Source organism: Pseudoalteromonas sp. APC 3495 (genome assembly GCF_030407645.1).
Lineage (GTDB): Bacteria > Pseudomonadota > Gammaproteobacteria > Enterobacterales > Alteromonadaceae > Pseudoalteromonas > Pseudoalteromonas tetraodonis.
The window spans coordinates 1-42503 of record NZ_JASDDA010000035.1; the positions used below are offsets into that span (position 1 = coordinate 1).

General features: G+C 40.0%; 42 protein-coding genes and 1 rRNA gene. 13 read left to right on the forward strand and 30 right to left on the reverse strand.

Annotated features, from left to right (window positions below; genetic code table 11):
• Positions 1-73 precede the first annotated feature (73 nt).
• Positions 74-1945, forward strand: a complete 1872-nt coding sequence (locus QL984_RS13585) for a GGDEF domain-containing protein (protein WP_290172860.1) — start codon at positions 74-76, stop codon at positions 1943-1945.
• Here the strand turns inward: QL984_RS13585 and QL984_RS13590 are convergent.
• From QL984_RS13590 to folB, 8 genes are all read right to left on the reverse strand, one after another.
• Positions 1938-2606 (reverse strand): SAM-dependent methyltransferase, encoded by a 669-nt coding sequence (locus QL984_RS13590; RefSeq protein ID WP_024601859.1) that lies wholly within the window; start codon positions 2604-2606, stop codon positions 1938-1940. The genes QL984_RS13585 and QL984_RS13590 overlap by 8 nt on opposite strands.
• The gene (locus tag QL984_RS13595; protein WP_008466038.1) at positions 2606-3373 is read right to left on the reverse strand and encodes an ABC transporter permease; all 768 of its coding nucleotides are present in this window, start codon (positions 3371-3373) and stop codon (positions 2606-2608) included. The genes QL984_RS13590 and QL984_RS13595 overlap by 1 nt, the downstream gene beginning before the upstream one ends.
• Positions 3374-4303: an ABC transporter ATP-binding protein gene (locus QL984_RS13600; RefSeq protein WP_013464297.1), complete on the reverse strand. Its 930-nt coding sequence runs from the start codon at positions 4301-4303 to the stop codon at positions 3374-3376. It abuts the gene before it with no gap.
• Positions 4300-4923, reverse strand: coding sequence for a flavin prenyltransferase UbiX (locus QL984_RS13605; protein WP_024601858.1), 624 nt, complete (start codon positions 4921-4923; stop codon positions 4300-4302). The genes QL984_RS13600 and QL984_RS13605 overlap by 4 nt, the downstream gene beginning before the upstream one ends.
• Position 4924: 1 nt before the next feature.
• The gene (mpl, locus tag QL984_RS13610; protein WP_290172861.1) at positions 4925-6280 is read right to left on the reverse strand and encodes a UDP-N-acetylmuramate:L-alanyl-gamma-D-glutamyl-meso-diaminopimelate ligase; all 1356 of its coding nucleotides are present in this window, start codon (positions 6278-6280) and stop codon (positions 4925-4927) included.
• Between the two features lie 214 nt (positions 6281-6494).
• Complete coding sequence (locus QL984_RS13615; RefSeq protein ID WP_024601856.1) at positions 6495-7295, reverse strand: undecaprenyl-diphosphate phosphatase; 801 nt, start codon at positions 7293-7295, stop codon at positions 6495-6497.
• Positions 7292-7780, reverse strand: a complete 489-nt coding sequence (gene folK / locus QL984_RS13620; RefSeq protein WP_024601855.1) for a 2-amino-4-hydroxy-6-hydroxymethyldihydropteridine diphosphokinase — start codon at positions 7778-7780, stop codon at positions 7292-7294. The genes QL984_RS13615 and folK overlap by 4 nt, the downstream gene beginning before the upstream one ends.
• The gene (gene folB, locus QL984_RS13625; RefSeq protein WP_024601854.1) at positions 7781-8140 is read right to left on the reverse strand and encodes a dihydroneopterin aldolase; all 360 of its coding nucleotides are present in this window, start codon (positions 8138-8140) and stop codon (positions 7781-7783) included.
• Positions 8141-8347: 207 nt separating this feature from the next.
• Here folB and plsY point away from each other — a divergent pair, with 207 nt between their 5' ends.
• The gene (gene plsY, locus QL984_RS13630; protein ID WP_008466051.1) at positions 8348-8953 is read left to right on the forward strand and encodes a glycerol-3-phosphate 1-O-acyltransferase PlsY; all 606 of its coding nucleotides are present in this window, start codon (positions 8348-8350) and stop codon (positions 8951-8953) included.
• Positions 8954-8976: 23 nt separating this feature from the next.
• Here plsY and tsaD read toward each other — a convergent pair whose 3' ends face one another.
• The 3 genes from tsaD to QL984_RS13645 are packed head-to-tail and all read right to left on the reverse strand — an operon-like array spanning position 8977 to position 10971.
• Positions 8977-9990 (reverse strand): tRNA (adenosine(37)-N6)-threonylcarbamoyltransferase complex transferase subunit TsaD, encoded by a 1014-nt coding sequence (gene tsaD, locus QL984_RS13635; protein ID WP_008466060.1) that lies wholly within the window; start codon positions 9988-9990, stop codon positions 8977-8979.
• A 44-nt stretch (positions 9991-10034) separates the two neighbouring features.
• The gene (locus tag QL984_RS13640) at positions 10035-10625 is read right to left on the reverse strand and encodes a YjaG family protein (protein WP_008115608.1); all 591 of its coding nucleotides are present in this window, start codon (positions 10623-10625) and stop codon (positions 10035-10037) included.
• A complete protein-coding gene (locus QL984_RS13645; RefSeq protein WP_008466062.1) occupies positions 10609-10971 on the reverse strand; it encodes a DUF2007 domain-containing protein in 363 nt (120 codons plus the stop codon). Before QL984_RS13645 ends, QL984_RS13640 begins: the two co-directional genes overlap by 17 nt.
• 75 nt (positions 10972-11046) lie before the next feature.
• Between QL984_RS13645 and QL984_RS13650 the strand changes: the two genes are divergently transcribed.
• From QL984_RS13650 to QL984_RS13660, 3 genes are all read left to right on the forward strand, one after another.
• On the forward strand, positions 11047-11496 hold the full coding sequence (locus tag QL984_RS13650; protein WP_008466063.1) for a DUF2721 domain-containing protein: 450 nt from the start codon (positions 11047-11049) through the stop codon (positions 11494-11496).
• Between the two features lie 243 nt (positions 11497-11739).
• Entirely contained in the window at positions 11740-12618 is an 879-nt protein-coding gene (locus QL984_RS13655) for a LysR family transcriptional regulator (RefSeq protein ID WP_024601853.1), read from the forward strand.
• 95 nt (positions 12619-12713) lie between these two features.
• Positions 12714-13334 (forward strand): 2OG-Fe(II) oxygenase, encoded by a 621-nt coding sequence (locus tag QL984_RS13660; protein WP_008468193.1) that lies wholly within the window; start codon positions 12714-12716, stop codon positions 13332-13334.
• Here the strand turns inward: QL984_RS13660 and ubiA are convergent.
• Together ubiA and QL984_RS13670 are read right to left on the reverse strand one after the other, a co-directional pair.
• Complete coding sequence (gene ubiA / locus QL984_RS13665) at positions 13331-14209, reverse strand: 4-hydroxybenzoate octaprenyltransferase (protein WP_024601852.1); 879 nt, start codon at positions 14207-14209, stop codon at positions 13331-13333. The genes QL984_RS13660 and ubiA overlap by 4 nt on opposite strands.
• On the reverse strand, positions 14206-14751 hold the full coding sequence (locus QL984_RS13670) for a chorismate lyase (protein ID WP_290172862.1): 546 nt from the start codon (positions 14749-14751) through the stop codon (positions 14206-14208). The genes ubiA and QL984_RS13670 overlap by 4 nt, the downstream gene beginning before the upstream one ends.
• Before the next feature lie 250 nt (positions 14752-15001).
• Between QL984_RS13670 and QL984_RS13675 the strand changes: the two genes are divergently transcribed.
• Positions 15002-15400: a flagellar basal body-associated protein FliL gene (locus QL984_RS13675; protein ID WP_008468199.1), complete on the forward strand. Its 399-nt coding sequence runs from the start codon at positions 15002-15004 to the stop codon at positions 15398-15400.
• Here QL984_RS13675 and glpG read toward each other — a convergent pair.
• The 6 genes from glpG to QL984_RS13705 form a co-directional block, all read right to left on the reverse strand.
• Entirely contained in the window at positions 15397-16218 is an 822-nt protein-coding gene (glpG, locus tag QL984_RS13680; RefSeq protein WP_024601851.1) for a rhomboid family intramembrane serine protease GlpG, read from the reverse strand. The two genes, QL984_RS13675 and glpG, sit on opposite strands and share 4 nt — an antisense overlap.
• Complete coding sequence (gene glpE / locus QL984_RS13685) at positions 16215-16532, reverse strand: thiosulfate sulfurtransferase GlpE (protein WP_008468201.1); 318 nt, start codon at positions 16530-16532, stop codon at positions 16215-16217. Before glpE ends, glpG begins: the two co-directional genes overlap by 4 nt.
• A 65-nt stretch (positions 16533-16597) precedes the next feature.
• Positions 16598-17623 carry an L-threonine 3-dehydrogenase gene (gene tdh, locus QL984_RS13690; RefSeq protein ID WP_010390995.1) on the reverse strand — a complete coding sequence of 342 codons (1026 nt, stop codon included), beginning with the start codon at positions 17621-17623 and terminating at the stop codon, positions 16598-16600.
• 52 nt (positions 17624-17675) lie between these two features.
• On the reverse strand, positions 17676-18872 hold the full coding sequence (locus QL984_RS13695; RefSeq protein ID WP_058154271.1) for a glycine C-acetyltransferase: 1197 nt from the start codon (positions 18870-18872) through the stop codon (positions 17676-17678).
• A gap of 163 nt (positions 18873-19035) precedes the next feature.
• A complete protein-coding gene (gmhB, locus tag QL984_RS13700) occupies positions 19036-19605 on the reverse strand; it encodes a D-glycero-beta-D-manno-heptose 1,7-bisphosphate 7-phosphatase (RefSeq protein ID WP_024601849.1) in 570 nt (189 codons plus the stop codon).
• Positions 19602-20663 (reverse strand): glycosyltransferase family 9 protein, encoded by a 1062-nt coding sequence (locus tag QL984_RS13705; RefSeq protein ID WP_290172863.1) that lies wholly within the window; start codon positions 20661-20663, stop codon positions 19602-19604. Before QL984_RS13705 ends, gmhB begins: the two co-directional genes overlap by 4 nt.
• Before the next feature lie 123 nt (positions 20664-20786).
• Here QL984_RS13705 and QL984_RS13710 point away from each other — a divergent pair, with 123 nt between their 5' ends.
• The gene (locus QL984_RS13710) at positions 20787-21506 is read left to right on the forward strand and encodes a 3-deoxy-D-manno-octulosonic acid kinase (RefSeq protein WP_290172864.1); all 720 of its coding nucleotides are present in this window, start codon (positions 20787-20789) and stop codon (positions 21504-21506) included.
• Between the two features lie 6 nt (positions 21507-21512).
• Here the strand turns inward: QL984_RS13710 and QL984_RS13715 are convergent, their stop codons facing one another.
• Both QL984_RS13715 and QL984_RS13720 read right to left on the reverse strand, forming a co-directional pair.
• Positions 21513-22598 carry a glycosyltransferase gene (locus QL984_RS13715; protein ID WP_290172865.1) on the reverse strand — a complete coding sequence of 362 codons (1086 nt, stop codon included), beginning with the start codon at positions 22596-22598 and terminating at the stop codon, positions 21513-21515.
• Entirely contained in the window at positions 22595-23668 is a 1074-nt protein-coding gene (locus QL984_RS13720) for a glycosyltransferase family 1 protein (RefSeq protein ID WP_290172866.1), read from the reverse strand. Before QL984_RS13720 ends, QL984_RS13715 begins: the two co-directional genes overlap by 4 nt.
• A gap of 169 nt (positions 23669-23837) precedes the next feature.
• Between QL984_RS13720 and QL984_RS13725 the strand changes: the two genes are divergently transcribed.
• The gene (locus tag QL984_RS13725) at positions 23838-25385 is read left to right on the forward strand and encodes a capsule assembly Wzi family protein (RefSeq protein WP_290172867.1); all 1548 of its coding nucleotides are present in this window, start codon (positions 23838-23840) and stop codon (positions 25383-25385) included.
• A gap of 64 nt (positions 25386-25449) precedes the next feature.
• Here QL984_RS13725 and hldE read toward each other — a convergent pair whose 3' ends face one another.
• Complete coding sequence (gene hldE / locus QL984_RS13730; RefSeq protein WP_036956740.1) at positions 25450-26889, reverse strand: bifunctional D-glycero-beta-D-manno-heptose-7-phosphate kinase/D-glycero-beta-D-manno-heptose 1-phosphate adenylyltransferase HldE; 1440 nt, start codon at positions 26887-26889, stop codon at positions 25450-25452.
• Complete coding sequence (locus QL984_RS13735; RefSeq protein ID WP_028835523.1) at positions 26889-27479, reverse strand: SIS domain-containing protein; 591 nt, start codon at positions 27477-27479, stop codon at positions 26889-26891. The genes hldE and QL984_RS13735 overlap by 1 nt, the downstream gene beginning before the upstream one ends.
• A 324-nt stretch (positions 27480-27803) precedes the next feature.
• Between QL984_RS13735 and waaA the strand changes: the two genes are divergently transcribed.
• Positions 27804-29087, forward strand: a complete 1284-nt coding sequence (gene waaA, locus QL984_RS13740; RefSeq protein WP_036956739.1) for a lipid IV(A) 3-deoxy-D-manno-octulosonic acid transferase — start codon at positions 27804-27806, stop codon at positions 29085-29087.
• Positions 29084-29632 (forward strand): DUF1415 domain-containing protein, encoded by a 549-nt coding sequence (locus QL984_RS13745; RefSeq protein WP_036956738.1) that lies wholly within the window; start codon positions 29084-29086, stop codon positions 29630-29632. The genes waaA and QL984_RS13745 overlap by 4 nt, the downstream gene beginning before the upstream one ends.
• Before the next feature lie 327 nt (positions 29633-29959).
• Here the strand turns inward: QL984_RS13745 and QL984_RS13750 are convergent, their stop codons facing one another.
• From QL984_RS13750 to purL, 4 genes are all read right to left on the reverse strand, one after another.
• Complete coding sequence (locus tag QL984_RS13750) at positions 29960-30289, reverse strand: YdbL family protein (RefSeq protein WP_008468219.1); 330 nt, start codon at positions 30287-30289, stop codon at positions 29960-29962.
• Between the two features lie 11 nt (positions 30290-30300).
• Positions 30301-30498 (reverse strand): YnbE family lipoprotein, encoded by a 198-nt coding sequence (locus tag QL984_RS13755; RefSeq protein WP_028835526.1) that lies wholly within the window; start codon positions 30496-30498, stop codon positions 30301-30303.
• Positions 30495-32951, reverse strand: a complete 2457-nt coding sequence (locus QL984_RS13760; protein WP_024601839.1) for a YdbH domain-containing protein — start codon at positions 32949-32951, stop codon at positions 30495-30497. The genes QL984_RS13755 and QL984_RS13760 overlap by 4 nt, the downstream gene beginning before the upstream one ends.
• Positions 32952-33047: 96 nt before the next feature.
• Entirely contained in the window at positions 33048-36938 is a 3891-nt protein-coding gene (gene purL, locus QL984_RS13765) for a phosphoribosylformylglycinamidine synthase (RefSeq protein WP_024601838.1), read from the reverse strand.
• Positions 36939-37149: 211 nt separating this feature from the next.
• On the opposite strand from purL, the gene mltF reads away from it, so the two are divergent.
• On the forward strand, positions 37150-38595 hold the full coding sequence (mltF, locus tag QL984_RS13770; RefSeq protein WP_024601837.1) for a membrane-bound lytic murein transglycosylase MltF: 1446 nt from the start codon (positions 37150-37152) through the stop codon (positions 38593-38595).
• 126 nt (positions 38596-38721) lie between these two features.
• On the forward strand, positions 38722-38892 hold the full coding sequence (locus tag QL984_RS13775) for a hypothetical protein (RefSeq protein ID WP_008468235.1): 171 nt from the start codon (positions 38722-38724) through the stop codon (positions 38890-38892).
• On the opposite strand, the gene tadA is transcribed toward QL984_RS13775, so the two are convergent.
• Entirely contained in the window at positions 38889-39395 is a 507-nt protein-coding gene (gene tadA, locus QL984_RS13780; RefSeq protein WP_013464271.1) for a tRNA adenosine(34) deaminase TadA, read from the reverse strand. The genes QL984_RS13775 and tadA overlap by 4 nt on opposite strands.
• A 177-nt stretch (positions 39396-39572) precedes the next feature.
• Between tadA and QL984_RS13785 the strand changes: the two genes are divergently transcribed.
• Positions 39573-40877, forward strand: coding sequence for an inosine/guanosine kinase (locus QL984_RS13785; protein ID WP_013464270.1), 1305 nt, complete (start codon positions 39573-39575; stop codon positions 40875-40877).
• 22 nt (positions 40878-40899) lie between these two features.
• Here QL984_RS13785 and glsB read toward each other — a convergent pair whose 3' ends face one another.
• Positions 40900-41823 (reverse strand): glutaminase B, encoded by a 924-nt coding sequence (glsB, locus tag QL984_RS13790; RefSeq protein ID WP_028835530.1) that lies wholly within the window; start codon positions 41821-41823, stop codon positions 40900-40902.
• A 439-nt stretch (positions 41824-42262) separates the two neighbouring features.
• A 5S ribosomal RNA gene (gene rrf / locus QL984_RS13795) occupies positions 42263-42377 on the reverse strand.
• Positions 42378-42503 lie beyond the last annotated feature (126 nt).

A 42503-nucleotide genomic window follows, 5' to 3' on the forward strand; every position in this document is an offset into this window, starting at 1 on the left:
ACAAAGGGTAATTAAAATATTGGGCATTTATAATTTTTAAGTATAATAAAATCAACAAAAATAAGGATAATACATGCTCAAAGGAAATCTAAAATTAACACGGTTGGCGCTTGGAACCGTCTTTTTTTTGGTCAGCTTAATCATTTATGGTTACTACACTTACTCTGCCATTCAAAGTGATGTAATGCGCAGCATTGACAATCGCTTAATAAATGCAGCCACCAGCGTAAAGTATATTTTAGGTAGTGATTACCACGACAAAACATCGCAAGAAATCAGCTTTACAAGCTATCAAAATAAGGCCGAACAGCTTTCTGCTTTAGCCAATGATTTAAATATAGATTATTTATATTCAATGATATTAATTGATGAAAATATTTATTTTACTGCCTCCAGTTACACCCAAGATGATCAAAATAACGGTAAAGTTACCCAGTATTTAGATCTTTACCCTGAAGCGACGCCAATTAATATGGCGGCATTTTTATCAACGGCCCCTATTTTTGAAGTGTCAACGGCGCATCGTGGTCATTCTAAAACGGTGTATATTCCTCATATAGCAAAAAATGGCAGAACCTATTTAACTGCAGCTGATATTAGCGTCGATAAAATCAATACGGCTTTAATAACACGTTTGAATCAAGCCCTGCTTCATTTTAGTTGCGTACTGTTCATATTGTTATTGGTTTATATTCTTTATTGTTTTGGGGTACGCCGCTCACTAATGAGGGATCATGCTACGGGGTTTGAAAATCATATCGCCTTGGAAAAACAGCTAAAAAAAAGTAATGAGCATCATCTACAAATCGCGATTATTTTGGTTAACGAAATTGATAGTATCAGTCGCTTTTTTGGCACAAAAACAGCCGATGAAGTGATGAAAAAACTACTTAGTCACTTTAAGCAGCAAAACCGTCTGCAATCACGTATTTATCGTATTGCGACCAACAAGCTGGCCATTTTAACCAGTAAAGAAACACCTTTTGATGAGCTTTACAGCATTATTCAATCCCATAATAAAAATACACCTTTTATTACAGACCCATTTATTTATATTACACTCAACGCTGGAGTCGCAAGAGGGAATAAGTCATTACTGCTTAAGAATGCCCACATTGCTTTGCTACAATCAAGGCAAGGTGTTCAACCCATAGTAAACTACTCAGAAGCGATTAACGACGCTAAATCTCTGTATTTATACAATGTAGAAATAGCAAAGGAAATTCGTGAAGCGTTTGATGCCCATCGCGTTGTTCCTTATTTTCAACCTGTTATAGATACCAATACCAATGCCATTATTAGGTATGACTGCTCACCAAGAATAGTGACCTCACATGGGGAGATTTTAACCCCTGATACCTTTTCTAATGCAGTAAATAGGCTGCGTATGGATGGGATGTTAACACGTACCTTATTTACTCAATGCATTTCGCGCTTTCGCAAATCAGCAATCAGCTGGGGGTTAACTGTGTGCGCTGAAAATATTGCAGATCCCACTATTTATGATCACATAGCGTATGAGCTTCATCGCTACCCCAACCCTGAAAACATTACTATTTCAATATTAGAGTCGCAGGTCATTACACACTACTATGAAATAAAATCATTTATTGCGATGGTGAAAAGTAAAGGGGCAAAAATCGTGATGCATTGTTGGGGTAATGAGTTTATTAATACGCTCAATACGTTAAAGATTGAGGTAGATGGCATTAAACTCGATGGTGCGATCACCAAGCAACTGGTAAATGATGAAAATACGTCGCTATTTATCGCCTATATTGCTGATATAGCCCAGCAGCTTGAACTTGAATTGGTTGTTGAGGCGGTAGAAAATAACACGGTTGCCGAGCTACTCAATAAACTAAATGTGACGCTGATGCAAGGTAGTTACCTTGGTAAACCAACGCCACACGTGACTCACTTTAAGCAACAATTAGCTATATAAGATTTATAACAAGCCGGTGGCTTTGCTGGCCACTGGCCCAGTACTTACGTTCGAAAGGGGTAATTGCTTCGTCTGACTCAAACAATTCGGTTTCACATGGATTCCCCGCTAATTCAAGCGCTCTGGCAAACTCTTTAACATAAATATCCCAATTACTGCGCACCTCAAGTAAACCACCTAACTTTACAATAAACGGGAATATAGCCGCCCCATGCCAGCGCCTTTGTATGTGTTTAGACTTAGGCCAAGGGTTAGGGTAAAGCAAATAGTGATGCGTAGGCTGCCAATTAGCAGCCACCGCTAAACGCCAAAAGTCATTTAAGTCAGCTTGCACTAAAATGTATTGACCACTTTCACTTTGTTTATATTCAACATCATGCTTATCAAGTCGATGAGATGACTTATCAATACCTATGACTAACGCTTCAGGATGACGTTTTGCTAAATTAGCGGTGCTCTCTCCGACCCCACAACAGGAGTCTAAAATAAGCGGCCCATTAAAGGCTTGCACTTTAGCATTAACTTCATCAAATGCGGTTTGCGTATGCGTTGCAATTGGCTTTTTAAACTCAGCCTGTAAGTGTTTATTAACTATTTTATCAAGCTTTTCATGAAGTCCCGCTTGATTAGATACAATACTACGTGAATTTGCATCGCTCATTAGTGTCTTAGCCCCACACCTTTTTTAATTAGCGTCAGTGCTAAAGTAAATAGGACGCTGATAAACACCAACAACACACCCATTGCGACCGATAAATCTACATCCGAAACACCTAAAAAACCATATCTAAATGCGTTAACCATATAAATAATTGGGTTTATTTGCGACACCATTTGCCAAAAATCAGGCAGTAAAGTGATTGAATAAAACACCCCGCCTAAATAGGTCAACGGCGTTAAAATAAAGGTAGGGATAATACTTATGTCATCAAAGCTGTTTGCATAAATAGCGTTAATTAACCCGCCCAAGGCAAACACCGCCGAGGTGAGAATAACAGTGGCTATAATCACAAAAATATTATGTATTTGTATATCAACAAAAAATAAAGAAACGCACGTTACGATAAAGCCAACCATAATGCCACGGGTCATACCTCCGCCCATATAACCCAGTACAATGATGTAATTAGGCACAGGTGCAACTAATAACTCTTCAATACTTTTTTGAAACTTAGTTGAGTAAAAGCTAGAGGCAACATTTGAATAAGAGTTAGTTATAACTGACATCATAATAAGGCCAGGGACAATAAACTCCATATAGCTAAAACCGCCCATGTCACCAATACGCGAGCCAATTAGGTTACCAAAAATAACAAAATATAAACTCATCGTGATCGCTGGCGGTACTAAGGTTTGCACCCAAATACGCAAAAAGCGAATGCACTCTTTAATCCAAATACTTTTTAAGGCTACGCCATATTTAAACATTTATTCGCCCCGCCCTTGCTCTAATAAACCTACAAATAATTCTTCTAATCGATTCGCTTTGTTTCGCATGCTCAGCACGGTATTACCTTGTTCAGTCAATGCTGTAAACACCGCGTTTAATCCTTGAGATTTAGCCACTTCAACTTCAATGGTGTGATCATCCCCCATAGTAAATTTGTATCCATCTAGCGTTACGGGTTTAGACGGTTGTTTTAAATCCAATACAAAGGTTTCTTTGTCTAATTTAGCAAGCAGGGCTTTAATCGTGGTGTTTTCAACAATTCGCCCGGTATCAATAATGGCGATGTTTTTACAAAGCAGTTCAGCTTCTTCAAGGTAGTGGGTTGTTAAAATAATGGTCACACCTTGTTCGTTAATTTGCCTTAAAAAGTCCCACATTGAACGGCGAAGCTCTATATCAACACCCGCTGTCGGCTCATCTAAAATAAGTAATTTGGGCTCATGCATTAAGGCACGTGCAATCATTAAACGGCGTTTCATACCACCAGATAAGGTACGCGCTTGCTTATCTTTTTTCTCGATTAATCCAAGCTGCGCTAAGTATTTATCTGCACGTTTATGTGCTTCGCCGCGCGGTACACCGTAGTAACCTGCTTGATTAACGAGTATTTGGCTCAGCGTTTCAAACTGACTAAAGTTAAACTCTTGTGGTACTAGGCCTAAATTCGCTTTAGCCGCCTCAAGGTCGGTATCAATATCGTGACCAAATACTTCAACTTTGCCTTTGGTCTTATTAACCAGTGAAGAAATTACCCCAATAGTGGTTGATTTACCCGCCCCATTCGGGCCAAGTAATGCAAAAAAGTCACCTTCGTGAACTTGTAAATCAACCCCTTTTACTGCCTCTACCCCATTTTTGTAAACCTTGGTAAGGCCTTCAATATTTAAAGCAATATTTTGCTTATTCATTTCTTACCCTCACCATAACCCCAACGCTTCGTGAGATTATGTTCAATATTTAAATGATCTAAAATTCGCGCCACCATAAAGTCAACCAAGTCTTCTATGCTTTGCGGTTGATGATAAAACCCAGGTGCTGCAGGCATAATTGTTACACCTAAACGCGATAATTTAAGCATGTTTTCTAAATGAATTTCGCTAAATGGCGTTTCGCGTGGCACTAAAATAAGCTGGCCTCGCTCCTTTATCACCACATCGGCGGCGCGCTCTAATAAATTATCTGATGCGCCGACTGCAATGGCAGACACAGAGCCTGCGCTACATGGACATACTACCATTTTTTTCGGCGCTGCAGAGCCCGAAGCTACCGGACTAAACCAATTATCTTTACCAAATACCTTTAACTGCCCAGGTTTTGCGTTATATAACAGACTTAATTGCTCTGTGGCCTTGTCTTCATTTGCTGATAGTTTAACATTTGATTCGGTATCAAAGACTACCCGCGCGGCACTTGAAATAAGCACATACACTTGAAACTGCTGCTCAAGCAACACTTCTAGCAACCTCAATCCATATGGAGCGCCTGATGCACCACTAAATGCTAAGGTGATTTTATCTTTAAATTGCACATTATTCTCCGCTGTATTTATTGGCCAAGCCATCAACAAGTTGTTGATGAAGGCCATTAAAACCACCATTACTCATAATTAAAACATGTTGATTTGGCTCAATACTTTCAAGCACTGTTTCGATAATGGCGATTGTAGAATCAAAACACTGCATACCGGCTTTTTCTGCTTGCTCCTTGAGCGACCAGCTTAAGTTTTCTGGTTCAAACAGTAGCACCTCATCCGCATCGCGTAATGAGTCTAACAATGTAAATTGATGAACTCCCATTTTCATGGTGTTAGAACGCGGCTCTAAAATCGCAATAATTTTGTCATTGCCCACTTTGGCGCGCAGCCCCGCAAGCGTTGTTTGTATCGCGGTAGGATGATGGGCAAAATCATCATACACTTTAATGTTATTTATATCCGCTTTAAGCTCCATCCGCCTTTTTGGGCTGATAAATTCGCCTAAAGCCGCAATACTGTGCTCAATAGCTATTCCTACATGGCGCGCTGCTGCAATGGCCATCATGGCATTTTTAACGTTATGCTCACCAATTGCCTGCCAGTTAACTACACCTTGCAGTTGCGTGTTTAATAACACATTAAATTGAGAACCATCCGCTTTAAGTAGCTGATAATCCCAATCATCGCCTAATGTTTCGCTCTCGCTCCACAGCCCTTTTGCTATAACATCGCTCAGAGCCTCATCATCTTTTGGCCACAATACTTTCCCGCTTTGCGGTAGTGTACGTATCAAATGGTGAAATTGTTTTTTAATCGCATTTAAATCTTCAAAAATATCAGCATGATCAAATTCAAGATTGTTTAAAATGAGTGTTCGCGGTAAATAATGAACAAACTTACTACGTTTATCGAAAAAGGCGGTGTCGTATTCATCGGCTTCTATTACAAAAAAAGGCGTTTGCCCAACCCGAGCCGAAAGACCAAAACTTTGCACGATCCCGCCAATTAAAAAGCCTGGTTTTAAACCTGCATATTCTAATATCCATGCCAGCATACTGGCAGTCGTTGTTTTACCATGGGTTCCTGCCACCGCCAGCACCCATGATTTTTGTAGTAAATTATGCTTAAGCCACTCTGGGCCTGAGGTATAAGGCAAGCCTTTATCTAATACATATTCAACACACGGATTCCCTCGGCTCATAGCATTACCTATGACGACTATGTCGGGTGCCGGTTCTAGTTGAGATACATCATAGCCTTGGGTTAGCTCGATTCCTAACTCTTCTAATTGGGTACTCATTGGTGGGTAAACGTTTTGATCAGACCCGGTAACGTGATGACCTAATGATTTAGCTATAGCGGCAATACCACCCATAAATGTGCCACAAATACCCAAAATATGTATATGCATTTACTATCCTTTCATCCTGCGCGGAATGTGCTCTAAGGCGAACTTTAATGGCGCTATAATGCCAAAATTTAGATCAAGTTACCATCAGGGTCTGTTGAGCTTTCTAGGTAAATTTGCAGCAGATGTTTGGTATTTCAACAAGACAGCGCCGATGCGATGTTTGGCGCAAATAAAAAAGCCTCCCAAGGTGGGAGGCTTTTTAAAGATTAATGGCTTATAGCATTAAAAAGAATATTAAGCCGATGCCTAATAACAAACGATAAATAACAAATGGCAGCATACCCATTCGTTCAATCACTTTTAAAAACATAAAAATACAGGCATAAGCTGATAAAAACGACAGCACTACACCCAACAATAAAGCAGTCCAATCAACAATATGATCGCCAAGCGCTAGCTCTGCTGTGTAATAAAGGCCCATCATTGAAATAATCGGAATAGCCAGCAAAAACGAAAAACGGGCTGCACTTTGCTTATTCATACCCAGCATTAAACCCGCGGTCATGGTAATACCTGAGCGAGAAGTCCCTGGGATCATCGCAACGGCTTGCGCAAAGCCAATGATGAGTGCGGTTTTCCAATTAAGCTGATAAATTGTTTTTATTTGCTTACCTTTAGCATCGGCGTACCACAACAACAAACCAAATACGATGGTTGTGGTTGCAATCACCCATGCACTGCGCAAATACAGTTCAACAAAATCTTTTAGCAATAGCCCTAAAATAGCGGCAGGCACAGTACCTAAAATTATCCACCAGCCTAGTTTGCTGTCATCTGTTGTACCTTGTGCACCAAACGATTTAAACCAAGCACCGAGTATATCGGCCACTTCTTTACGAAAATAAATAACAACAGCAATTAACGTTCCTACATGAACGGCAACATCAAATGCCAAGCCTTGATCTTCCCAGCCTAAAATTTGCGACGGTAAAATTAAGTGTGCAGAACTCGATATAGGTAAAAATTCAGTAAATCCCTGAATTAGGGCTAAAACAATTATTTCTATAATACTCATGGGTTAGAAAACTCCACCTTCCATAGTTTTTGTTGAGGGTTGTTATATGCATTCCATATTTGGGCAATCGTTTTTTTTGCTACAGGGTGATAAAAATCAGGAGCCACCTCTGCTAAAGGCTGTAATACAAAGGCATTTTTGGTAATTTCGTCACGTGGTAGTTGAGCTGGGCTCTCGCAAATGACATCATCGTAAAAGAGTAAATCGAGATCCAAGGTGCGCGGGCTAAATTTTTTATCATTTGCTTTGCGACCATTATCGCGCTCTATTTGTTTTAATAACGCACACACATCTTCAAGCACCATTTCGGTAGTGGCAGCGAGTACGGAGTTGTAAAAGTTATTACCGGCAAAACCCACCGCTTCACTTTCAAATACCGAAGAATGTTGTGTATTTTTAAAGTGTTTATTTAACGCCACTAAAGCACGCCTGATATGCTCTGCTTTATTAATATTCGACCCTAAGCTAATAAATATTTGCGCCATTTAAGCAAGAACCTTGTTACGCGTTATTTCTACACCGACGGTTTGCGCTTGTGCAACTGCAGCGGGCTTACTTACTTTTATTGTCACTTGTGGGGTATTAAATTCGGTTAAAATGATTTGCGCTAATTGCTCCACCAGTGTTTCTAAAAGCTCTACCGGTTTAGCCGTACTGTGTTCGATAACACGCTCACTTACCTTAGCGTAATCCAGTGCCAAGTTAATATCGTCGTTTTGCGCTGCGGGCTTGATGTCGCTTAACATTTCAATATCAAAGTACAGGCTTTGTTTACTTTTCTTTTCAAAATCATACACCCCGATAATCGTTTCGACATGCAATTGTGATATAAATACCTTGTCCATTGATACTCCAAATGACTGTAACAAGTCACTGAGTTAATTACATATTGTATCAATCAAATTAATACTGTATATACTTTAATCAGTGTTTAAATATACTAAAATTACTTCTACAATAGAATCGTTACAAAATTGCGAGTAATTTAAGAAGCCCGTAAATTTTGACGCCAATAATAGCTTAAAAGTAATGATTAAAAAATAAGGAAGCGCGTGTTAGTCATTTTAATGTTTGTTTTAGCCTATTTGCTCGGCTCGATTTCATCGGCCATTTTAGTGTCGCGGCTATTCAAACTCCCCGATCCACGCACGCATGGCTCCAATAATCCAGGTGCAACCAATGTTTACCGCTTAGGCGGGTCACTTCCTGCATGCTTAGTTTTAGTCTTCGATATTTTAAAGGGCACAATCCCTGTTTGGGGCGCTTATTTTTTAAAACTCGAGCCATTAGAGCTTGGTTTAATCGCCGTTGCTGCATGCCTAGGGCATATGTACCCATTATTCTTTAGTTTTAAGGGCGGTAAGGCGGTTGCAACTGCATTTGGCTCGTTACTACCGATAGGGCTTTCTTTAGGAGGGTTATTGATTGGTACTTGGTTGCTGATTGTCGCGATTACTCGTTACTCATCACTTGCCGCGTTAGTGGCCGTTACGCTAGCCCCTTTATACACATGGTGGATTAAACCGTTATACACCTTACCGGTGACCTTTATTACGCTACTGATCATTATTAGGCATCGCACTAATATTGTGCGTTTATTTAAAGGGGAAGAACCAAAAGTAGGGACTAAACAAGCCCCTACAGATGATAAGAAGTAATAACTAACCTGAATTCTGGTTAACTATATTGCTTCTAAGCTATCGATTGGCCAGCGCGGTTTAGTTTTCATATCAAGCGTAGCAAACTGCCCCGCTTTTAAACGCTGCATACCGGCATACGCTATCATTGCACCATTGTCAGTACAAAACTCAGTACGAGGGTAAAACACTTCGCCCTTCATACCTTGCATCACACGCTCTAATTGCAAACGTAATTGCGTATTAGCACTTACGCCACCGGCTATTACTAAGCGCTTAATACCGGTTTGTTTTAATGCGCGCTTACACTTAATTACTAAAGTATCAATAACGGCCGTTTGAAATGCATGAGCAATATCTGCTTTTGTTTGCTCATCACTGTCGTTTTCACGAATAGCAATTGAAGCGGCGGTTTTTAGGCCACTAAAGCTAAAATCTAAGCCAGGTTTGTCTGTCATTGGACGCGGAAAAACAAATCGCTTAGCAACACCTTGTTCAGCCATTTTAGCCAAACGAGGGCCGCCTGGATAATCAAGCCCAAGTAACTTGGCTGTTTTATCAAATGCTTCACCAGCAGCATCATCTACCGACTCACCCAATACTTCGTATTGACCAATACCAGCAACTTTTACCATCATGGTATGACCGCCAGAAACCAATAAGGCAATAAATGGGAACTCGGGGACGTTTTCCTCAAGCATTGGCGCTAATAAATGCCCTTCCATATGGTGCACTGCCACCGCTGGGATATCCCAGCCATATGCTAAAGAGCGACCAATTGAGGTACCTACTAACAAAGCCCCTACTAAACCTGGCCCTGCCGTATAAGCAATACCATCTAAATCTTCAGGACCACAACCCGCTTGCGCAAATGCCGCATCAATAAGCGGCAATGTTTTACGTACGTGATCGCGCGAGGCAAGTTCAGGTACTACACCACCATAGTCTGCATGTACTTTTACTTGGCTATATAATTGATGGGCTAGCAGCCCTTTTTCGTCATCATAAATAGCAATACCAGTTTCATCGCATGATGATTCAATGCCTAAAATTCGCATTGTTAATTCTCCTGCCACCTAACAAGGTGTTTAAAACAAATAACTTACAGTGCTAAACCAATGTTAGTTTGGCCATCAGCAAGGACATGCTTTTTCAATGCTTTCACATTTTCAGCAGTGATACGCCCCATTGCTTCTACAAAATCAATTAGTTCACCTAATACCTCTATTTCGTATTGCATCAGTGGGTGTTCACGCACCGCTTTGTTATCGGCAACATCACCTTCAACCGTCATTTGGTACTCAATAAAGCGAGCTACGGTGGCCTGTGATATTTTACTCACATTAACAAACTCTTGCTCATCTTGTGCTAAAAGGCCATGCATTAAACTCAGTAATGAGGTGGCAGCATCGATTGCAGGATAGGTACCAAACATATCAAAATCGGCAAGTTCAGGAACATTAGGTTCTATTTTTTCAACTTGCTTTTCTAAATCAATTTTACTTTTAGGAAGGAGTATTTTTTCCCAACATACATTTAAAGCATTGCGTAAAATAACCTCATCGCCAAAGCCGGTAGCCTCACTAAATAGCCCATAATTAGGCAACATACGCTCTATTAACGCACTGGCCAATACCGCTTTTTGTAAATAATTTAACTCTCTAATACGCTGAAAATTATTCGCTTTTGTCATTCTTTAAGGTCCCACATGACCAACAAAAATCAAATGTTGATCCATTATGCTCATTACAGTTAGGGCACACCCAATCTGGAGCGGATTGTTTTACTTGCTGATAGTTTACCAATATTTCACGTGCATGGCGCTCTTTTATCGCATAAACCTGCACACTTACTTGTGTTTGTTCAAATGGGATCTCGCCCATTGCGCCTTGCAGTATTTCACCTTTTATCTGGCACTCAATTCCCGCATTAAGAATCAGTCCTTTTATTATATTGGCCTCTAAACTATTTTCTGCATTATAAAGCGTCACCCAATCAAATGATGTTACATTTGATTGGCTATTATTAGTATTTTGCAATATCCACCTCATTTACTTTATGTGTACAATAAGCCCGCGTAACCTAAAGCAAATAATATGATTTAAGGACACATTATGACGCTAACTACCCCAGGTTTACTTTTTCCAGCCATCTCATTGTTATTACTTGCCTATACAAACCGATTTTTAGTACTTGCGCAACTAATACGAGAATTGAATGCCCGTGAAGGTGAGTCTATTCGTCCTGTTGTAGTGGCGCAAATAACTAATCTTAGAAAGCGAATAAAACTAATAAGGACCATGCAAGTATACGGAGTGGCCTCTTTTTTATTATGTACGTTATCTATGTTTGCATTATTTATAGAATTTAATACCACGGGCATTATTTTATTTGGTGTCAGTTTAAGCTGCTTGAGCTTATCTTTGCTTACTTCATTATTTGAAATTCATATTTCTTGTGATGCCATAGAAATTGAATTACAAAACATTGAAAATAAGCCTTTAAGTAACCGAGTTAGTAAAAACTTTATTGAGCCTAATCCTAAAAGCAAAAACAGCAATTAACCAAACGAGACTTTAGTAAAGTTGTTATAAAATTGCATAAATTTGGTCAATAATAAAACACTACAGTAATTTAACATTACCCAAAGGTATAACAACATTTTGCAACTATTCTCTTTAAATACGATTAAAAGAAAGTTAATCTTAATAAGTGGTTAAAAACCTTATTTCAACTGATCTGTAGGGATATAAAGTCAGTATTAAATCTGTAATTCCCCTAGCTTACCTATAAAAAAGGACTATATAGTGAGATTTGAACAATTAGAACAGTTTGTAGCACTTGGCCTGCTTCGTCATTTTAGGCAAGCTGCTGAACAAACCCAAATTAGTACATCTGCATTAACCCGTAGCATTCAAACTCTTGAAACGGAGCTTGGCTACGAACTAGTCACCCGCTCTACTCGCTCGGTTAAGTTAACTCAAGCAGGCGAACTTTTCCTCGACTTTGCTAAAAATACGCTCAATGAGCTAGAACAAATAAAGCATCGCGCTTTTCAATCAATTAATGGCACAGAAGAAAAAAAATTAGTGATTGGCTACACCACAACAACCAGCAGCATAGTACCAATCACCTGCGGCGAATTTTTGAGTCAGTACCCGCATATTAAAATTGAAATGCAGCTGCAAAATAAAACTGAGCTTCATAGAAAACTGCTTCAAGGAGAAATTGACATTAGTGTATGCTCGCAAATAGTCAATAGCATTGGTAGCGATATACAATTACCTGATCAACTTATTTTATTTTGTTCAAAACAACACCCTTTAGCAAATAAAAGCGATATTAGTAAAAAAGAGCTCGAAATCTATCCAATGTTCAGTTGTTTTTCGCAGTCAAAACAAGTGCAATCAATGCTTAATGAAGTAATAGACTCGTTAAATAAAGTTTCAACTATTAAAGTAGGTAGTATTGAGCAGGTAATGGCTGGACTTGAAAAGTCAGATCATTTTGCTATTGCAGGTATTGAACACACCAGCTCTGTGGCAGAAAACCATAACTTAATCCAGCTTAAAACGAATAACGATATTAGCCATGAACAACTTGTGGTGCAAACAAGCCAGCAAATAGAGGCAGGTGAGCATGTTGACCACCTACTCTCGCTAATTAAGAAGGTTTCAAGAGCATAAAAAATGACTCCATGCGTTTTATAACAACTATAAATTAGTGGCATTAAAGTTTTTTTTCACTACACTAACGCTCCCTTATATTATGACTAGCGTTAATGAATAACTTTACAGCTGCTGAAATTTACCTAGAGCACATTGAAACGCATGGCTATGCCATTATTGAAAACGCCATTGATAGTGACTTAATATCCGAGTTGATGGCTGATTGCTATAGAATAAATCCTCACTTTAGCCTTGCCGGTATTGGACGATTAAACAATTTACAAATTGATGATTCCGTTCGTAAAGATAAAACCTACTGGTTTGATGGCAGCTCAAATGCACAGCTTAGCTATCAACAAATAATGGAAGCTGTTCGCACTACCCTTAATCGTAACTTTTTCATGGGCTTGTTTGATTATGAATGTCACTATGCAAAGTATACGCAGGGTGATTTTTACAAAAAACATGTAGATGCGTTCAAAGGTCGTTCAAATCGAGTTTTTACCACCGTATTGTATTTAAACTCTCCTAAGAAAGGCGGGGAGCTGGTTATTTACAAGCCAAAAAGTAAAGACATAGAAGTGGTTATAAAACCCACTGCAGGCACTTTGGTATTATTTGAAAGCGAACGCTTTGTGCATGAAGTACTTCCTGCTTTTGATAACCGCTATTCGATTGCTGGTTGGTTCAGAAAAAATGCGTCAATTAGTGGTATTATCGACCCACCCCGTTAAGAAAAAACGGGGTAAGAAAATAATAAGCCTATAAATACAGTAAGTCCCACATAATGATTATTCAAAAACGCTTTAAAACAGGCATCTCGTTGACGTAAATGAATCAAACGCTGTTGATACAATAATAAAGCCGCAGCAACCGCTAACCCTAACCAAAAGCTTGCTCCAACTTGGCTAATAAAGCCGATCAATGTCATTAATACTAAGAATATAACGTTAAGCAACCCTATAATATGGCGATCGTAACTGGCGAATAAAATAGCGGTTGATTTAACCCCTATTTTTAAATCATCATCTCTATCAACCATGGCATACATAGTGTCATAAGCCACCGTCCAGCAAATATTAGCGACAAATAATAGCCAAGCTTGCACAGGCAATGAGTTTGTTGATGCCATAAATACCATAGGAATTGCCCAACCAAAAGCAGCCCCTAATACAACCTGTGGAAGTTGTGTGTAACGTTTCATAAAGGGATAACAAAACGCGAGCCCAAGCGCCCCAAACGATAACAAGATAGTATTGGTATTTAGCATTATTACTAAAATAAAAGCGATACTAACCAGCAGCAAAAACAAACTAACTGCTTCCCCACTACTCACAGCCCCAGTTGCTAAAGGGCGCTGACAGGTTCGTTTTACTGAGCCATCTATTTTCCTGTCAGCAAAATCATTGATAACGCATCCTGCGCTACGCATAACTATTACCCCAAGGGTAAACACAATGAAGTTTGTTAGGCTTGGTATCCCTTCATTTGCTATCCACAGCGCCCAATAAGTTGGCCAAAGTAATAATAAGGTGCCTATGGGCTTATCTATTCGCATTAACTGAACGTAATACGATACATGGTTTACCGATAAAGGGGCTAGTTTCATGAGTATAAATAGGCTCCTGGTAAAAAAACTTCACAAACTAAAAATTTGTAGTCATGCAAAGAGAACACGCTTCGTCGTCCTAATAATATGTGTATGGGTAAATTAAGTTCGCTCACCAGTGATTGCAATGAGTGGTTATCATCAAAGCGAGCAATTTCAATATCAGCGCGCTTTAACGCAGGGTCTTGAAATATGACATCACCCAACGGACGTTCACCCATATTATGCAGCTGATTATTTGTATTGTTGTTTGATATTGGCAACCAGCTTTGAGCATATACAACCGGTTTGTCATCACACAACAATAAAACCTCACGGTTAAGTACGGTGTTCACCTCATTACTTAATAAAGCTTGCTGAGGTTGCGAGAGGTTAACTTTTTGCTCGCTCAGCACCTTTACAGCAAAACGCTGCGACTGGCTTTTTAATTTAGCCGTTAAAGAATGCGGTTCAAATAGCCACTCTTGCTCAGCGTTAGATAAGCCACAGACTTGAGAAGTACTCTGCCAATCAGCAGATAAAGAAAGAGGAAACGTAATCACAATAGCTCTACTTGATAAAAATCAGCAAGATCATAACATTGCTAAGAGATTTGAAAAAGCGCGATTTACTCACTACCAAGCACACCCTGTTATTATAAAAAGCTAATCAACATTTGACTCTCGCTATTGCCTATCCCAAACTTGAGTACAGAGTGCCTTTACATAACTCAACAAATAACAGCATCTTGCTGTATCTTATTTACTAATAAGTATAAACTATTTGTAACCAGTTTACGGAAACGCTTTTGAAATGAAAAAAACAGTATTTACAGGCCTTTTTATTCTTCTAGTCAGCTTAACTAGCTTATCAGCACGTGCTGAGTCTACTGTCGGTTATTTTGGGTTTGAGCCAGATATTATTACCAACTACATTGGCCCATCGAGTAAAAAAATGGGCTATGTACGTGTCACTGTTGATTTAATGCTTAATAAAACATCAGATATTGCAATCGTGGAACACCACACGCCGTTACTTCGTGATGCGTTAGTAGAGATTTTATCTAAAGAGCCTGAAAACAAAATAAAGTCTTTAACAGGACGCGAGCAAATACGCCTTAAAAGCGCAGAAAAACTAAAAAGCCTTCTTAAAGAAGAAACAGGGCATGAGATCATCCGTGATCTCTTATTTACTAAATATTTATACCATTAGGCACTTTTTGTTTTAAAAAGCTGAGCGGTATAGGCAAAAGCCATACCGCTAACGAGCCCACCTAAGTGTGCCCAATTAGCCATTCCAACAAATAATACATCTGCAAAACCAAGTACTAACCATACCAGCATAAATCCAACAATTGCAGTTGTAACCAGTGCAGGCTGTTTAGGGTTAAGGGTGCTGTAAATCCAACAAAAGCCTAACAACCCATATACAACACCGCTAAGCCCACCAAAGTTAGGCCCGACCATTAAGTACTGTGCCCAATTACTTATTAAAGCGGTAACTAAAAAAAGTCCGATTAGACTCGACTTACCACATTGCTTTTCAATATTGTCACCCAGTGAAACCCACCAAATTAGATTAAACACGATATGCATGGCGCTAAAATGCACTATAGCCGGGGTTAACCAAGTAAGTGGTGACGCAGGGTTAAACTGCAACGCCATGTAAATAGGTTCAAACGCACCCAATAAAAAGGCAATATAAACAATAATACTCAGTATGCTAACACTTTGATTAAGCCAACTTAAGGCTTTAAACCGCGCGACTAAATTAAGCGACTGGCCTTGATATTTTAATGGTGATTGCGTGCTGCCTACTTGCCATGACGCTTGTTGATAACGTTCATGATTAGGGTTTTTAGCAAATTCATTCCACAACGGTTGCACCGCATGAAAGTCCTCAGGTGCCACACTAATGACAAGCGTATGGCCATCCTCAGTACGAATTTGCCCGCTAAACCCTTGGCTTTTTAAGTAATCTATAAAGCCCTGTGCAGCGCGAGGGTTAGTTAGGCTGCCTAGCTCTATCATCGTGATACTTTATCCTTGTAAGCGGCTTCCCATGCAGTAAAACCGCCATCCATACTGTAAACATCTTCAAAGCCTTGCTCTACTAAGTAGCTGGCAGCGCCTTGTGAGCTCATACCGTGATAACAGACAATAATAATCGGCTGGTCAAACTCTTTTTCCATCATAAATTGGGCAATATTCGCATTAGATAATGCCTCTGAACCCGGAATATGACCCGCTTGATACGAATTAGGATCGCGAATATCAGCAATCACTACATCTTCTTTATCGAGTAGTTCAAGGGTTTGTGCGATTGATATATGTTTAAATGCCATAGTACTCTCTTATAATTACAAAAAAGGCGACAAATGCCGCCTTTAATTCTCTTAACAAGGGGTAATTAATCCCAGTTAAGAATTACTTTACCCGATTGGCCTGAAATCATCATATCAAAGCCAGCTTGGAAGTCATCTATTGAATACTGATGAGTAATAATTGGTTTTAAATCAAGCCCTGATTGAATCAAACTAGCCATTTTGTACCAAGTTTCAAACATCTCACGACCGTAAATACCTTTGATCACTAAGCCTTTAAAAATAACTTGATTCCAATCGACCGCCATATCTGAAGGTGGAATTCCCAACATGGCAATTTTGCCGCCATGATTCATGTTATTTAGCATGGCATTAAATGCACTTGGTACACCTGACATCTCTAGGCCAATATCAAAGCCCTCTGTCATACCCAGCTCTTTAGCTACATCTTCAAGCTTTTCATTCGCGACGTTTACAGCACGCGTTGCGCCCATTTTACGTGCTAAGTCTAGGCGGTATTCATTTACATCAGTAATAACCACATGACGTGCACCCACATGCTTAGCCACAGCTGCAGCCATAATACCAATTGGGCCAGCACCGGTGATCAAGACATCTTCACCGACTAAATCGAACGATAAAGCCGTGTGTACTGCATTGCCAAATGGGTCAAAAATAGAGGCAAGTTCATCGCTAATATTATCTGGGATTTTAAACGCATTAAATGCAGGAATCACTAAATACTCTGCAAATGCGCCTTCGCGGTTTACACCGACCCCTGTTGTATTACGACATAAGTGAACGCGCCCAGCACGACAGTTACGACAATGGCCACAGGTTATATGACCTTCACCTGATACACGGTCGCCAACTTCGAAACCGCGAACTTCTTGTCCCATGTCAATTACTTCACCCACGTATTCGTGGCCAACCACCATAGGCGTCGGTATGGTGTTTTGTGCCCACTCATCCCACTTATAAATATGCACATCGGTGCCACAAATAGCCGTTTTACGAATCTTAATTAACAGATCGTTATGACCCACTTCAGGCTTTGGTGCATCTGTCATCCAAATGCCTGGCTCTGCTTTTAACTTTGATAATGCTTTCATAATTCACACTCAATTAAAAAATCGCGACTTCAGCCGCGATTTAACAAGAAAATTAAATAACACCAATCTCTTTACCAATACGGGTAAATGCTGCAATGGCTGTATCAAGCTGTTCTTTGCTGTGCGCTGCAGAGATTTGGGTACGAATACGCGCCTGCCCTTTTGGTACAACAGGGAATGAAAAGCCGGTTACATAAATCCCTTCAGCCAATAACTTATCAGCCATAAGTGACGCTACTTTGGCGTCTCCTAGCATCACAGGTATAATCGCATGATCTTTACCTGCACAGGTAAAACCAGCCGCTTCCATTTGCTCACGGAAGTATTTAGCATTTGACCATAGCTTAGCGCGAAGCTCACCGCCATTTTCAAGCATTTCTAACACTTTAATTGACGCCGTTACAATTGAAGGCGCTAACGAATTTGAGAATAAGTAAGGACGAGAACGCTGACGTAACCATTCAACAATTTCTTTTTTACCTGAGGTATAACCACCCGAGGCTCCACCTAGTGCTTTACCTAAGGTACCAGTAATAATATCAACACGATCAAGCACGTTGCAGTACTCAGGTGTACCTTTACCGTTTTCGCCAACAAAACCAACTGCATGTGAGTCATCAACCATAACAAGTGCATCGTATTTATCAGCTAAGTCGCATACGGCTTCTAAGTTACAAATAACGCCATCCATTGAGAATACGCCATCGGTTGCAATTAATTTAGTTTTAGCACCGGCTTCATCGGCTGCCATTAATTGCTTTTCTAAATCAGCCATATCGTTATTTGCATAACGGAAACGTTTTGCTTTACATAAACGTACGCCATCAATAATAGAAGCATGGTTTAATGAATCAGAAATAATCGCATCGTCTGCACCTAATATGGTTTCAAACAACCCCGTATTGGCATCAAAACATGATGAGTACAAAATGGTGTCTTCAGTTTCTAAAAATTGACTGATTTTTTTCTCGAGCGTTTTATGAATATCTTGTGTACCACAAATGAAACGCACAGAAGCCACACCAAACCCATGGTCATCTAAGCCTTGTTGCGCCGCTTTAATAAGCTCTGGGCTGTTAGCTAAACCTAAGTAGTTGTTAGCACAAAAATTAATAACTTTTTCGCCTGATGCCACTTCAATTTGAGCTTGCTGCTGCGAAGTGATAACACGTTCATTCTTGTACAAACCTTCCGCTTTAACGTCTTCGATTTGCTGTTGTAATTGGCTAAAAAAAGCAGATGCTCTCATCTGTGATCTCCATTTGGTTGAACGGGTTAAACAGCAGACGTGTTGCTGCTATTTATAATGCGGGTATTGTAAAAGTTTAAGCGCCAAATTGCACTGTTTGTCATTCGTCGCAAATTGCCTAACTGGCAGGAAAAGCTGCCAGTTTACAGGCTTGAGATGTGTACTACGTTAGATCAGCAAATAAAGCCGGAAGGTCGTTGATTGAGTCACAAACATAGTCAGCAAAATTTACAGCTTTGTCATCAAATTTTTGCCCTGAACGTACCAGTACTTTGGTACGTACATTAGCGCTAATGGCAGCGTGCATGTCACCTAATTTGTCACCCACCATCACACTAAGTGCAGGGTTGATATGATGATCTTCTATTCCTTGAAGTAACATGCCAGGCGCTGGTTTTCTGCAATCGCACTCTTTTAAATAATCTGGTAATGCGTTTTTAGGATGATGAGGACAAAAATAAACGTCCGTAATTTCAATTTGATGAGCGCTAAACTGCGCTTTCATCCACTCGCTAAGCGCTAAAAATTCGCTCTCAGAATAATAACCACGGCCAATGCCTGACTGATTAGTCACTATAATTATTTTATAGCCCGCATCATAAAACGCTTTGCATGTTGAAAACACACCGTCTATAAATTCAAACTCTTCGCTTTTAAACACATAACCATGGTCAACATTTACTACGCCATCTCGATCTAAAAAAAGCGCCTTGTTAGTGTTTTCTTGATTCATAACAGTGACTCTTTTTTAACAACATGATCAAACATTTGTTTTACTACATCGGTGGTTATTTGACTCATTAAATCATCGCCTTTAACACGAGTACCCCAAGGCAATTGCTCGGCGGTTTTACCTGTTTGCTTTACTAAGTTTTGATGGTAAACCTCAACCACGTAGTCTTGGTATAAATAAGGCCCCGTACGCGCTGGGTTTGAATGCGCATATAAACCAATAACGGGCGTACCCACAGTCACCGCCATATGAGCTGGGCCTGTGTCAGGTGCCAGTACTAAGTCTGCACGCTTAAGTACGCACAATAATTCTTTGAGTTTTGTTTTACCCACCAAGTTCAGAATGGGTGAATCAGAGTGTTTAATGATGTTATTTGCTAAATTAATTTCCAGTTCAGTCGGTCCACCAGTTAATACTATTTTAAACCCCTGTGTATGTGCATAATCCGCAAGCGCAGCATAGCGATCGGCTAACCAGTTACGCTGTGCTTTACTTGCTGCTGGCGAAATAACAAATAGCTTATTTGATAAATAATCGTCACCTAACAGCTCATCCGCTTTAGCTTGATCTTTGTTGGTAAAGGGCATATTCCATACAGGGACATAATCATCAACACCAATCGCTTGGGCAAAGCCTTTAAATCCCTCTAAAACATGCGCCTGAGATTGGGCTTTAATGCGTTTATTAATAAATAAACTATGTAGCTCTTTTGAACGAGCCCAGTCAAAGCCAATTTTAACTTTGGCAGGAATACAGCGAGCAACAAAACCTGCTCTTAAAGCCACTTGCATATTAAGCAGTACGTCAAAACACTGCCCTTTAAAGGTTTGCTTTAACTGTTTCAGTGCCGCTTTACCTTGTTTTTTATCAAATACAACAAGCTCAACGCCTGGTAAGTCAGCTAACAGCATCGCCTCGACCTTACCTATAACCCATGTAATTTTGGCATTTGGGTGTGCTTTTTGAATAGCTTGTACCGCACTTACTGCATGGCATACATCACCAATAGCAGAAAGACGTAAAATACAAATTGAAGTGTAAGTAGGCGCTGAAGTCACACGTTTCCTTGGAGGTAAAATAATAAAACCTGATCTTAAATTATAATCGCGTCATTGCAAGTACTTATCCTTAGCGTTAAAACACGTTAATATGTGCACATATTAAAGCGAACCCTATGAGCTATGTTTAATCAACACGTCAAAAATAACCATGTCATTTTGAGCCATCCTCAATATAGCAGCCAGATAGAGTTAGATTGGTTTAGCCCCGACTTTTGGCAGCAACAGCAAAAAATTGTTGGCGCTAAAAAGGGACGTGCAACCGCATGGTTTTTTAAACACGCTGATTTAACGGCTGTGTTGCGCCATTATTGGCGTGGCGGCCTGATAGGAAAGCTACTCAGTGATCAGTATTTGTACTGGGGGCTTGAGCATACCCGTGTTTATAAAGAGTTTAGCTTGATGACACAATTAATAGAGCTAGGTTTAAATGTACCAAAACCTATTGCCGCTAAAGTGAGCCGCCATGGTTTTATTTACCGAGGTGATATTATTACTGAAGCGGTTAGCGGCGCTAAAAGCGTATTAGATATACTGATTGAACGCGCATTGAATGATATTGAAATAAAAAAAATAGCGCAAACTATTGCACAATTTCATAATAAAGGGGTTTATCACGCTGATTTAAATATTAATAATATTTTATTTGATGACAGTGGTAACGTTTTTATTATCGATTTTGACCGCGGCGAAATAAAAACCCCCGATAAAAAATGGCAACAAAGCAACATGTCTCGCCTACAGCGCTCATTTTTAAAAGAGCAAAGCCGCAATAGCAGCTTTCATTGGCAAGAAAACGATTGGCAAAGTTTAAGTAAACACTACCATAATGGGTTAACCTAATAAAAACTAGTTTGCTAACGCTAAGTATTGCTCTGTTACTCTATCGGCACACACCTTTTCTAAAATAGCTGCGTTGGTTACATTTGGGTTATCTGCGAGCACTTGCTTAACTGCGAGCGCTAGGAGCTCACCTTGGCCAATAGGTACTAGATATTTACTTAGTTCACCCGTAAGTATTTCACTTGGACCATGAGGGCACTCAGTACTGACAGCAGGCGTACCTACTGCTAAAGCCTCGACTAGCACATTACCAAACCCTTCAAAGTCTGAACTTAACAATAAAGCTTTTGCCTGCTTTATCCAGTTATATGGGTTTTGTACAAATCCCGGAACAATAAGCTGATTTTCAATACCATATTCTTTGGCTAACTTTAATGCCTTTTCTTTTTTGTTACATAACAGCACTAATTTGTATTTTTTATCTAACTTGGCAAATGCAGAAAATAAAATATCATGGCGTTTTTGTTTAGCTAAACGTCCCACATGAATAAGATAGGGAGAATCGGGTATATTTGTATTCACCTCATTAGCTTTATCATTGATTGTTTTAAAATTGAATGGATTATAAATAGTGGTAATAGCACTTGGGGTTATTAAGCTGCCTTGTTGTATTTCTTCTTCAACCCCTTTGGACACGCAGATCAGTGATTTACCATTAAGATTTTGTTTACTCTTTTTAAGATATAAGTATGAAAGCGGGCCTAGTTTTTTTTGCCTAGCGAGCTCTGCATTAACTGAGTTATGAACAACAAAATGGATATTTTTTATTTTACTCTGCGCTAATAAGTTATTACTACGATCTAAATTAGAAAGTACTATATCAATAGACCCAAGTTGCCGTAACTTTTGCTCAAACCATGACTCTAACACTCTGATATTCTTTTTTATCTGCCAAAATCGATCTACTTTTGTTGCTCGACCTGAAAATAAACTTTCAACGTTCAAAGTGGTTGGAATGTCATATTCAATATTTTGCGCCAATGACAAGATAGTCACATTGTGGTCTTTTAATACCATCTCTTGCGCTAATGTAAGCATTACCTTTTCAGCGCCACCACCAACAAGAGAGTCAATTACAATGACAATATTCATAGCTTATTCCCCTGCAACAGTACTTTTACACCATTCGTTATAACATCAAAGCTATGTACATTTTCTAACAACATATATTGGCTGAGTGTATTGTTATAATTTGGCTCAGTAAGTAGCTCTTGCACTTTTTGAGTGATGTCTAAAATATCAAGCTCAGCTTGTTTAACAACGCCAGTGGCTGCACAACGTGCGACTCGATCACTCTGATCTTTTGAAATAGCACAAGCAATGGTTGGGGTTTGCAAAGCAATAGCTTGTAGTAAAGTATCACCCGCGCTCAGTAATGCAATTTTAGCCTGACTGAGTAAGGCTAAAAATTCAGTTCCCTCTTGGCTTGGCAAACAAATTAACTCATTGGTTTTAGGTAGCGACTTAGTGTAATTAGGACCAAATACCACCACACCTTTCAAGCCTGTTTGTTTAGCAATAACAAGCCCTGCTTGAAAATATATATCTGCGCAATTCACGCCATTAACTGTATGCCCGCCTGAGCCGGCGTTAACAATAAAGAATTCTTTCTCTTTCAAGTGATAACGGTTTAGTGCATTGCATTTTTGTTGCGCTGATGCAAACACTGTAAATGGCCCAACATTAGCAGGATAGGCCAAAGGCAACATGCTCAATTTTAGCTTTTCATACCATGAAAGAGGTTCAATACAGTAATCAGGCTGAACCACCCAATGAGTATCAATAAGACCAGATCTATTAAGTTTTAAGCCCTTTGCCCGCTTTTTTGCATGCTGCGAAATAAAGACTACTTTAGCACCCACTTTTTTCGCCGCTTTCATTTGCTCAGCGCGCCCTGCACAATCAAACAGCACAACATCTGGCTGGTACTGCTCAATTAATTCACAAACTGCTTCAACTTCCTTAGTTGGCGACTGACTTAGTAGTGTGGTAGTGAATGGGCAGTGCTTAGCATAAGCAGTATGCTTATTTAAAATAAAATGGATGTCTAAGGCGTCTTGGTAATCACTTTTTAACGTTTGTGCTAATTGCAACGAGCGCATATATTCACCAATACCTTCTGGTGATGACACAGGAATAAATAAAAGTCGTTTTTTGCTCATTACAATCTCACTGGCTTATTTGACCTGCAGTATACCAATGGCAACTTTTTAGCGATAGATGGTAAGCATTTTTCTATATGATTTAACATACCAATTTAGATTTAATTACTGCAATAAGATGCTTAGATTGCTAAACTTACCGGCAATTTCAATCACAAGGATCTGAGCTTTGCGAAACAAAATTTTTATACTTTCTTCGCTTTTTTGTGCAATGAGTACCCCTGTTTATGCTGAACCCTGGGTTAAACCTGATGATTTTGGGTTAAGAGCTGATATCCAGCAACTTGCCGATGCAGGTGTTATTTTAGCCCCGGTAACTACCTACCCGTTAATGTGGAAAAGCTTTATTGCTGATATCGATAATGCCGGACTAGAGCAATTACCACCTCGCTTACAAGATGCGTTATTGCGTGTAAAACATCGTTATAAGTCAGAAAACAGTGGTTCACATAGTGTTCAACTTTCTGCATTTGCCAGCTCAGACCCATTAGCGACCACCAGCTTTGGTGCAACGAATACCCAAGAGTCAGAATTAACAGCAGCCTATGCTTACCTAGGACATAACTTTGCAGCCAAAATTGCGCTTAATCACCGCAGTGATGGTAAAAAGTGTTTAATCAACGGTAAAACAACAGACAATATAGTTAACAATGAGCAAGCACTGACTGACTGCAATGATACCTCACTTGATGATAGCTATTTAGCGTATCGTTTGGGTAATTGGATATTTAGAGCCGGTGCGGTTGAACAGTTTTGGGGCCCAGGCGTTGATAACAGTCTAATTATGTCCGGTAACGCCAAACCACTTCCTGCAATAAGTATCAGCAGAGAGCAAAGCAGTGCATTTGAAACACCTTGGCTGAGTTGGATTGGTCAGTGGAGCTTTACTGCACAAATGGCTAAACTTGAATCAAACCGCGTTATTCCTGATGCGTTATTGTGGAGCACTCGGGTTAACTTTCGCCCCGTTCAACAATTAGAAATAGCACTGAGCTGGTCAGCACAATGGGCTGGTAAGGGACAACCAAGCTCGGCTAGTGATTTTATTGATATGATTGCCGGTGATACAAAATGTGTTGATGGCACTTCTAATTGTGATAGCCAGTTAGAGTCAAAAATAGGTAATCAATTAGCTGGTATTGATATTCGCTGGTCTGATACGTTGTTCAATCAACCTTATGCCGTTTATGCCAGTACGATTGGTGAAGATGCGAGCTCACAGTTTAAACCAGCTGATAGAGCGTACTTATTTGGCTTACAAACAACACATCGTGTTTACGAGCAGAATTTACTAGTCAACTTAGAATACATTGATACAGGTGTCTCTTGCTCTGCGGGGTCAACGACCGAAAATTGCTATTATGAGCACACTGATTACCAATCAGGATACCGTTACCATGGTCGCCCTATCGGCTCTACCTATGATAATGATGCTCAATCACTAGTACTTACTGTACTTGGGCAACTCTCAAGCGGAACTGACTGGCAAGTAAAATTACGTGATATTGACTACAACAGCGACAACCGTGACCGTTACCCAAATAATCCAGATTTAGGTAATTCGATTACTAAAACAGGCTTTAGTTCTAAACAACTTGAAGTACGCTACAGAATGCTTGCCATGGGGGGGCGTTTAACCCTTGGCGGACTTGCCTCTAATAACGATGGAGCAGAAAACGATACCTCTGCATTTGCTAAGTTCGAATACAACTTTTAGTTTCATTAATAACATTAAAAAAGGGGATAAACTGCAGTTTATCCCCTTTTTTTGATTTCATTAACTAGCTTTTTATTTTGCTAATCACTTTTGATGTTGAACAGCCATCTAAAAACTCAAGCACTTCGACTTTTCCGCCATGGCGCAGCACATGCTCCGCACCGGCTATTTGTTCTACCGTATAGTCGCCGCCTTTGACAAGAATATCAGGGCTTATTTGCTCGATAAGTTTTGCCGGCGTGTCATTTTCATCAGCACTTCCAAACGGGATAACCCAATCAACGGAGGCAAGTGCACTGAGGACCATGGCGCGCTCATCTAATGGGTTTATTGGGCGTTCTGGGCCTTTCAAACGAGCAATAGATTCATCATTGTTTAAACCAACCACTAATCTGTCCCCACGGGCTTTAGCTTGCGCTAAATACCGCACATGCCCTGCATGCAAAATATCAAAGCAACCATTAGTAAATACAATCGTTTCACCATTTTGCTTAGCAAATTCAATATGCTGCAATACGTCATCAAACGGGGTTTGATAATGCTCGCCAGTTGCTTGTAAGTATTGCCCCAGTTTTCGGCTTAACTCTTCTGGAGAAACCGTAGCCGCACCCAATTTACTCACCGCAATACCGGCTGCTAAATTAGCAATTTCTACCGCATCTTTAGGCATCATGCCCGCACCTAACATAACAGCAAGGGTTGCAATAACAGTATCCCCAGCGCCAGTTACGTCACTGACCTCAAGCTCTTGAGCTGCAAAATCATATTTTTCAGTGGCATTTATAAGCGACATACCTTGCTCTGAACGGGTAAGTAACATCGCCTTTATACCCGCATCACTAATGAGGTTTCGTGCACTACTTGCAAGTGTCTCTTCTGAGCCCACTTGCCCGCCTGCTAATTTAAATTCATTTAAATTAGGTGTTATATAATCAGCACCGCGATATAACTGTAAGTCCGATGATTTAGGATCAACAAGTACCGTTTTACCTGCTTTTTTGGCCACACTTATCATCTCTTTGATCAGCGATAGCGAGCCTTTGTTGTAATCAGAAAACACTATAAAATCGTAATCATTTAACACAAGCTCTAATCGATTTAATAAAAGCTGGCTATGTGATTCGTTAAAAGTTTCTTCTAAATCTAAACGTACCACTTGCTGATGACGGCTAATTACACGCATTTTAGAAATAGTCGGTAAATCACACACGCTGACAAGCTGTGAATTTATTTTTTCACCTTCTAAAATATTTTCTAAAATTTGCCCACTTTCGTCCTCACCAATAAGGCCTAACAACCCCACTTTACCATCTAAACGGGCTATATTTTTAGCCACGTTAGCCGCACCGCCAGCCTTGTCTTCAAATTTACTTACTTTAACAACGGGCACTGGCGCTTCTGGTGAGATACGCCCTGAATCACCATACCAATAGCGATCGAGCATCACGTCGCCCACCACTAAAATACGTGCTGCTGATAAGTTCTTTAGTAAAGATAAATCCATTACTGCTGCTCCGCAACAACCATATCCATGGCTTCACATAACCAATGGCCAATAAACATGTGTGCTTCTTGAATACGCGCGGTTTCGTCGTTTTTAATAATAATAGGTAACTTTGCAATATCTTTTACTTGCCCGCCGTCACGGCCAGTAAATGCAACCGTGAATGCCCCTATTTTGTTAGCAGCTTCTAATGCTAAATTGATATTTTTACTGGTACCTGATGTAGTTAAACCAATCACGATATCTTCAGGTTTACATAGCGCCTGTACTTGGCGCTCAAACACAGTATCAAAATGATAATCGTTGCTGTGCGCCGTTAAAATAGACGTGTCTGTGGTTAAAGCAATAGACGCTAATGGGCCTCGCTCTAATTTATAACGCACCACAAACTCTGCAGCTAAATGCTGAGCATCGGCAGCACTGCCGCCATTACCAAACCAAACAACCTTACCACCAGCTTGTAAAGCACTATGACATGCTTCTAGCAACTGCATTACCTCTTGATGATACGCCTCCATTGTTTCAAACAATACTTGATGACGGTTTAAACTTTCTAGGTAGCTGGTTGCCACTGAATCTATAATTGACATGAGATATTCCTCTTGGAACTGAAATGGCAGGAAAAATTAATTTCATTATTCCATAATTTTATAGCCAAATCACCTCTATATAACTAAATTAGATGTTTCACAGAAACTAAAATCAAAGGCTTACTGCATGGAAATCGTTTTTGTTATAAAAGTAACCATAAGCATTTCCTAAAATCATGTAACTGATGCAATAGCGTGATTTGAATGACATTGATTTAGTTTATACCCTAGTAAATGAACTCAAACCAACTTTTATACTTTGTATGTTTAGAAATAAGCCGTTTCACGATAAACTAGCTACAATTACATTAAACAAAGCTCAGTATGGCACGCACTTTTTATTCACTTGCACTAATCATTATTAGCCCTTTGATCATATTTTATTTATATGTATTACGTGGTAAAAAAAATTCGGGTTATCGCGCGCATTTTAAAGAACGTTTTGGGTTTGTACGTCGCTGTTTATTTTCTAATAAAACTAAACCTGTTGTTATTCATTGTGCTTCTGTAGGTGAGGTATTAGCAGCAACGCCATTAATTAAAGCGTTGCAAAATGAGCACCCGCAGCTAAATATTTTGATCACTTGTAATACCCCAACTGGCCGCGCACAAATAACAGCACAATTTAAAGATACCGTCGCTATTAGTTATTTACCTATCGATTTTCCTTTTGCCACTGCTCGATTTTTAAAACGCGTAAAACCGCAGTTACTATGTATTTTAGAAACTGAATTGTGGCCAAATATTATGGCTAATGCGCATAACAAAAAAATCCCGGTATTGGTTGTTAATGCGAGACTTTCTGAAAAGTCGCAGCAGGGTTATCAAAAGGTTGCGCAGTTAACTCACCGTATTATGCAATCTATTACTGCGTTAGCCAGTCATAATAAAACAGATGCAGAGCGTTTTATTACACTTGGGCTTGAGCCTTCAAAAAGCCATGTTACAGGTTCAATCAAGTTTGATATAAGCCCCAATCAAGAGCAACTTACAAAGGTGAGCGTGCTCAAACAGTACTATAATAGCCAAGAACGTTTTATATGGGTGGCAGGCTCTACTCACCCTATAGAGCATGAATTAATACTCGATGCCCACCAGCAGTTGTTAAAAAAGCAGCCTGATGCTTTATTGATTATTGCCCCGCGACACCCCGAGCAATTTGATAAAGTGGCTGAACTACTCACACAAAGTACTTTAAGCTTTAGTCGTCGTAGCCAAAATAATTACCAAAACGAACACGTTTTACTTGCCGATACGCTAGGTGAATTACAGTGCTTATACGGCGCGGCTAATGTTAGTTATATTGGCGGTAGTTTGATTCGTCGTGGTGGTCATAACCCGCTTGAGTCAGCCGCATTTTCGGTCGGTGTAATAACAGGCCCTCATACCTATAACTTTGATCATGTCTATCCTGAGTTAACAAAGCTCAAAGGGGCATGCGTGGTAGAAAATTCAGATGAACTGGCACAACAACTCATTACCTTTAGCCAAAATAAAAAGGCATGCCAAACGCTCGGCACAAAAGCGGCGCAATGTGTTGCTAAAAACCAAGGCGCCATAAAAAAAACACTCACTATTATTAATCAATACTTAGAGCCAAAACAGTGAATAACATAGCTATTAGCCAAACCCGAGAATGGGTTTCATCAGTTATTGTAAAATATAACTTTTGTCCGTTTGCCCGTAAAGAAGTCGAAAACAACTGTATTCATTACATTGTAAGTAACGCTAAGACTATCGATGATGCTGTAATGGATATGCTTGAGCAATGTATCGAGCTTGACCGCGAGCGCGAACGAGAAACCACGCTAATCATGTTCGATAACGGTTTTAGTGACTTTGAAGACTTTTTAGATTTAGTCGATTTAGCAAATGCACTATTGGTTGCACAAGGCTTTGAAGGTAAATATCAAATTGCTAATTTTCACCCCGATTATGTATTTGCCGATAGCGATGAAACCGATGCGGCCAACTACACAAATAGAGCGCCGTTTCCTACCTTGCACCTAATTCGTGAAGCAAGTATGAGTGAAGCACTTGAAAATTATGACGAACCTGAGTCTATTCCTGAGCATAATATAAACTTAGCACGCCGAAAAGGTATTGATTTTTGGCAACAATTATTAGAGAACTGTAAAAAACCGAGCGTATAAGCTCGGCTTTTAATACCTTTAGGGTCTGTTGACCTTTGCGGATTACAATTTGTTCAAACTAGGGGCGGTTTAATCGCGGCGCGAGGTTTGTAATCTAGTGGGCTAAGTAAAAACCGAGCAAAGCTTCCGCGTCCTGCTCACGCCCCTTACCTACATCCATGTAGGCAGGCAGAACCCGAAGGGCAGCGCCTGTTTGGCATTGATGCTGCGTTATCGCCTATTTATGGGGAATAACACACTACATAGGCTCTGCCTTGCCTAAATACCAAACAGACTGCTGCAAATTTAACCTTGAAAGATCAACAGACCCTAGTTAACCCGTTAACTTTATTTTTTGACCCAGCTACCGTTTACTTCAATGTAGTGGCCGCTTTGCGTTTTTTCGATTGTTTTTGCCGCTGCCAATGCCTCAACTTGTGCAAGTGACAAGTTATTCTTTTTAGCTAATTTTAAGTACTGTGCCTTACGTTTTTCGTTAACGTCATCAACAACCGCTTTTGCTTCTGTATTTTGTACAACTAATCCAAGGTAGCCTGAGCTGTTTTCACCAACTAAGCCTTGGCTTTTAGCTTCATCTAAACTCATAGCCCAAACTGAAAATGACATACAAACGGCACTAATTAGGGTTACTATATTTAATTTATTTTTAATATTCATATTCTAGCTCCTTAAAATAACTCACTGTCATCGCTAAATAAATTATCGAGCTCTTTATCTACTTTGACACGAATTTCATGATCAACCTTAACATTTAAATTAATAGTGATTGGCTCTTTAGCCGACACCTCAACACGATGCGTACACGCACTTAGCGCTGATATTGCTGCTAACGCGAGCAGCACTTTTATCGATAACGACTGTCTCATTGCCCATTTCCTTTTTGTGAAAATTGTTGCTCAACTTTTTGTGTAATTTCATCACTTAAACGCAGTGCCCGTAAAAGCGTAAATATGTTTTCTTCATGGTTGTAATTAAAGTTAACTTGCTGCTGCGCTTGCTGATTATAACCTTGTAAATTAACTCCAAGCTTTAACCAACCATCATTTTTAAGTACAACGCTGCTATTGAGTTTTTGAATATCTAAATCAGTCAATAACCCCAGTACAGGTTGCAACTCTTGTTGTTGCTGCATCACAGAATCAAATGCAGCATTATTGCTAATTTTTAAATTGCCCTCGCCTTGACTAAACAGACTGCCTTGGCTAATGTGCACACCATTTTTATTAACGCTCACCGGCAGTGTACCAGCCAAACGCCCTGTTAAAGTAATACCCGACTTATCATCAAGGGTGATCAGCTTACTTGCATCAATATTATTAAACGTTACAGTGCTAACTTGGGTTTCTTGTCCAAGCGTATAGTTATCTAATAAAAATGTACCGCCAAGCACATTACCTTCAACATTACTAACAAGCACATTATTGTTATTGACGAGCCATTGCCCTTTAAGGCCTTTGATAACTGCGCCCGCTCTAAACTCATTTAAATGAAAGGTAGTCGGTTTTACATTAAGCCTACCTGAATTAAACTCCCCGCTAAATACACTACTAAAATCACTTGCAAGGTAGTCATTATAAAGTCCACTTAATTGGCGAATATCTATATCAAAGGATGCCCTTTGTAAATTGACATCGCCACTAATATTGCCGTTAAAAGTACCTTTTGTCAGCTTAGCAAGTGGATAAAAATGATTAATAAAGGTGTTTAATGGCAACACACTTTGCGCTGGCACAATCACCTCAAACGGATGCGCCTGTGACGATATATGATGATTTACCACCAACTCAATATCATCTATAAACGCATGGTGCGACGCTTTAAGTGCACGGCTTTGTAATCCACTCGAGTCTATTTTTATATTATTCAGTCTTATATCAGCGCTATTAAGAGCCTTAATTTGCGTTTTCGCAGTTAAATGAGCAAATAACTCACCTACACCTAGGTTTGCTTTTGCCGTGAGACTATTATTTATATTGGTAAGTTTAAATTCTTTATATGCCGCATTTTTTAACTGATTAGTTAATGTAATTTCTGCATTTAGCTGTTTATCCATTTTCGCGGTTAAACCACCTTGATAATGCACTGCTTTTACATCAAAAGCTTCAAAGCTAGCAACGGAAAATTTACTCTGTGTGTACCCGACAGGTTTTGAGTCAATAAATTCACTTAATTCAAAGTAACCACTGAAATTAAGCGTATTAGCAGTAACAGGAATAAATGCGGGTAGCCTTTCAAGCTCAACGTTGTAATCACCTTTAACTTTAGTACCATTTAGCTGAGCGCTTATATTAATGCTGTTTATATCTGGCGTGCTTATTTGAGCAGACACCTTTGCCTGCATATTATCAAGCAAAGCGTTTATAGAGAGTGCGGTGTCTGTTATTAAAATATCAAAGTGTTTATTACCTTCACTCATCACATTAATTACTGGAATACTCAGCTCCCCCTGTTCTAAGCGAAGAGCTTTAGAAAGCTTAACCTGCCAATTTAAAGCAACTTGTTTGCTTACAAAATCTGCGTACTCACTTGGTGGAATTAACTCAGTACAGCGAGGGGTTAAATTAATTTTGTTATTAAGTGAACCGGTATCTAGGATTAACGCTTGGTTATTTAAATTAAAGCGAGTAGCCATCTGGCCAGTGGCTAATAAATTAAATTGGCATTTCTCAAACGTATGAGCAAATTGAGCGCTAATCCCCCCGTTCAACTTAAGCTCAATCCCGTCAAAACTAAACGCTTGTTGAGTATTAAAGTTAACAGCATCGAATAAGGTGTTTTTAGTGTTTATTACCTGTTTTAACAGAATGTCATCAACTGCTAGCTGACCACTTATTTTATTGGTGGTTAAAATCGCACTCGCATTTATATCGCCCGTTACATTAAATTGATTTAGCGCAGGTTCTAATACACTAAATTTTAATGGTTTACTGAGCTGATTACTGTTTACTACAAGCTGTTTAATATTAATGAGTGGGCGATTTGAAGGTAGCGCTATCTCAAGCTGTTTAGCCGGTTGATTAGCGTTATCACTTTTAGGTAATGGATTGAGCGTTAATATTGCACTTTGAACACTGACATGCTTTGTATTTGCAGTAATATCAGAGAGTTGTAATTGTTGGTTTTGGTAATTTAAACACACAGTGTCGGCATGTATATTTAACTTTGAGGTAATTGAAAAATCGAGGCAGCTTAATGTGACACCTGCTTTTTTAAGTTCAGGGGCAATGGCCCATTGTAGTAAAGGCAAGCGAAATACATACCCGAGTAATAATAGACTCAGTAAAAGAGTGCCAACAATTAAACCAATGCGCTTAAACATATTATCCTTACATGTTTTTTAATCACTATAATCAAAAAAGGCTGCACAAGGCAGCCTTTTTTATTTTACATCCAGATCATGAATCTAGTGTGTATATTAACCTACATTTTTACGCGCATTACGGAACATACGCATCCATGGGCTATCCTCTTTCCACTCATCTGGGTGCCAAGAGTTAGCAACAGTACGAAATACACGCTCTGGATGTGGCATCATTACAGTTGCACGGCCATCTGTTGATGTAATACCTGTGATACCTTCTGGCGAGCCGTTCGGGTTCGCTGGGTATTGCGTTGTAGGGTTGCCGTAGTTATCAACAAATTTAACCGCTACAGTACCACTTGCAAGTGCTGCTTTTGTTGCTGCTTCGTTTGCAAACTCTGCATGGCCTTCACCATGAGATACCGCAATTGGCATCCGCGAGCCCGCCATACCATTAAAGAATACCGATGGATTCTCTTGTATTTCAACTAAGCTAAAGCGTGCTTCAAAACGCTCTGACTTGTTCGTTACAAAGCGTGGCCAATGCTCAGTACCTGGGATCAACTCTTTTAATGTTGATAGCATTTGACAACCGTTACATACCCCTAAGCTAAAGGTATCTTCACGATGGAAAAAGCTTAGGAATTGATCGCGTGCCATGTCATTAAACAGTATTGACTTAGCCCAACCTTCACCCGCACCAAGCACATCACCGTAAGAGAAACCGCCACACGCCACTAAGCCTTTAAATTGCTCAAGTGTTAAGCGCCCTTCTAAAATGTCGCTCATGTGCACATCAACCGCTGCAAAGCCCGCACGGTTAAATGCAGCTGCCATTTCTAAATGAGAGTTTACACCTTGCTCACGTAAAATAGCCATTTGCGGTTTAGCACCAGTTGCAATATATGGAGCTGCAACATCTTCATTTAAATCAAAGTTAAGTTTTACATTTAAGCCAGGATCTTTTGCGTCAAACTTAGCGTCAAACTCTTGCTTAGCACAATCTGGGTTATCACGACGCGCTTGCATTTGATACGTTGTTTCGGCCCAAATTGTACGAAGTTCAGTACGAGTATGATTAAGTACTGTTTGCTCACCACGATTAAACACGATGTTATCGTCGTTATTTAGCGAGCCAATCACATGACTAATTGCGGCAACTCCATGCTGCTCAAATACCGCATTTACAGCCTCTAAATCGCTATTCGCTACTTGAATTACAGCACCTAGCTCTTCGTTATAAAGCGCTTCAATATCAGAGCCGGTCAAAGTCGCTAAATCAACGGTAACACCGGTGTGACCGGTAAACGCCATTTCAGCGATAGTGGTAAATAAACCACCGTCTGAACGGTCATGGTACGCAAGCAACTTGCTATCAGCGACTAGCGCTTGCATTGCGTTGTAAAAACCTTTTAGTAGCTCTGGGCTATCTACATCAGGTGTTGTATCACCTAATTGCTTATAAACCTGAGCAAGGCTTGATGCGCCCAGTCGGTTTTTGCCCGCGCCTAAGTCAACTAAAATAAGCGATGTATCGCCTTTATCTGTTCGTAACTGTGGGGTCACTGTTTTACGTACGTCTTCAACACGACCAAAAGCAGTGATAATAAGCGATAACGGTGATGTTACAGATTGCTCTGTAGCATCATCTTCGTTCTTCCATGTCGTTTTCATCGACATAGAATCTTTACCTACAGGAATTGTTAACCCAAGTGCCGGACATAACTCTTCACCCACCGCTTTTACCGCTTCGTATAAACCGGCATCTTCTCCTGGGTGTCCCGCTGCGGCCATCCAGTTTGCAGATAACTTAATATTTTCAAGAGAGCCAATGTTTGCACAGGCAATATTCGTTAACGATTCTGCCACTGCTAAACGCGCTGAAGCGCCATAGTTAAGTAGTGCTGCAGGCGTACGTTCACCCAGTGACATTGCTTCACCATGGTAAGTGTCATACGTTGCTGCGGTTACTGCACAGTTAGCTACTGGTACTTGCCATGGGCCTACCATTTGATCGCGTGCTACTAAACCTGTTACCGAACGATCGCCAATAGTAATGAGGAAGGTTTTTTCAGCAATGGTTGGTAAACGTAATAAACGTTCTGCAGCATCAGCAGCACTGATATTTTCAACGTCGAGTGCTTTACCTAACACTTGTTGTGATGTTACATCACGATGCATTTTAGGTGCTTTCCCTAATAAAACATCGAGAGGTAAATCAACAGGATTATTTTCAAAGTGACTATCAGCAACCGTTAAATGAGGCTCTGCAGTTGCTTCACCAATAACCGCATATTGCGCTCTTTCACGCTTACAAATAGCTTCAAAACGATCAAAATCTTCAACAGCGACAGCGAGTACATAGCGCTCTTGCGATTCATTACACCAAATTTCGTGTGGTGCCATGCCCGGTTCATCATTTGGGATATTGCGAAGCTGAAATTTACCGCCACGTCCACCGTCACTAACAAGTTCAGGGAAAGCGTTAGATAAACCACCTGCACCCACATCATGAATAAACGCAATTGGATTTGCATCACCTAGCTGCCAACATTTGTCGATGACTTCTTGGCAACGACGCTCCATTTCTGGGTTTTCACGCTGTACAGAGGCAAAATCTAAATCTTCATTTGATTGACCCGATGCCATACTTGATGCAGCGCCACCGCCTAAGCCAATGTTCATTGCAGGGCCGCCTAGTGCAATGAGTTTTGCACCAACTGGAATATCGCCTTTTTGAACATGATCAGCACGGATATTACCTAAACCACCGGCAAGCATAATTGGCTTGTGGTAACCACGCACCTCTTCACCATTGTGACTGGTCACTTTTTCTTCGTAAGTACGGAAATAACCTAATAAATTAGGACGGCCAAACTCGTTATTAAACGCAGCACCACCTAATGGGCCTTCAGTCATAATATCTAGAGCATTAACAATACGGCCAGGCTTACCAAAATCACTTTCCCAAGGCTGTTCAAAACCAGGAATACGTAAATTAGATACAGTAAAGCCCACTAAACCCGCTTTTGGTTTTGAACCACGACCAGTTGCGCCCTCATCGCGAATCTCACCGCCCGACCCTGTTGCCGCACCAGAGAAAGGAGCAATAGCCGTTGGGTGGTTATGGGTTTCAACCTTCATTAATATTTCAATGTCTTCTTGGTGATACGCATATTCACCTTGTGCATTCGGGAAGAAGCGACCCGCCTTTGAGCCTTTCATTACGGCTGCATTATCTTTATAAGCAGATAATACATTTTCAGGATTATGCTCAAAGGTGTTTTTAATCATTTTGAACAACGACTTTGGTTGTTCAATGCCATCAATAGTCCAATCAGCATTAAATATTTTATGACGACAATGCTCTGAGTTCGCTTGAGCAAACATAAACAGTTCAATATCGTTAGGGTTACGCCCTAACTTAATAAAGTTTTCAACTAAATAATCAATTTCATCATCAGCAAGCGCAAACCCTTGCTCTATATTTGCTGTGGCTAATGCTTCACGGCCGCCACCTAAAATATCAACTGATGACATTGGACGAGGTGCATCGCTGCGAAATAACTGCGCGGCATCTTCTAATTTACTGTGAGTAGCTTCAGTCATGCGGTCATGAAGAAGTGCTGCAACTTGTGCTAACTGTTCTGCACTTAAATCACCTTCAACATAGTAAGCAATACCGCGCTCTACGCGATGAACTTGTTTAAGCCCACAGTTATGAGCGATATCTGTCGCTTTTGAAGCCCATGGCGAAATTGTACCAGGACGAGGCGTCACTAATACCAACTGACCTGCTGGCGCATGCTCAGCAATTGTTGGGCCGTAGGTTAATAACTTTTCAAGTTTGGTGTGCTCATCAGTGTTTAATGGCGATGTTAAATCGGCAAAGTGAGCGTATTCGGCATATACATTGGTGACAGGAAGTTGCGATTGTTGGCAACGCGCTAAAATTTTATTAACTCTGAACTCTGAAAGTGCTGGTGCACCACGAAGGATCAACATAAGTAATTTCACCCGGGGTTAGGGATTGAACGATATTTTAGGCGCGTATTATAGTCCAAATTACTCTCAGATTTAACTCAAAAATGCGCTTTTCATTAAATTAACTTTTTCTTTTTGTTTACACCTATTTTTTACTCACTGCGATTAAACGATAAGTGACGTAATCAGTAAGTTTTGTTATAACAGGAGGTACGATGCTAAAGAGGCGAATATGTTGAAGATAAAGCTAATAACAATCATTACGTTAGTCATACTTTTGTGTGCATGTAATACACAAGAGCAATCAACACAGCTTGCCCAAATCAAATCTGAAAACAAAATTCGTATTGGTACACTTGCTAGTGCAAGTAATTACTATCAAGCCGTTCAAGGGGAACAAGGATTTGAATTTGAGCTCTCTCAAGCGTTTGCAGACTACTTAGGGGTAGAGCTTGAAATTGTACCCTTTTTTAATTTATCCGAAATGTTTGCGCGTTTGGACAGTGGTGACCTCGATTTAATTGCCTCAGGGCTTACTTACAATAAAGTACGTGCTGAGCGCTATCGCTATGGCCCTACATACAGAACAATTAGCCAAAAATTAGTCTTTAAACAAGGCCGTGAACGCCCTCGTGATTTTGATGATTTAACCGGAAACTTCACCGTTATCGCTAAAAGTAGCCATTCATTAACATTAGAAGAAATTCAACAAACCAACCCAAACTTAAGCTGGAATGAAACCGAAGAGTTTGATGAAGAAGAATTACTACAAGCAGTTATTGACGGCGAAATAGATTACACCTTAGCGGATTCACATACTTTAGCGCTATTTCGTCGCTATCACCCTAATTTAAGTATTGGCTTTTCAGTTACCCGAAATGATTCAATTGCATGGATACTAAGAAAGTCGAATGATGATTCGCTATACGCATTATTAGTCCCCTTTTTTGGTGAAGCAAAACAAAATAATCAACTTTATGTGCTCGAAGAAAAATACTTCGGTCATGTCCGCCAATTTAATTACGTTAATACCTTGGCCTATATAGACGCAATTAAAGAAACACTGCCTAAATATCAACCTTGGTTTATGCAATATGCAGGTAGCCTAGATTGGCGCTTACTGGCAGCACTAAGTTATCAAGAGTCGATGTGGAACCCGCGTGCTAAGTCACCAACCGGTGTGCGTGGTATTATGATGCTAACAAGACGCACAGCAAAACAAGTCGGTGTAACAAACCGCTTAGAACCAGAGCAAAATATACGCGGTGGTGCACAATACCTAGCAAAATTAATTAAACGCGTCCCGGATCGAATCCCTCAACCTGATCGTACTTGGCTTGCACTTGCCGCCTATAATGTAGGTTGGGGACACGTTAACGATGCCCGTATTATTACCAAGCAACAGGGAGCTAGCCCTGATAAATGGGCCGACGTTAAAAAGCGCTTACCATTGTTAGTAAAAAAACGTCACTATCGTAATACCCGTTATGGCTATGCTCGCGGTGATGTAGCTGTGACCTATGTTGATAATATACGCCGCTATTACGATGCGCTTGTTTGGCTTGATGAAAATAATGCAATAGCTCCGATTACCTCAACAAATGAAACAGAAGAGAAAATCGTTAAACCAGATGATTCAGAGCAACGTACAAGTAATGCCGCTGAAGAAAAAAAATAAATACGCAGCTTAGTAATTAACTGAACATCAGAAAATCAAATAGTTGTTTACTTGTAATCAATTATTCAATAATCTGGCTTAATTGTATAAAATTTTGTGTCATTACCAAGCACATAAGGATAAGTCATGCTTAAACGTAGACGTACACATCAACTTAAACGTTGTATAAAGCACTCAACCGCCACTCGTCGTCGAGTGATGTTAAGAAATTTACATAAAAAAATAATTTGGCGCCGCCGCATGTTTGCTATGCAGCAAATGGCTGAATTAGACGCCTTAATAGCAGCAGCTGACTAATCGCTGTTACTATTACGAGCGGCTTGCTTTGCCGCCTTTATTTGTGCTCGGCGACGCTTAAAAAAACTAGAAATAGTCTCTGCACATTGTGTTTCTAATACCCCACCCGTTATTTCTACCTGATGGTTTAAACGAGGTTCTTGTAAAAGGTTCATAATTGAACCAGCAGAACCCGTTTTAGCATCGGCTGCGCCAAATACTAAGCGTTTAATTCGGCTATGTACTAATAAACCTGCGCACATAGAGCATGGCTCTAGCGTGACGTAAAGAGTACAGTCAATTAAGCGGTAATTATTAAGTACTTTTCCTGCTTCACGTACCGCTATCATCTCAGCATGAGCCGACGGGTCGTTATCAGTAATTGAACGATTATAGCCTGCGCTAATAAGCTGATTATCTTTGACAATTATAGCCCCTACCGGGATCTCATCTAGCTGCTCCGCTTGTTTTGCATACACAAGCGCTTGTTCCATCCAATATTGGTCGTCAAATGGCTCTGTCATTATTATTACTTAACTATTTTTTATGCCGTAATTATACCAACTTAGCGCAATAAAATGCGTCATTGATCACTTTATTGCAAAAATAAAACAAATTTAAGTGGTTTGTCATGGCTCATAAGGCAGGATTTACGCTATAATCTCACGCTTTTTTTATTTAGCTCACAACACGGGTAGCAAATGAAATTTCCTGGACGCCGCAGGCATAAACATTATTTTCCAGTGGAAGCCAAAGATCCACTGACCAATCAACTTAACGCCACTGAGCGATTACACCGCAGCTATATTACGGGGATCGATCAAATCGTTGTTGATATAGAAGCTAAGGTTGACCAAGCTTTTCTCGATGAATTTCAATTGCGCCGAGGGATGTCGCAAGTTATAGATAATGACATCACCAATGCTTTATACGATCGCTTAAAACTAAACGACATGGTCGATTACGAATTCGCAGGCGGAACCGTTGGCAACACGATGCACAACTATTCCGTACTTGCTGATGACCGTTCGGTGCTATTAGGTGTAATGAGTGAAAACATAAAAATAGGCAGTTATGCTTATCGCTTTTTATGTAATAACTCAAGTCGCGTAGACTTAGACTACTTACAGCCTGTAGATGGTCCTATAGGCCGCTGTTTCACATTGATTGATGAAACGGGTGAACGCACCTTTGCCATTAGTGCTGGCCTGATGAATTATCTAAAGCCTGAGTCAATTGATAAAGAGCTAATCGAAGGCTCATCGGCATTAGTGATTAGCGCTTATTTAATGCGTACTCAAGGCGATGAAACCATGACCGAAGCGACCATGCAAGCAATCAAGTATGCTAACGATGCAGATGTACCGGTTGTATTAACACTCGGTACTAAGTTTCTTATCGAGCAGGATCCGACATGGTGGGCTAACTTTGTAGAAAAGCATGTTGATATCCTTGCTATGAACGAAGAAGAAGGCCAAGCAATTACTGGATTTGAAGATCCATTACTAGCTGCCGACAAAGCATTAGACTGGGTTGATTTAGTAATTTGTACTGCCGGTGAAAAAGGCTTATTTATGGCCGGTTTTGTTGATGACAGTTTCAAACGCGAAACAGAGTATCCACTTTTGCCTGGTGCTATCCCTGACTTTAATCGTTATGAGTTTTCACGTGCAATGCGTAAAGTTGACTGTGAAAACCCAATAAAGGCATATAGTCATACTGCTCCGTTTATGGGCGGGCCTGACTCGATTAAAAATACCAACGGCGCTGGTGATTGTGCTTTAGCCGCTGTATTGCATGACTTATCAGCGAATGTTTATCATAAGTTGAACGTTGCTAATTCAGCAAAACATCAGCAACAAGCGATTACCTACTCTTCGCTCGCTCAAATTAGTAAATACGCCAACCGTGCAAGTTACGAAGTGCTGGTTCAGCATTCTCCACGCTTATCACGTGGCTTACCAGAGCGCGAAGATTGTTTAGAGCAAGTGTATTGGGATCAATAAAATCCCAATGCACTAAGCGTATTTAAAATATCGATATATCAAGCTTTTTAGATAGCAGCTCTAATGCTGCTATTCCTGCGACTGAATTACCAAAAGAGTTTAATCCTGGGGAATACACTGCCACAGTAAATCTATTCGGTAACACCGCCAATATAGTGCCAGAAACACCTGATTTGCCCGGCATTCCTACTCGATAACCAAAATCACCCGCCGCATCATATAAACCACTGGTAAATAACAACGAATTTAGTTGCTTATTCTGACGACTAGAAAGCACTCGTTTAGAAGAACTATAGTCTATCCCTTTATTAGCTAAAAAATTGTACGCCTTAGCAAGTTCGATACAATTAAGTTCTATGGCACAAAAATTAAAGTATGACCACAGCACATCATCAACTTCATTTTCAAAGTTACCGAATGATTTCATTAAGTGTGCCATTGCCGCATTTCGATGCCTAAACTCATACTCTGAATTAGCCACTTGCTTATCTATTACGATACTTCGATTACCAGATAAATCGCGAAATGTTTCCAGCATAGAGTGCATGGGTGCTGATAAGCGACTATATAAAGCATCACAGGTAACTATGGCACCCGCATTAATAAATGGGTTACGGGGTATGCCTTTTTCAAACTCAAGCTGTGTCAGTGAATTAAATGCTGTTCCAGAGGGCTCTTTACCCACTCTACTCCATAGTTCATCGCCATAACGTTGCAGCGCTAATGTCAGAGTCATTACTTTAGAAACAGATTGAATAGTAAAACGCTGTTCACAATCACCCGCGCAAAATATCTCCCCCTCAGTGGTGTAAATGGCAATAGAAAACTGCTCAAGATCAACTTCAGCAAGAGCAGGGATATAATCAGCAACCTTACCTTGGCTCAATAAAGGTTTAACCTCTTGAGTTATCTCATTTAGCACTCGTTGATAATCACTGGTTGGCAATAGACACCTCAATAATATGCAAAGTTAAAATCAAATTTTAACACGTAGGATCTATAACTGCATGAGAATGTTAAGTCTATAAGTTATTAGTAATCTGATAGGAAGCATATACATGATGAGATTGGCTGGCAGTCTCTTTTTTTAAGATATTGCGTAATTCATCTTCAAATTTAAAACAATAAAAAACCAGCATTTTGCTGTAACGTGGTTCTGTTATTTGGAGCCAGTGCGCTAATTTATAGCGACAATACAATAGAACATCCCACTTTTTTGTTTAGATCCAAGCTGTTTTGTTTGATGTATAGGAATACGAATGCCGTGGAGCACAGGATGTACGAGAAAGGCCACCACTGAGTTCGGCATGGGCTCTTGGCTATTTATTAAATCCCAGACAGCAAAAAACCCGTCACATCGCTGTAACGGGTTTCTCTTATTTGGATCCTGGTAATGTCCTACTTTCACATAGCAAATGCTACACTATCATCGGCGCTGTTTCGTTTCACTACTGAGTTCGGCATGGGGTCAGGTGGGTCCAAAACGCTATTGTCACCAAGCAAATTTGGTTGTTAATCCGTATCGCTACGCACTAACTAAAATTTGGAATTCTGATAATAAAGTCTTCAAGTATCTACTTTAGTTATATTAACTTCTTCGCTTGTTTCACTATCACATAAAACGCG

What these genes read in the sequence shown, in the direction of transcription:
- QL984_RS13585 (WP_290172860.1), top strand. Translation starts at nt 74, where the DNA reads ATGCTCAAAGGAAATCTAAAATTAACACGGTTGGCGCTTGGAACCGTC.
- QL984_RS13590 (WP_024601859.1), bottom strand. Translation starts at nt 2,606, where the DNA reads ATGAGCGATGCAAATTCACGTAGTATTGTATCTAATCAAGCGGGACTT.
- QL984_RS13595 (WP_008466038.1), bottom strand. Translation starts at nt 3,373, where the DNA reads ATGTTTAAATATGGCGTAGCCTTAAAAAGTATTTGGATTAAAGAGTGC.
- QL984_RS13600 (WP_013464297.1), bottom strand. Translation starts at nt 4,303, where the DNA reads ATGAATAAGCAAAATATTGCTTTAAATATTGAAGGCCTTACCAAGGTT.
- mpl (WP_290172861.1), bottom strand. Translation starts at nt 6,280, where the DNA reads ATGCATATACATATTTTGGGTATTTGTGGCACATTTATGGGTGGTATT.
- QL984_RS13615 (WP_024601856.1), bottom strand. Translation starts at nt 7,295, where the DNA reads ATGAGTATTATAGAAATAATTGTTTTAGCCCTAATTCAGGGATTTACT.
- folK (WP_024601855.1), bottom strand. Translation starts at nt 7,780, where the DNA reads ATGGCGCAAATATTTATTAGCTTAGGGTCGAATATTAATAAAGCAGAG.
- folB (WP_024601854.1), bottom strand. Translation starts at nt 8,140, where the DNA reads ATGGACAAGGTATTTATATCACAATTGCATGTCGAAACGATTATCGGG.
- tsaD (WP_008466060.1), bottom strand. Translation starts at nt 9,990, where the DNA reads ATGCGAATTTTAGGCATTGAATCATCATGCGATGAAACTGGTATTGCT.
- QL984_RS13640 (WP_008115608.1), bottom strand. Translation starts at nt 10,625, where the DNA reads ATGACAAAAGCGAATAATTTTCAGCGTATTAGAGAGTTAAATTATTTA.
- QL984_RS13650 (WP_008466063.1), top strand. Translation starts at nt 11,047, where the DNA reads ATGACGCTAACTACCCCAGGTTTACTTTTTCCAGCCATCTCATTGTTA.
- QL984_RS13660 (WP_008468193.1), top strand. Translation starts at nt 12,714, where the DNA reads ATGAATAACTTTACAGCTGCTGAAATTTACCTAGAGCACATTGAAACG.
- ubiA (WP_024601852.1), bottom strand. Translation starts at nt 14,209, where the DNA reads ATGAAACTAGCCCCTTTATCGGTAAACCATGTATCGTATTACGTTCAG.
- QL984_RS13675 (WP_008468199.1), top strand. Translation starts at nt 15,002, where the DNA reads ATGAAAAAAACAGTATTTACAGGCCTTTTTATTCTTCTAGTCAGCTTA.
- glpG (WP_024601851.1), bottom strand. Translation starts at nt 16,218, where the DNA reads ATGATAGAGCTAGGCAGCCTAACTAACCCTCGCGCTGCACAGGGCTTT.
- glpE (WP_008468201.1), bottom strand. Translation starts at nt 16,532, where the DNA reads ATGGCATTTAAACATATATCAATCGCACAAACCCTTGAACTACTCGAT.
- tdh (WP_010390995.1), bottom strand. Translation starts at nt 17,623, where the DNA reads ATGAAAGCATTATCAAAGTTAAAAGCAGAGCCAGGCATTTGGATGACA.
- QL984_RS13695 (WP_058154271.1), bottom strand. Translation starts at nt 18,872, where the DNA reads ATGAGAGCATCTGCTTTTTTTAGCCAATTACAACAGCAAATCGAAGAC.
- gmhB (WP_024601849.1), bottom strand. Translation starts at nt 19,605, where the DNA reads ATGAATCAAGAAAACACTAACAAGGCGCTTTTTTTAGATCGAGATGGC.
- QL984_RS13710 (WP_290172864.1), top strand. Translation starts at nt 20,787, where the DNA reads ATGTTTAATCAACACGTCAAAAATAACCATGTCATTTTGAGCCATCCT.
- QL984_RS13715 (WP_290172865.1), bottom strand. Translation starts at nt 22,598, where the DNA reads ATGAATATTGTCATTGTAATTGACTCTCTTGTTGGTGGTGGCGCTGAA.
- QL984_RS13720 (WP_290172866.1), bottom strand. Translation starts at nt 23,668, where the DNA reads ATGAGCAAAAAACGACTTTTATTTATTCCTGTGTCATCACCAGAAGGT.
- hldE (WP_036956740.1), bottom strand. Translation starts at nt 26,889, where the DNA reads ATGGATTTATCTTTACTAAAGAACTTATCAGCAGCACGTATTTTAGTG.
- QL984_RS13735 (WP_028835523.1), bottom strand. Translation starts at nt 27,479, where the DNA reads ATGTCAATTATAGATTCAGTGGCAACCAGCTACCTAGAAAGTTTAAAC.
- waaA (WP_036956739.1), top strand. Translation starts at nt 27,804, where the DNA reads ATGGCACGCACTTTTTATTCACTTGCACTAATCATTATTAGCCCTTTG.
- QL984_RS13750 (WP_008468219.1), bottom strand. Translation starts at nt 30,289, where the DNA reads ATGAATATTAAAAATAAATTAAATATAGTAACCCTAATTAGTGCCGTT.
- QL984_RS13755 (WP_028835526.1), bottom strand. Translation starts at nt 30,498, where the DNA reads ATGAGACAGTCGTTATCGATAAAAGTGCTGCTCGCGTTAGCAGCAATA.
- QL984_RS13760 (WP_024601839.1), bottom strand. Translation starts at nt 32,951, where the DNA reads ATGTTTAAGCGCATTGGTTTAATTGTTGGCACTCTTTTACTGAGTCTA.
- purL (WP_024601838.1), bottom strand. Translation starts at nt 36,938, where the DNA reads ATGTTGATCCTTCGTGGTGCACCAGCACTTTCAGAGTTCAGAGTTAAT.
- mltF (WP_024601837.1), top strand. Translation starts at nt 37,150, where the DNA reads ATGTTGAAGATAAAGCTAATAACAATCATTACGTTAGTCATACTTTTG.
- QL984_RS13775 (WP_008468235.1), top strand. Translation starts at nt 38,722, where the DNA reads ATGCTTAAACGTAGACGTACACATCAACTTAAACGTTGTATAAAGCAC.
- tadA (WP_013464271.1), bottom strand. Translation starts at nt 39,395, where the DNA reads ATGACAGAGCCATTTGACGACCAATATTGGATGGAACAAGCGCTTGTG.
- QL984_RS13785 (WP_013464270.1), top strand. Translation starts at nt 39,573, where the DNA reads ATGAAATTTCCTGGACGCCGCAGGCATAAACATTATTTTCCAGTGGAA.